Source organism: Halomonas sp. BMC6 (assembly GCF_964204995.1).
Lineage (GTDB): Bacteria > Pseudomonadota > Gammaproteobacteria > Pseudomonadales > Halomonadaceae > Vreelandella.
Genome location: NZ_CAXNSH010000001.1, coordinates 57672 through 115342, shown reverse-complemented (window position 1 = coordinate 115342; position 57671 = coordinate 57672). Strand labels below are relative to the sequence as shown.

General features: G+C 59.9%; 49 protein-coding genes and 2 tRNA genes (2 of these 51 cut by a window edge). 29 read left to right on the top strand and 22 right to left on the bottom strand.

All coding sequences use genetic code 11. The annotated features are described in order from the left end of the window. Window positions 1-292, top strand: the 3' end of a protein-coding gene (locus AB6K10_RS00540; protein ID WP_339117746.1) for a malic enzyme-like NAD(P)-binding protein. The gene continues 980 nt to the left of window position 1, outside the view; 292 of the gene's 1272 nt are visible here — the last part of the coding sequence; the start codon falls outside the window, past its left edge; the stop codon is at window positions 290-292. Between the two features lie 227 nt (window positions 293-519). Here AB6K10_RS00540 and AB6K10_RS00535 read toward each other — a convergent pair whose 3' ends face one another. Further along, the gene (locus tag AB6K10_RS00535; RefSeq protein ID WP_339117745.1) at window positions 520-1341 is read right to left on the bottom strand and encodes an acyl-CoA thioesterase II; all 822 of its coding nucleotides are present in this window, start codon (window positions 1339-1341) and stop codon (window positions 520-522) included. Between the two features lie 111 nt (window positions 1342-1452). Between AB6K10_RS00535 and tadA the strand changes: the two genes are divergently transcribed. Further along, window positions 1453-1905 (top strand): tRNA adenosine(34) deaminase TadA, encoded by a 453-nt coding sequence (gene tadA, locus AB6K10_RS00530; protein WP_339119581.1) that lies wholly within the window; start codon window positions 1453-1455, stop codon window positions 1903-1905. On the opposite strand, the gene mltF is transcribed toward tadA, so the two are convergent. Beyond that, window positions 1902-3377 carry a membrane-bound lytic murein transglycosylase MltF gene (gene mltF / locus AB6K10_RS00525; protein ID WP_339117744.1) on the bottom strand — a complete coding sequence of 492 codons (1476 nt, stop codon included), beginning with the start codon at window positions 3375-3377 and terminating at the stop codon, window positions 1902-1904. The genes tadA and mltF overlap by 4 nt on opposite strands. A 165-nt stretch (window positions 3378-3542) precedes the next feature. Here mltF and purL point away from each other — a divergent pair, with 165 nt between their 5' ends. The 8 genes from purL (at window position 3543) to nadA (ending at window position 13746) form a co-directional block, all read left to right on the top strand. Next, window positions 3543-7469, top strand: a complete 3927-nt coding sequence (gene purL, locus AB6K10_RS00520) for a phosphoribosylformylglycinamidine synthase (RefSeq protein WP_339117743.1) — start codon at window positions 3543-3545, stop codon at window positions 7467-7469. 29 nt (window positions 7470-7498) lie between these two features. Then, window positions 7499-9307 (top strand): DEAD/DEAH box helicase, encoded by a 1809-nt coding sequence (locus tag AB6K10_RS00515; RefSeq protein WP_339117742.1) that lies wholly within the window; start codon window positions 7499-7501, stop codon window positions 9305-9307. Window positions 9308-9373: 66 nt separating this feature from the next. Beyond that, a complete protein-coding gene (locus AB6K10_RS00510) occupies window positions 9374-10339 on the top strand; it encodes a ScpA family protein (RefSeq protein WP_339117741.1) in 966 nt (321 codons plus the stop codon). Then, complete coding sequence (gene scpB, locus AB6K10_RS00505; RefSeq protein ID WP_339117740.1) at window positions 10336-11136, top strand: SMC-Scp complex subunit ScpB; 801 nt, start codon at window positions 10336-10338, stop codon at window positions 11134-11136. Before AB6K10_RS00510 ends, scpB begins: the two co-directional genes overlap by 4 nt. Further along, complete coding sequence (rluB, locus tag AB6K10_RS00500) at window positions 11123-11998, top strand: 23S rRNA pseudouridine(2605) synthase RluB (RefSeq protein ID WP_159343151.1); 876 nt, start codon at window positions 11123-11125, stop codon at window positions 11996-11998. Before scpB ends, rluB begins: the two co-directional genes overlap by 14 nt. 118 nt (window positions 11999-12116) lie before the next feature. Next, a tRNA-Lys gene (locus AB6K10_RS00495) sits at window positions 12117-12192 on the top strand. Between the two features lie 110 nt (window positions 12193-12302). Beyond that, window positions 12303-12378 (top strand) — tRNA-Lys (locus AB6K10_RS00490). A gap of 339 nt (window positions 12379-12717) precedes the next feature. Then, window positions 12718-13746: a quinolinate synthase NadA gene (gene nadA / locus AB6K10_RS00485; RefSeq protein ID WP_339117739.1), complete on the top strand. Its 1029-nt coding sequence runs from the start codon at window positions 12718-12720 to the stop codon at window positions 13744-13746. Between the two features lie 79 nt (window positions 13747-13825). Here nadA and AB6K10_RS00480 read toward each other — a convergent pair whose 3' ends face one another. After that, window positions 13826-15286, bottom strand: coding sequence for a M48 family metalloprotease (locus AB6K10_RS00480; RefSeq protein ID WP_339117738.1), 1461 nt, complete (start codon window positions 15284-15286; stop codon window positions 13826-13828). A 182-nt stretch (window positions 15287-15468) separates the two neighbouring features. On the opposite strand from AB6K10_RS00480, the gene AB6K10_RS00475 reads away from it, so the two are divergent. Beyond that, window positions 15469-15747: a sulfurtransferase TusA family protein gene (locus AB6K10_RS00475; protein WP_285262896.1), complete on the top strand. Its 279-nt coding sequence runs from the start codon at window positions 15469-15471 to the stop codon at window positions 15745-15747. Next, window positions 15744-16847 carry an AI-2E family transporter gene (locus tag AB6K10_RS00470; protein WP_339117737.1) on the top strand — a complete coding sequence of 368 codons (1104 nt, stop codon included), beginning with the start codon at window positions 15744-15746 and terminating at the stop codon, window positions 16845-16847. The genes AB6K10_RS00475 and AB6K10_RS00470 overlap by 4 nt, the downstream gene beginning before the upstream one ends. Window positions 16848-16893: 46 nt before the next feature. Here the strand turns inward: AB6K10_RS00470 and AB6K10_RS00465 are convergent, their stop codons facing one another. After that, window positions 16894-17367 carry a peroxiredoxin gene (locus tag AB6K10_RS00465; protein WP_253017526.1) on the bottom strand — a complete coding sequence of 158 codons (474 nt, stop codon included), beginning with the start codon at window positions 17365-17367 and terminating at the stop codon, window positions 16894-16896. Window positions 17368-17614: 247 nt separating this feature from the next. On the opposite strand from AB6K10_RS00465, the gene dapA reads away from it, so the two are divergent. The 3 genes from dapA to purC all read left to right on the top strand — a co-directional run bounded on the left by dapA (window position 17615) and on the right by purC (window position 20310). After that, window positions 17615-18499, top strand: coding sequence for a 4-hydroxy-tetrahydrodipicolinate synthase (dapA, locus tag AB6K10_RS00460; protein ID WP_159343145.1), 885 nt, complete (start codon window positions 17615-17617; stop codon window positions 18497-18499). 81 nt (window positions 18500-18580) lie between these two features. Next, on the top strand, window positions 18581-19561 hold the full coding sequence (bamC, locus tag AB6K10_RS00455; protein WP_339117736.1) for an outer membrane protein assembly factor BamC: 981 nt from the start codon (window positions 18581-18583) through the stop codon (window positions 19559-19561). Window positions 19562-19593: 32 nt separating this feature from the next. After that, window positions 19594-20310: a phosphoribosylaminoimidazolesuccinocarboxamide synthase gene (purC, locus tag AB6K10_RS00450; protein ID WP_159343143.1), complete on the top strand. Its 717-nt coding sequence runs from the start codon at window positions 19594-19596 to the stop codon at window positions 20308-20310. Here the strand turns inward: purC and tsaA are convergent. Then, window positions 20287-21057: a tRNA (N6-threonylcarbamoyladenosine(37)-N6)-methyltransferase TrmO gene (gene tsaA, locus AB6K10_RS00445; protein WP_339117735.1), complete on the bottom strand. Its 771-nt coding sequence runs from the start codon at window positions 21055-21057 to the stop codon at window positions 20287-20289. The genes purC and tsaA overlap by 24 nt on opposite strands. Window positions 21058-21196: 139 nt before the next feature. Here tsaA and AB6K10_RS00440 point away from each other — a divergent pair, with 139 nt between their 5' ends. Beyond that, window positions 21197-21727, top strand: coding sequence for a GNAT family N-acetyltransferase (locus AB6K10_RS00440; protein WP_339117734.1), 531 nt, complete (start codon window positions 21197-21199; stop codon window positions 21725-21727). Between the two features lie 3 nt (window positions 21728-21730). Here AB6K10_RS00440 and nadC read toward each other — a convergent pair whose 3' ends face one another. Then, window positions 21731-22585 (bottom strand): carboxylating nicotinate-nucleotide diphosphorylase, encoded by an 855-nt coding sequence (nadC, locus tag AB6K10_RS00435; protein WP_339117733.1) that lies wholly within the window; start codon window positions 22583-22585, stop codon window positions 21731-21733. A gap of 81 nt (window positions 22586-22666) precedes the next feature. Between nadC and ampD the strand changes: the two genes are divergently transcribed. From ampD to AB6K10_RS00400, 7 genes are all read left to right on the top strand, one after another. Continuing rightward, window positions 22667-23248 (top strand): 1,6-anhydro-N-acetylmuramyl-L-alanine amidase AmpD, encoded by a 582-nt coding sequence (gene ampD / locus AB6K10_RS00430; RefSeq protein WP_285262901.1) that lies wholly within the window; start codon window positions 22667-22669, stop codon window positions 23246-23248. Window positions 23249-23649: 401 nt separating this feature from the next. Next, entirely contained in the window at window positions 23650-26322 is a 2673-nt protein-coding gene (aceE, locus tag AB6K10_RS00425) for a pyruvate dehydrogenase (acetyl-transferring), homodimeric type (RefSeq protein ID WP_159343138.1), read from the top strand. Window positions 26323-26380: 58 nt separating this feature from the next. Next, the gene (gene aceF, locus AB6K10_RS00420; protein ID WP_339117732.1) at window positions 26381-28396 is read left to right on the top strand and encodes a pyruvate dehydrogenase complex dihydrolipoyllysine-residue acetyltransferase; all 2016 of its coding nucleotides are present in this window, start codon (window positions 26381-26383) and stop codon (window positions 28394-28396) included. A gap of 262 nt (window positions 28397-28658) precedes the next feature. Continuing rightward, window positions 28659-29312 (top strand): adenylate kinase, encoded by a 654-nt coding sequence (adk, locus tag AB6K10_RS00415; protein WP_159343136.1) that lies wholly within the window; start codon window positions 28659-28661, stop codon window positions 29310-29312. A gap of 112 nt (window positions 29313-29424) precedes the next feature. Next, window positions 29425-30126, top strand: coding sequence for a tRNA (adenosine(37)-N6)-threonylcarbamoyltransferase complex dimerization subunit type 1 TsaB (gene tsaB, locus AB6K10_RS00410; protein WP_159343135.1), 702 nt, complete (start codon window positions 29425-29427; stop codon window positions 30124-30126). Beyond that, on the top strand, window positions 30123-30833 hold the full coding sequence (locus AB6K10_RS00405) for a class I SAM-dependent methyltransferase (protein ID WP_339117731.1): 711 nt from the start codon (window positions 30123-30125) through the stop codon (window positions 30831-30833). Before tsaB ends, AB6K10_RS00405 begins: the two co-directional genes overlap by 4 nt. Before the next feature lie 37 nt (window positions 30834-30870). Continuing rightward, complete coding sequence (locus AB6K10_RS00400) at window positions 30871-31992, top strand: phosphatidylserine/phosphatidylglycerophosphate/cardiolipin synthase family protein (protein ID WP_159343133.1); 1122 nt, start codon at window positions 30871-30873, stop codon at window positions 31990-31992. Window positions 31993-31997: 5 nt separating this feature from the next. Here AB6K10_RS00400 and AB6K10_RS00395 read toward each other — a convergent pair whose 3' ends face one another. After that, window positions 31998-32678 carry a YecA family protein gene (locus AB6K10_RS00395; RefSeq protein ID WP_159343132.1) on the bottom strand — a complete coding sequence of 227 codons (681 nt, stop codon included), beginning with the start codon at window positions 32676-32678 and terminating at the stop codon, window positions 31998-32000. An 87-nt stretch (window positions 32679-32765) separates the two neighbouring features. Here AB6K10_RS00395 and AB6K10_RS00390 point away from each other — a divergent pair, with 87 nt between their 5' ends. The 3 genes from AB6K10_RS00390 to AB6K10_RS00380 all read left to right on the top strand — a co-directional run bounded on the left by AB6K10_RS00390 (window position 32766) and on the right by AB6K10_RS00380 (window position 36369). Beyond that, window positions 32766-33314 (top strand): SprT-like domain-containing protein, encoded by a 549-nt coding sequence (locus tag AB6K10_RS00390; protein WP_339117730.1) that lies wholly within the window; start codon window positions 32766-32768, stop codon window positions 33312-33314. A gap of 170 nt (window positions 33315-33484) precedes the next feature. Further along, window positions 33485-35434: an acetate--CoA ligase gene (gene acs / locus AB6K10_RS00385; RefSeq protein WP_159343130.1), complete on the top strand. Its 1950-nt coding sequence runs from the start codon at window positions 33485-33487 to the stop codon at window positions 35432-35434. Window positions 35435-35706: 272 nt separating this feature from the next. Continuing rightward, window positions 35707-36369, top strand: a complete 663-nt coding sequence (locus tag AB6K10_RS00380) for a response regulator transcription factor (RefSeq protein ID WP_016916171.1) — start codon at window positions 35707-35709, stop codon at window positions 36367-36369. 72 nt (window positions 36370-36441) lie between these two features. On the opposite strand, the gene AB6K10_RS00375 is transcribed toward AB6K10_RS00380, so the two are convergent. From AB6K10_RS00375 to AB6K10_RS00360, 4 genes are all read right to left on the bottom strand, one after another. Further along, complete coding sequence (locus AB6K10_RS00375) at window positions 36442-40383, bottom strand: NahK/ErcS family hybrid sensor histidine kinase/response regulator (RefSeq protein ID WP_159343129.1); 3942 nt, start codon at window positions 40381-40383, stop codon at window positions 36442-36444. 88 nt (window positions 40384-40471) lie between these two features. Further along, entirely contained in the window at window positions 40472-41002 is a 531-nt protein-coding gene (locus AB6K10_RS00370; protein ID WP_339117729.1) for a hypothetical protein, read from the bottom strand. A gap of 104 nt (window positions 41003-41106) precedes the next feature. Further along, the gene (locus tag AB6K10_RS00365) at window positions 41107-42888 is read right to left on the bottom strand and encodes a sodium:solute symporter family protein (RefSeq protein ID WP_159343127.1); all 1782 of its coding nucleotides are present in this window, start codon (window positions 42886-42888) and stop codon (window positions 41107-41109) included. A 6-nt stretch (window positions 42889-42894) separates the two neighbouring features. Continuing rightward, window positions 42895-43155: a DUF4212 domain-containing protein gene (locus tag AB6K10_RS00360; RefSeq protein WP_159343126.1), complete on the bottom strand. Its 261-nt coding sequence runs from the start codon at window positions 43153-43155 to the stop codon at window positions 42895-42897. Between the two features lie 607 nt (window positions 43156-43762). Here AB6K10_RS00360 and AB6K10_RS00355 point away from each other — a divergent pair. The 3 genes from AB6K10_RS00355 (at window position 43763) to ttcA (ending at window position 47220) form a co-directional block, all read left to right on the top strand. Continuing rightward, window positions 43763-45580: a putative nucleotidyltransferase substrate binding domain-containing protein gene (locus AB6K10_RS00355; protein WP_339117728.1), complete on the top strand. Its 1818-nt coding sequence runs from the start codon at window positions 43763-43765 to the stop codon at window positions 45578-45580. Window positions 45581-45585: 5 nt separating this feature from the next. Next, window positions 45586-46236 carry a DNA polymerase III subunit epsilon gene (locus tag AB6K10_RS00350; protein WP_339119580.1) on the top strand — a complete coding sequence of 217 codons (651 nt, stop codon included), beginning with the start codon at window positions 45586-45588 and terminating at the stop codon, window positions 46234-46236. A gap of 75 nt (window positions 46237-46311) precedes the next feature. Then, window positions 46312-47220, top strand: a complete 909-nt coding sequence (gene ttcA / locus AB6K10_RS00345; RefSeq protein WP_159343124.1) for a tRNA 2-thiocytidine(32) synthetase TtcA — start codon at window positions 46312-46314, stop codon at window positions 47218-47220. On the opposite strand, the gene fnr is transcribed toward ttcA, so the two are convergent. The 11 genes from fnr to ccoN form a co-directional block, all read right to left on the bottom strand. Beyond that, window positions 47210-47959: a fumarate/nitrate reduction transcriptional regulator Fnr gene (fnr, locus tag AB6K10_RS00340; protein WP_159343123.1), complete on the bottom strand. Its 750-nt coding sequence runs from the start codon at window positions 47957-47959 to the stop codon at window positions 47210-47212. The two genes, ttcA and fnr, sit on opposite strands and share 11 nt — an antisense overlap. A 58-nt stretch (window positions 47960-48017) precedes the next feature. Continuing rightward, window positions 48018-49445: an oxygen-independent coproporphyrinogen III oxidase gene (hemN, locus tag AB6K10_RS00335; protein ID WP_339117727.1), complete on the bottom strand. Its 1428-nt coding sequence runs from the start codon at window positions 49443-49445 to the stop codon at window positions 48018-48020. 116 nt (window positions 49446-49561) lie between these two features. Beyond that, a complete protein-coding gene (locus AB6K10_RS00330) occupies window positions 49562-50257 on the bottom strand; it encodes a sulfite exporter TauE/SafE family protein (RefSeq protein WP_339117726.1) in 696 nt (231 codons plus the stop codon). Next, window positions 50254-50472, bottom strand: coding sequence for a cbb3-type cytochrome oxidase assembly protein CcoS (gene ccoS / locus AB6K10_RS00325; RefSeq protein WP_159343120.1), 219 nt, complete (start codon window positions 50470-50472; stop codon window positions 50254-50256). Before ccoS ends, AB6K10_RS00330 begins: the two co-directional genes overlap by 4 nt. Further along, a complete protein-coding gene (locus AB6K10_RS00320) occupies window positions 50469-52919 on the bottom strand; it encodes a heavy metal translocating P-type ATPase (RefSeq protein WP_339117725.1) in 2451 nt (816 codons plus the stop codon). Before AB6K10_RS00320 ends, ccoS begins: the two co-directional genes overlap by 4 nt. After that, a complete protein-coding gene (locus tag AB6K10_RS00315) occupies window positions 52916-53440 on the bottom strand; it encodes a FixH family protein (protein ID WP_159343118.1) in 525 nt (174 codons plus the stop codon). Before AB6K10_RS00315 ends, AB6K10_RS00320 begins: the two co-directional genes overlap by 4 nt. Window positions 53441-53447: 7 nt before the next feature. Continuing rightward, a complete protein-coding gene (gene ccoG / locus AB6K10_RS00310) occupies window positions 53448-54884 on the bottom strand; it encodes a cytochrome c oxidase accessory protein CcoG (protein ID WP_339117724.1) in 1437 nt (478 codons plus the stop codon). A 225-nt stretch (window positions 54885-55109) separates the two neighbouring features. Beyond that, entirely contained in the window at window positions 55110-56039 is a 930-nt protein-coding gene (gene ccoP, locus AB6K10_RS00305; protein WP_159343116.1) for a cytochrome-c oxidase, cbb3-type subunit III, read from the bottom strand. Then, complete coding sequence (locus AB6K10_RS00300) at window positions 56036-56254, bottom strand: cbb3-type cytochrome c oxidase subunit 3 (protein ID WP_159343115.1); 219 nt, start codon at window positions 56252-56254, stop codon at window positions 56036-56038. Before AB6K10_RS00300 ends, ccoP begins: the two co-directional genes overlap by 4 nt. Window positions 56255-56257: 3 nt before the next feature. Further along, window positions 56258-56866, bottom strand: a complete 609-nt coding sequence (gene ccoO, locus AB6K10_RS00295; RefSeq protein WP_153842519.1) for a cytochrome-c oxidase, cbb3-type subunit II — start codon at window positions 56864-56866, stop codon at window positions 56258-56260. Between the two features lie 19 nt (window positions 56867-56885). Continuing rightward, window positions 56886-57671, bottom strand: the 3' portion of a protein-coding gene (ccoN, locus tag AB6K10_RS00290; protein WP_339117723.1) for a cytochrome-c oxidase, cbb3-type subunit I. Its footprint extends 639 nt past the window's final position; only the last 786 of its 1425 coding nucleotides appear in the window; its start codon lies beyond the right edge, outside the window — the gene reads right to left on this strand; it ends in the stop codon at window positions 56886-56888.

Here is a 57671-nt window from a genome sequence, read left to right as displayed (position 1 = left end):
CGGTGCGTTGGATGTGCGCGCAACGCGCATTAACGAAGCCATGAAGCTGGCGGCGGTGCATGCACTGAAAGATCTGGCCCGCGAGCCTGTGCCGCAGGAAGTGCTGAACGCCTACGAGCGTACCGAGATGAGCTTCGGGCGTGATTACATCATTCCCACCCCGGTGGATATCCGCCTGCTGGAACGCGTCTCCTCAGCAGTGGCCCAAGCAGCGGTCGACTCCGGTGTGGCCCGCAAGCCGTACCCGGCTCACTACCCGCTGAAAACCATTAATGACGTGTATGGTGGGTAATTAACAAGGCCACTTAGGTCAGGACAGCCCGTAACGGGGGTCTTTCGCCATGGCCGAAAAATGCTCCCTGCAATTTCGGCATTTCCACCATCCATGGCGGTCAGATGGCGAAAGTAGCGCCCAAGGACGGGTTTACAGCGCCCCCGTCTAGGGTTGTGCTGACCGGTATTTTACAACGCCCGCACACTGCGGGCGTTGCTGTTTTTAGAGGTGTTCAAAGCAGAGGCTCAAGACTGCGGATAGCGCACCAACCCCTCTTGCGCCGTCGAGGCCACCAAACGCCCATCGCGGCGATAGATGTGACCCCTCGCCAAGCCCCGTGCGCCGCCGGTCCAGGGGGAGTCGATGGCGTACAGCAGCCACTCGTCTAGCCGCGTATCTTCGTGCACCCAAATGGCATGGTCGAGACTGGCGATGCGCAGTTTCGGGTCGGTGTACTTGATGCCGTGAGGAATCAGTCCGGTGGTCAGTAGGTTGAAATCCGATGCATACGAGAGCAGGTGACGATGCAGCGCCGGGTCGTCCGGTAGCGGCCCACCAGCAAAGCGGAACCACAGACACTGCCCCGCCGGTGACGCGCTGTCCGGGTTATCCTTCAAGTGCAAAAACTCGATAGGGTGGCCGGGGAAGCGCGCGTGTTTGGCATCGCCGCTCTCTATAAGCGCTTCCGGCGTGGGCACTTGTGGCATGGCCCGCTGATGATTGATGCTCTCTTCAGCACTTTGGAAAGAGGCGCTGCAGAAGAAAATCGGTCGCCCTTTCTGAATAGCGGTCACCCGCCGGGTGGTAAAACTGCCGCCATCGCGGATGGTATCGACCTGATACACCACCGGGCGATGCGGGTCGCCTGGGCGCAAAAAATAGCCGTGCTGGGAGTGCGGGCGGCGCTCATCCGGCACCGTGCGCGCCGCAGCGGCCAGTGCCTGGCCCAACACTTGGCCGCCATACAGTTGAGGAAAGCCCAAATCTTGGCTTTGGCCGCGAAAGAGCGTCTCTTCAAGGGTTTCAAGCTCTAACAAGCTGACCAGTGACTTCAGCGCATCGTTCATTCTCTGTATCCTTGGTGCTATCCGTTTTCCCGCCGATGATTGAAAGCGCACCCAGTGCGGCCATCACGCTATTAAAACGATCGTTTTGCTACCTTAGCGGAGTTTGCCTTGATACGCAGCGATGAATTTTACATGCACCGCGCCATGGACCAAGCGCACCTAGCGTTTGCCGCCGGGGAAGTGCCGGTGGGCGCGGTGGTGGTGGATACCCAGGGGGAGATCATCGGCGCTGGCCACAATGCACCGCTGGCAAGCTGCGACCCCAGCGGCCACGCCGAGGTGCGCGCGCTACGCGAGGCGGGGCAGCGGCTGGGCAACTACCGTTTAGAGGGCTGCACGCTGTTTGTGACGCTAGAGCCCTGCATGATGTGCGCAGGCACCATGGTGCATGCGCGCATTGCCCGTTTGGTATACGGCGCGCCCGAGCCACGCACTGGCATGGTGGAGTCAAAGGCCAATCTGCTTGCCCAGCCCTGGTTCAACCATCAGATCGCAGTGACGGGCGGCGTGCTGGCGACGCCCGCCAAGCGGTTGCTCAAGCAGTTCTTTGCCGAGAAGCGCTAGCCAGATTGCGGCTCGATAGGGGGCACGATATCGAACAGCAGCAGCGGCTCTTCGCTGGTGGGCGCCTGCTCTAGCTGAAAGAATTGCTGTCGGCTGCGCTCCACGTACTCGATCATCTCGTAGTAGCGCCGGATGTTGCGCACGTAGATGACCGGCTCGCCGCCACGGGCATAGCCATGGCGGGTTTGGCTATGCCACTCACGCTCCTGTAAGAGCGGGAGCGCTGCGCGAACGTCCTGCCAGCGATCCGGATCGCCGCCACGCATCTCGGCAATCTTACGGGCATCGTAAAGGTGGCCAAGACCGACATTGTAGGCCGCCATGGCCATGTAGAGTCGGTCATCCCCGGTAATGCTGTCTGGAAGTCGGTCTTTAATGCTGCGCAGGTAGCGCGCGCCGCCATCGATACTCTGTGCGGCGTCGGTGCGGTCGGCCACGCCCATCTCGCTGGCGGTGGGGTTGGTCAGCATCATCAGGCCGCGAACCCCGGTGGGTGAGACGGCGGTCGGGTCCCAGTGCGACTCTTGATACCCGACGGCGGCCAGTAGCTTCCAATCAAAGCCGGTATCGCGGGCCGCTTGCTTGAATAGCTCGGTGTAGTTGGGAAGGCGCTCATCGAGATGGGCGAGGAACGTGCGGGTGCCCACGTACTCCAGATAGTCGTCATGGCCGAAGTAGCGGCTCACCAGCTGTTGCAGGGTGCCGTTCTCTTGCAGCTCCTGGAGAAATTGATTGGCGGCTTCTAATAATCCAAGCCCGCGGCCGCTAGGCACGGCCCATGCCAGAGAGAGCGGCTCGCCTAGAAAAAAACCGCGTTCGACGTTTGGGAAAAACAGCCGGTTCAAACGAAACTGGTGATCAAAAATGATCGCCGCATCTAAAATACCGTTCTCTACTCGCGCCAACAGTTCGGCCACTTCAAGCTCGTGAGACTCTTTCCAGCTAAGGTTGGGGTAGTCACGTTGAAGGGCGCGCAGCGCTTGGCTGGTGCCCGCCTCGCTCAGCGTGCCCAGCTCCAGGCCCACGAGATCTGCCGGCTCATCGATGCCGTTGAGCCCGCGGCGATACACCACCAGCGGCTGCATCTGAATGATGGAGCGGGTGTAGTGAATGCCCGGTGAGTCTGCCAGTAGGGGGAGGGCGGCAGCGCCTAAGTCGCCCTGCTCGCGCACGGCGGGAAGCACGCTCTCCGGGTGATGGCTCGCGTTCAGATTGAGGCTGACCCCCAGGTAGTCCGCAAAGCGGTGCATCAGCTCATACTCGAAGCCGGTCGGCCCTTGGCGGCCTTCGTAATAGGTGGTGGGGGTGTTGCGAGTATGAATCGTGATGAACTCTTTCGCTTGAATTTGCGCAAGGTGTTCACCGCTCGTCATGGACGCACTGCGCGGCACTAAAATCAGAAGAAGTGTCGCGATCATCGCGAAATACGCCCGGTAATGAGCGATAAAATGTTGGGCAATCGATGTCGGCATGAGGGCTGGTCAACATGGAACAGTCTGCCACGATACCCAGCCTGCCAGGCGCTGTCACCTTGTTGATTTCGTGTGGACGCCGCTTTCCAGTATCATAGTGGGATTGCCGCGTAGCGGCCCGGTGATTTCCTGCTCGAACTCTCCCTGCTTTAGAGGCTCTCAGATATGCTCGAACTGCGAGGCGCACCCGCCCTTTCCGCCTTCCGTCATGAACGGCTGTTAATGGTGTTGCGTGACCGTGTTCCGGAGGTGGAGGCGCTGTCTGCCCATTACGTCCACTTCATCGACCACCACGAAGAGCTCGATCAGGCCGCCCAGGCGCGGTTGGCGCAACTGCTGGCGTACGGCAGCCACGAACACCAGGAAACCCCCGATAACGCGCAGCGCTTTCTGGTCGTGCCGCGTCTGGGCACCCAGTCACCGTGGTCCTCTAAAGCAACCGACATTGCCCACAACTGCGGGCTCAGCCAGATTAGTCGCATCGAGCGGGGTGTCGATTACCGCGTAGGCCTACGCGGCGCCCCCAGCGCTGAGCAGCTCGAAACGATCAGCGCGCTGCTGCATGACCGCATGACCGAAAACGTGCTGGACGACGTAGCCGAGGCGAGCAAGCTATTCGCCCATCACTCGCCTGCCCCCCTTGGCAGCGTCGACATTCTGGAAGGCGGCCGCGACGCGCTGATGACGGCGAACCGTGAGCTGGGCCTTGCGCTGGCGGATGATGAAGTCGACTACCTCGTCGAGGCCTTTATCGAGCTAGGCCGCAACCCCAGCGATGTGGAGCTGATGATGTTCGCCCAGGCGAACTCTGAGCACTGCCGCCACAAAATCTTCAACGCAGATTGGGTCATCGATGGCGAAGCCCAGAGCCACTCGCTGTTTAAGATGATCAAGAACACCTTCGCCACGTCACCGGATAACGTGCTCTCTGCGTACAGCGATAACGCGGCGGTGATCAAAGGCAGCCACGGCGGACGCTTCTTCCCCACGCCGCTCACCGGTACCGAGGGCGAGCGTGCCCGCTACGATGCCCACCAAGAGCCGATCCACATTCTGATGAAGGTGGAGACCCACAACCACCCCACGGCGATTGCACCGTTCCCCGGTGCGGCCACCGGCTCTGGCGGTGAGATTCGGGACGAAGGCGCGACCGGCATCGGCGGTAAGCCAAAAGCAGGTTTGTCCGGCTTTACCGTTTCTAACCTGCGCATTCCTGAATTTGTTCAGCCCTGGGAAGCCTTCGACTACGGCAAGCCCGAGCGCATGCAGTCCGCGCTCAATATCATGCTGGACGGCCCGATTGGCGGTGCCGCGTTCAACAACGAGTTTGGCCGCCCCAACCTGACCGGCTACTTCCGCACCTATGAGCAGGATGCGCTCAGCGAAGGCGGCATCGAGCGTCGGGGCTACCACAAGCCGATCATGATTGCCGGCGGTTACGGCAACATTCGCGCTCAGCACGTGCAAAAAGGCGAGATCCCGGTTGGCGGTAAGCTGATCGTCATGGGTGGCCCGGCGATGCTGATCGGCCTGGGCGGCGGTGCGGCGTCCAGTATGGCGTCCGGTGAGTCCAGCGCGGATTTGGATTTCGCCTCTGTGCAGCGGGAAAACCCGGAAATCGAGCGTCGTGCCCAAGAAGTCATCGACCGCTGCTGGGCGTTGGGCGACAACAACCCGATTCGCTTTATCCACGATGTCGGTGCGGGCGGGCTGTCTAACGCCTTGCCGGAGCTGGTTAAAGACGGCAACCGTGGCGGTCTGTTTGACCTGCGCGCGGTGCCCAACGCCGAGCCGGGCATGAGCCCGCTGGAAATCTGGTGTAACGAAGCCCAGGAGCGCTACGTACTGGCAGTGGCCCCTGAAGACTTGGATACCTTCGACGCGCTGTGCAAGCGCGAGCGCTGCCCCTACGCGGTAGTGGGCGAAGCCCAGGCGGAGCACCACCTGGAAGTGTGCGACGGCCATTTCGAAACCAAGCCCGTCGATCTGCCCATGAGCGTGCTGTTTGGCAAGCCGCCGAAGATGACCCGTTCGTTTGAGCGCCAAACCCCTGAACTCTCGGGCGTCATGCTGGATAACCTGGACCTGCGCGAAGCGATGGACCGGGTGCTGCGCCTGCCCACGGTGGCCTCGAAAAGCTTCCTGATCACCATCGGCGACCGTTCCATCACCGGCCAAGTCGCCCGTGATCAGATGGTAGGCCCCTGGCAAGTGCCGGTGGCCGACGTCGCGGTGACCACCGCGAGCTTCGACACCCACGCCGGTGAAGCCATGGCCATGGGCGAGCGCCCGCCGGTGGCGCTGATTAATCCTGCGGCCAGCGCGCGCTTAGCGGTGGCAGAAGCCATTACCAATCTCGCGGCTGCGCCGATTGCCAAGCTGTCGGATATCAAGCTCTCCGCCAACTGGATGAGCGCCGCTGACCACCCCGGTGAAAACCAGGCGCTGTACGACGCCGTTCATGCCGTGGGTATGGAGCTTTGCCCGGCGCTGGGTATTGCCGTGCCGGTAGGCAAGGACTCCATGTCCATGCGCACCGCGTGGCAAGAGGGCGATGACGCCGAAGAGAAGAGCATTACCTCGCCGCTGTCGCTGGTAGTGACCGGCTTTGCACCGGTGACCGACGCGCTGGCGACGCTGACGCCGCAGATCAACTTGGAGCAGGACGAGTCCGACCTGATTTTGATCGACCTGGGGAACGGCCAGAATCGCCTGGGCGGCTCGGCGCTGGCGCAGGTGTATGGTCAGGTGGGCGACGCGTGCCCGGATGTGGACGACCCGGAAGATCTGAAAGCGTTTTTCGAAGTGATCCAAGGCCTGAACCGCGACGGCAAGCTGCTGGCTTATCACGACCGCAGCGACGGCGGCCTATTGGTGACGCTGCTGGAGATGGCTTTTGCCGCGCACGCCGGTCTCGAAATCAAGCTCGACTGGCTGATCGATGAGCCGGTAGAAGCCTTCAACGCCCTGTTCTCCGAAGAGCTGGGCGCGGTGATTCAGGTCAATCGCCAGCACACCGAAGAGGTGCTGACCCAGTTCGCCATGGCGGGTATCGAAACCTGTGGCGTGATTGCCCGCCCGCGTTACGACGACCAAGTGCGTGTCACGCTGTTCGAAGAGCCGCTACTGGAGACCACCCGCCAGCTAACCCAGCGCACCTGGGCCGAAACCAGCTACCGCATGCAGGCGCTGCGGGATAACCCGGAATGTGCGAAGAACGAGTTCGACAACCTGCTCGACGTTCGCGACCCGGGCCTCAGCGCCGCGCCGACCTTCGATATTAACGACGATATCAGCGCGCCGTATCTCAACACCGCCAAGCCCGCGGTGGCCGTGCTGCGTGAACAGGGCGTCAATGGTCAGGTAGAGATGGCCTGGGCCTTTCACAAAGCGGGTTTCGATGCGGTGGATGTGCATATGAGCGACATCCTCGAAGGCCGTGTCTCCCTGGAGGAGTTCAAAGGCTTAGTGGCCTGTGGCGGTTTCTCCTACGGCGACGTGCTGGGTGCAGGCGGCGGCTGGGCCAAGTCTGTGCTATTCAACGAGCGCGCCCGCGAGCAGTTCGAAACCTTCTTCACCCGCGACGATAGCTTCTCGCTGGGCGTGTGTAACGGCTGCCAGATGCTCTCGCAGCTCAAAACGCTGATTCCTGGTGCGGAAAACTGGCCGGCTTTCGTGCGCAATGAGTCCGAACAGTTCGAAGCCCGGGTGTCGATGGTGCGGGTAGAGAAGAGCCCTTCGATTCTGCTGGCGGGCATGGAAGGCTCCAAGCTGCCCATCGCCGTAGCTCACGGGGAGGGTCGCGCCGAGTTCCGCGATACGGCGCACCTGCGTAGCATGCAGTCGAGCAGCCAAATTGCCCTGCGCTATATCGATAACTACGGCCAAGTCACTACGCGCTACCCGGCCAACCCCAACGGCTCCCCGTCGGGCATTACCGGCCTGACCACGCCGGATGGTCGCGTCACGATCATGATGCCGCACCCCGAGCGGGTGACCCGCGCGGTCACTAACTCTTGGCGTCCGGCGGAGTGGACCGAAGATGGTGCGTGGCTGCGCCTGTTCCGCAATGCGCGGGTATGGCTGGGCTAATGTCATGTGATCAACCCAAAAGGTGATGGATGACACATCCTGATAAGGCGGCCTCCGGGCCGCCTTTCTTGGCTAACGGGGCAGCGCCTTCGCTGCGCCCCTACCAAACCGAGGCGGTAAAGCGGGTAGTCAGCCACTTTCGCGCCACCAGCGCCCCCGCCGTGGTGGTGCTGCCGACGGGCAGCGGCAAGTCGCTGGTGATCGCTGAACTGGCGAGACTCGCCCGTGGGCGGGTGCTGGTGTTGGCCCACGTGCGCGAGCTGGTGGAGCAGAACCACGCCAAGTACCAAGCGTACGGCTTGGAGGCGGATATCTTCAGCGCTGGGTTAAAGCGCAAAGAGGCCAGTCGCCAAGTGGTGTTTGGCTCGGTGCAGTCGGTGGTGCGTAACCTGGAGCAGTTCAACGACGCCAGCTTTACTCTGCTGGTAATCGACGAGTGCCATCGGGTATCGCTGGAGGAGGACTCCAGCTATCGGCAGGTGATCGAGCATCTACGGAGCCAGAACCCGCAGCTCAAAATCCTCGGCCTAACCGCCACCCCGTTTCGTTTGGGGCAGGGTTTTATCTACCACCGCCACCACCACGGGATGGTGCGCGGTTCAGAAGAGAGCTTTTTTGCCGACTGCGTGTTCGAGCAGCCGCTACGTCTGATGGTCAAACAGGGCTTTTTGGCTGCGCCCAAGCGGCTGGATATGGCCATCGAGGGGTACGACTTCTCGGCGCTGGCGCCCTCGTCCAGCGGGCTGTTTCGGGAGGAGGAACTCAACCGGGTGGTGGCGGGCAACCGGGCGACACCGGGCATCATTGCCCAGGTGGTGGAGTACGCCGCCGACCGCCAGGGGGTGATGATTTTCGCCGCGACGGTAGCCCACGCCGAAGAGATCCTGGGCTATCTGCCCGCCGAGCAGGCCGCGCTGATTACCGGTGCGACCGCCTCGGCCGAGCGCACCGCGCTGATCGATGCGTTCAAGGCGCGCCAACTGAAGTATTTGGTCAACGTGGCGGTGCTGACCACCGGCTTCGATGCCCCCCACGTCGATCTGATCGCGATCCTGCGGCCTACCGAGTCGGTCAGCCTGTATCAGCAGATCGTAGGGCGCGGGCTGCGCCTCTCGCCGGGTAAAGAGGAGTGCTTGATTCTCGACTATGCGGGCAACCCGTGGGATCTCTACGCTCCGGAAGTAGGCGAACCCAAGCCGGATAGCGATAGCGAACCGGTGCAGGTGCCCTGCCCGGACTGCGGTCACGCAAACCTGTTTTGGGGCAAGCGCGACGGCGAGCTGGTGATCGAACACTTCGGCCGCCGCTGCCAGGGGCTGATTGAGGATGACGCAGGGCGGCGCCGCCAGTGCGAGTTTCGCTTTCGCTTCAAAGTATGCGACGAGTGCGGCGCTGAGAACGATATTGCCGCCCGCCGCTGTCATGGCTGTGAGAAGCTGCTGGTGGACGCTGACGACAAGCTCAAGGATGCGCTGAAACTAAAAGATGCCAAGGTGCTGCGCGTCAGCGGCATGCAGTTGGAAGCGACCACCAATGGCCGTGGTCTGCCGCGCCTAAAAGCCACCTACCACGATGAAGATGGCGACAGCCTGAGCGAATGGTTTGCTTTAGAAACCCCGGCCCAGCGCCGCGCGTTTTATGCCGTATTCTTACGTGTCCACCTGCGCGCGCCAGGTGGTCAATGGCAACCGACGACGCCTGATGAGGTCGTCAACGAGCAGCGCCGATTGCGCCACCCGGATTTTGTGGTGGGGCGAAAGGTAGGCCGACACTTTCAAATCCGCGATAAGCTGTTCGATTATCAAGGGCGCTATCGGAAAGCTGCCGATGCTGGCTAGATGCCGCGCTGACAGCGCGCTGTTACACTGCTGTTTTCCCACTCATCAACGAAGGATTCGACCCGCGTGAGCGAGACGCCAAGCGCAGCGCCAGACCAAGACCAAGACGTGGCGGAATCTACTGCCGAGCCGGTGGTGGAGGCGCTTGGGCGTCTGTTTGATGAGCCCATCACGCAGCTGCCGGAAGATCTCTATATTCCACCCGAGGCGCTGCGGGTCTTTCTGGAAGCCTTCGAAGGGCCGTTGGATCTGCTGCTCTATTTAATTCGTCGCCAGAACCTGGATATTCTGACCATCAACGTGGCCACCATCACCCACCAGTACATTGAGTACGTGGAGCTAATGAAAGCCATGGAGATCGAGCTGGCGGGCGAGTATCTGCTGATGGCTGCCATGCTGGCGGAGATTAAATCCCGGACGTTGCTGCCACGCCCGCCGAAAGCAGAAGGCGAGGAGGAGGAGGATCCCCGCGCCGAGCTGATTCGCCGTCTGCAGGAGTACGAGCGCCTGAAAGAGGCCGCTGAGGCGCTGGATACGCTGCCCCGAGTAGGCCGGGACTGGTTCAGCGTACAGGCGGGCTTGCCGCCGTTGGAAACGCGGGTGATCCATCCCGATGTGGCGCTCGATGAGCTGCTGGGGGCGCTGTCCGATATTCTCAAGCGTGCCGAGCTGGCCCAGGCCCACCAGATCAGCCGGGAAGTGCTCTCCACCCGCGAGCGAATGCTGAAGATCATGGAGCAGCTCAGCCTGGATGGCGAGAGCGGCCGTTATACGCCCTTTGAAGCGCTGTTTACCCTTGAAGAGGGGCGTGCCGGTGTGGTGGTAACCTTTATGGCTATTTTAGAGCTGGCCAAAGAGGCCATGATCGAGATCGTTCAAAACGCACCGCTGTCGCCCATTCACGTGCGCGCCCGCCAAGCGGCGCTGGCCGATGGGGAAGAGGGCGCTTTCGAGCGTTTGGGAGAGGAGCAGGGCGATGCCGCCTCGGCATTCGAAGAGCCTGCGTTTGAACCTGACGAGGAGTCGCGGTGAGAGACACCACGTTAGACGATATTATTGAAGCGGCGCTGCTAGCGGCGGGTGAGCCGTTGCCGGTCGAGCGCCTGGAAACGCTCTTTTTAGAAGAGGAGTGCCCTACCCGCAAAGCGCTGAGGGAGGCGTTGTCGCGGCTGGCGCTGCGCCACGATAACGGCGCGCTCGAACTGGTCGAGACCGCCTCGGGCTTTCAGCTACGCATTCGCCCGCGTTTGGCCCACTGGGTCTCGCGGCTGTGGGACGAGCGCCCCCAGCGCTACTCGCGGGCACTGCTGGAAACGCTGGCGCTCATTGCCTACCGTCAACCGGTGACTCGGGGTGATATCGAAGATGTGCGCGGCGTGAGCGTTAGCAGTTCGATCATTCGAACACTGATGGAACGCGGCTGGATACGCGTGGTAGGCCACCGAGACGTGCCGGGTCGCCCGGCGGTCTATGCCACCACGCGCAGCTTTTTGGATGACTTCGGGCTGAAAACCTTGGATGCGCTGCCGCCCATGCATACGCTGGTCAGCGGCGACGATCACGAAGCGCACTCCGTCGAAGAGGAATCGGGCGAACAAAACCCACTGCCAGCACTGGACGAAACGGTGCAAAGCGTGCAGGATGCGCCACCCCAGCAAGATGAGAATACGTCGGCAGAGAGTGCCGATCACCACGCCGAGACGGCGTTAACCCAGCCGCTCAGTTTTGCCGATTTAGAGGCACGGCTAGCGGCACGTGCGCAGCGTCAACATGAGGACGCTGGCACGCAGACCAACGATGTGAGGTCAGACGACCATGAGTCAGAGTAACAACACCACGCCGCCCACCAGCGAAAAGCTGCAGAAAGTCCTCGCCCGTGCGGGCCTTGGCTCCCGCCGTGAAATGGAAACCGCCATTGCCGATGGCCGGGTGAAGGTGAATAGCCAGGTCGCCAAACTGGGCGATCGGGTGGAAGCGCGGGATAAGGTCAGCTTCGATGACCGCCCTGTAACGCTGCGCCCGGAAGAGGAAGTGCCGCGCCGGGTCATTATGTACAACAAGCCGGAAGGCGAGCTGTGCACCCGCAAAGATCCGGAAGGCCGTCGCACGGTCTTTGAGCGCCTACCGCGCCTGAAAGGCGAGCGCTGGATTGCGATTGGCCGCTTGGACATCAACACCAGCGGTTTGCTGCTGTTCACCACCGACGGTGAACTGGCCAACCGCTTGATGCACCCCTCGACTCAAGTAGAGCGTGAGTACGCGGTGCGGGTCATGGGCGACGTCAAGCGTGAGCATATCGTCGCTATGGTCGACGGTGTGATGCTGGAAGATGGCCCGGCGCGCTTCACCGACGTGCAGGAGTTTGGTGGCGAAGGCATCAACACCTGGTTCCACGTGGTGATTCTGGAGGGCCGCAACCGTGAGGTTCGCCGCCTGTGGGAATCCCAGGGGCTTACCGTTAGCCGCCTGAAGCGCGTTCGCTACGGCAACATCTTCCTCGACAAGCGCGCGAAAGCTGGTGAGTGGGTCGAACTCTCTCAGGATGAGGTGGATGACTTGGCGACGCTGGCCAATCTTGAAACCCGGAAAGTGCCTGAGCTGACGCCAGACGAGAAGAACCGCTGGAGCCGTGACAAGCACAAGCGCCGTCCGGTGCAGGCGATGCGTAAGCCGAAACCCAAGCGCGGCTAAGCAAGTGACCTCTGCGGTGTAGGCGTTGTCGACGCCGCAGAGGACGGAATATAGACGAAAGATAAAAAAGGGCTTGCTATTCACAAGCCGTATCCGTACTATATGCATCCGTTCGGACGGGTCGTTAGCTCAGTTGGTAGAGCAGTTGACTTTTAATCAATTGGTCGTAGGTTCGAATCCTACACGACCCACCATCCGAACCAAACAATGCATCAAGCCGTTATCTTCTTAATGCCTTGTTTTGATGCCAGCCATTGCGGGATTCGTGAATGTTGGCGCCATCCGTAGTAACGCAGCAAAATTTGGGTCGTTAGCTCAGTTGGTAGAGCAGTTGACTTTTAATCAATTGGTCGTAGGTTCGAATCCTACACGACCCACCAAATTTCGACGCCCTTGGTAGCTTGCTGCCAGGGGCGTTTTGCTATGGGCGTTTTGACGCGCCGCAGCGTGATTTTGCGCTTGCAGCGAACAATCATTGTCCACCACAATGCCATGACAACGACGTGATGGCATCGTGAAACAGGATGAATGAACGTCTAATCGATTGATCGTATAGCTGCCGAGCTGTCACGGCAGCCCTGGCTCCCAAGAGTCAGATTGGTGACGCGCCACCGCGAGAGACGCAGCGGCCGTTGCCCCGAGTGCGGCGCATGCGGAGCGCATACGCCGTGACTGGTGTTTAACAGGGGGATTCCCTGTTCGTCACAGTGGTAGACACGATGACTATGATGACTTCTCAAGTGGAGTTAGACGCTCCGCTGCCAAGCCCGTACTGCCCTACCCGCATCCCGGCGGAAGACGAAGCGCGAGTGGCTGAGATCAAGCAGCTGCTCAAGGCGAACAACGCCGTTTTGGTAGCGCATTACTACACCGACGATGCCATTCAGCAGCTAGCCGAAGTGACTGGCGGGTGTGTGGCTGACTCTCTGGAAATGGCCCGCTTTGGCGCTCGCCATGAGGCCACTACGCTGGTGGTTGCTGGCGTGCGTTTCATGGGCGAAACGGCCAAGATCCTCTCCCCCGAAAAGCGCGTGTTGATGCCAACGCTCGAAGCGACCTGCTCCTTGGATGTCGGTTGCCCTATCGATGAGTTCAGCGCGTTCTGCGATGCCCATCCTGATCGTACGGTGGTGGTGTATGCCAATACCTCGGCGGCGGTGAAGGCGCGTGCCGATTGGGTCGTGACCTCTTCGATCGCCGTGGAGGTCATCGAGCATCTGCAGGCGAAGGGCGAAAAGATCCTCTGGGCGCCGGACAAACACCTGGGTAGCTATATCCAGAAGAAAACCGGGGCCGATATGCTGATGTGGGACGGTGCCTGCATCGTGCACGAGGAGTTCAAGGCGAAAGGCATTCAAGACTTGAAGCGTCTATATCCGGATGCCGCCGTGCTTGTTCACCCGGAGTCGCCGGAAGCCGTCGTGACGCTGGCCGATGTGGCGGGCTCCACCTCGCAACTCATCAAAGCGGCGAAAACGCTACCCAACGACAAGCTGATCGTGGCGACTGATCGTGGGATCTTTTTCAAGATGCAGCAAGCGGTGCCTGAGAAAACGCTCTTTGAAGCGCCCACCGCCGGTAACGGTGCGACGTGCCGTAGCTGTGCCCACTGCCCGTGGATGGCGATGAACGCGCTGGATAATTTGGCAGGGGCGCTGCGTGAAGGCAGCGGCGAAATTTTCGTCGACGACGCGCTACGTCAGCAGGCGCTCAAACCCCTCGAACGCATGCTGAACTTCAATGCTTAGACATCAGCACAACGTCTCTGACGTTAGCCAAAAGCCCGAACGCAATGCGTCGGGCTTTTTTGCCTAGGTTGCATGGGCGCTAAAATGTCTCCAGCGTCTCTCGGTACTCAAGAAACGCTTCTCGGCGCTGCTCGATACGCGCGAGCGCTTGAGCGTCGTTCTCCTGTTGAGCAGTGTCTTTGGCAATACTCAGCTGTCGAATGGCGCGGTCTATGCGGCCGGTGAGCTGGAGGTGTTCGGCACGGGCCAGATGCCCCCAGCCGTTGAAGCCGCTGCGCCCGGCCGCCTCGGCCAGCAGGTTGAATCCCTGCGGGTTTTCCGGGTGTTGCGCGGTAATGTCCCGAAGCAGGTCATAGGCGGCTTCAGGATGACGCTGTAGCTGCGCTTCCGCTAGCGTGAGCTGCGCCGGCAGGTAGTTGGGCATTAGCCGCAGCAGCCGCTGGCTGCGGTGAATGGCGTCATCGTAGCGCTGCGCGGTCAACGCCACGTGCGCCGCCGTGGCGGGCAGCATGCCGTAATCGGGAAGCTCGCTGGCTAGCTGGTCGAGGGTTTGGAGGGCACGGTCGGTCTGCCCGTTTTGTGCCGTGATCAGCGCGTCGATGTAGCGTAGCGCAGGCTCCTCGGCATCTTCTTGCGCCAGTCGCGACGCCGCCTGCTGGGGCGTGTTGCGGTAGATGCTCAGCAGCGCCCGGGCGCGCATCATGTCGTACAACGTATCGCTGGTGTAGCGGCTGGCCACGCTGAGCTGAGACACCCGCGCCTGGGCGTCGCTTAGGCGGCTGTCCGAGACCGGGTGGGTGAGCAGGAATTCCGGCGGTGTGCCGCCCTGAAGGCGCGACAGCCGCTGCATGGTATCGAACATGCGCACCATGGCTTCGGGGTCGTAACCGGCGTCTGCCATGGCCTGTAGGCCGATGCGGTCGGCCTCCTGCTCGAAGCGCCTGGAGTAGGCGAGCTGATCTTGAATCAGCGCCGCCTGAGAACCCATGGCGGTGGCAATGCCCGCATCGCCGCCGCCGCTGGCAGCAATCAGCATCCCCGCGAGCATGGCGGCCATGGCGGGCAGCTGGGTTTGCTCCGCGCGGGCGCTGCCGCGAGCGTAGTGGCGCTGGGAGAGGTGGCCAAGCTCGTGGGCAATCACTGATACAAAAGCGCCTTCATCTTCGGCAAAGGCAAACAACCCTGAATTGATGCCCACCACGCCACCGGGCACCGCAAAGGCGTTGAGCGAGCGGTTATCCACCATCACTGTCGTCGTTTGCAGGCTGCCGAGCTGGCTGTAGGGTGCCAGGCGCGCGACCAGGCTTTCTAGGTAGTCGCTCACGATGGGGTCCTGCCACTGCGGTGCCTGGGCGCGAAACTGGCGCAGCCACGCGCGACCCAGGCGAAACTCTTCGTTGCTCACGGATGACGATGCGCCGCCTAGCGTGGGTAGTTGGTAATCCTCATAGCTGTGACTGGGCAAACTAACGCACAGGGTGCCGAGCGATAGCGCTAGCGCACAGGCCCAGCGGGCGTTGGTGGGTCTAAAAAGCAGCATGGCATCCCCATTCGTTCAGGTTATAGGCGCGGCGAACAACGGTGTGACATTGATTCGGGCAGGGAAGTGCCGTTAAATCAGAGCCACGGCGGGCATCGCAAAAAAACAGTTTATGCAACAATGCGACGCTTATGTAGCCAACGAACGATTGAGCACCATAGAAGCTGCCTTTGGGGGAGAGTATGTCTGAGCAAACAGCGTCTGGGTTGGCCGAGGGGGTTCAGCCCGATCGGGTAGTGGACGCCACCGGATTGCACTGTCCGCTACCGCTGCTGAAAGCCAAGCAGGCACTGGCCGGTCTAGCCCCCGGTCAACTGTTGGAAGTCAGCGCCACCGATGCTGGGTCGTGGCGGGATATGGCGGCATTTACCGAGCTGAGTGACCATGTCATGGAAGCGCGGGCGCAGCGCGGCGATGTATATGTGTTTTGGATCCGTAAAGCAGGGAATGCCCACTCATGACCATGCGCAGCATCTTGAGAGGTTGGGTCGAACGCTACTTTTCGGACGAAGAGGCGCTGATTCTTCTGTTCGTGCTGGTGGCGGGGTTCGCCGCGATCATCTGGTTTGGTCGTATGCTTGCGCCTTTTTTTACCGCGCTGGTGCTGGCGTTTTTACTGCAAGGGGTGGTCAGCGCGCTGACGCGGCGACGTGTACCGCACCTGTTGGCCGTCATTTTGGTGTTCTTGGCGTTTGTCAGCGTGCTGCTGACGCTGGCGTTCATTTTGATGCCGCTAATCTGGAATCAGCTGGTGGGGCTCGTTCAAGAGACCCCGCGCATGTTTGCCAGCGGCCAAGGGTGGCTGGATCAGTTACAGCAGCGTTTTCCCAATATCGTGACGCCCGATCAGATGCAGAGCTGGATTGGCGTTGCCGGACGGGAAATCAGCCAGCTTGGCCAGCGCGCGTTGACGCTCTCGCTGACCTCGTTGGGCAATATCATGTCGCTGATCATCTATCTGGTCCTGGTGCCGATTCTGGTCTTTTTCATGCTGAAAGACCGTGAGGCGCTGGTGGGTTTTACGCTTTCGTTGCTGCCGCAGAAGCGGACGCTGCTCACCCGTATCTGGCACGAGATGGACCGCCAGATCGCCAACTACATTCGCGGCAAATCCATCGAAATCGTGATCGTGGGCACGGTGGCGTACATCACGTTCGCCTTTTTTGGACTGCCTTACACGGCGCTGCTAGCGGTGCTGGTCGGATTTTCCGTCTTGGTGCCGTACATTGGCGCGGCGGTCGCAACGCTTCCCGTGGCGGCGGTGGCCGGGTTCCACTTTGGCATCAGTGAGCAGTTCGTGTACGTGCTGGTGGCCTACGGCGTGCTTCAGGCGCTGGATGGCAACGTGCTGGCTCCCGTGCTGTTCTCGGAAACCAACAATATCCACCCGGTATCGATTATCGTCGCGGTGCTGTTTTTTGGCGGTATTTGGGGGTTTTGGGGAGTATTCTTCGCCATCCCGCTGGCCACGCTGCTCAAGGCGTTGGTGTACGCCTGGCCCAGAGGGCTCGAAAGTCGACAGGCAGCGCAACCGCCTCCCTTGGGACAGGATTCACCCTAAAGGCGACGGTGCCCCGATCCGAGGGGCACCGCGCTGTGCGCCGCTGTTACTGGCGGTGAAGTGCCTGCGCCGCGCTCAGCACTTCTTCTGCATGGCCGGGTACTTTGACGCCGCGCCACTCTTGGGCAAGCTTGCCGTCCTGGTCGATCAAGAAGGTGCTGCGCTCGATGCCTAGGTGCTCTTTGCCGTACATCTTTTTGAGTTTGATGACGTCGAAGAGCTGACAAACGGTTTCGTCTTTGTCGGAAATCAGCTCGAAATTGAAATCCTGTTTGGCTTTGAAGTTCTCCTGGGCGCGCAGGCCATCCCGTGAGACACCGATGATCACGGTGTTGGCCGCATCGAAGGCGGCTTTGCGATCCCGAAAATCGCCGCCTTCGGTGGTGCAGCCGGGCGTACTGGCTTTCGGGTAGAAGTAGATGACGACCTGCTTGCCGCGCAGTGCCGACAGCGTGACGGTGGTGTCGCCCGTGGCGGGGGCGGAAAAATCAGGGACGGGCTGGCCAAGTTCGATCGCCATAAAGGCTCCTTATCGGGGTGACTTTCATAGGGAATTACACGCAAGCGCTGCGCTGCTGTCAAAGCGTTCGATAAACTCGCAGTGCTTTACGCTGTACAGGCTCGAATCGCCTGAGTACCATTTGCTGTTTGTGGGCAGGGGTGATCGCGCTCCTTTAAGGCATCAACGCCGCGTCTTGACGTAATGTACGCCATTGCATCCCACGTGGCAGCTTGATTTCAACTTTTTGCAGGTGAGGAAAATACGGATGATCACAGGCAGCATTGTCGCCCTGGCGACGCCGATGAAGGTCAATGGCGACATCGACTGGGAGGCGCTTCGTCGTCTGGTGAACTTCCACCTCGATAATGGCACCGATGCCATCGTCGCTGCGGGCACCACGGGTGAGCCCACCACCATGTCTTTTGCCGAGCACTTCGACGTGATTCGCAGCGTGGTGGAAGAGGTCAACGGCCGTATTCCGGTCATCGCCGGTACCGGAGCGAACGCGACCTCGGAAGCGGTCGAGCTGGCACGCTACGCCAGCGAAGTGGGCGCGGATTACTGCCTGTCGGTTTGTCCTTACTACAACAAGCCCACACAGGAAGGTCTCTATCAGCACTTCAAAGCGGTGGCAGAAGGCAGCAAACTGCCGGTCATTCTGTATAACGTGCCGGGCCGTACCTGCTCCGATCTTTACAACGAGACCGTGGTACGTTTGGCGGAAGTGAACAATATCATCGGCCTGAAAGACGCGACCGGGAACCTTGAGCGCGCTGAGGATCTAATCTCACGCCTGAAAGGCAGCGACTTCATGCTCTACTCCGGCGACGACGCGACGGCCTGTGACTTCATGCTGATGGGTGGCCATGGTGACATCTCCGTCACCGCCAACGTTGCCCCCAAAGCCATGCATGATCTGTGCGCGGCTGCCGTGGCGGGCGACGCCGACAAGGCGCACCAAATCAATACGCGCCTGATGCCGTTGCACACGAACCTGGGCATCGAATCCAACCCCATTCCCGTGAAGTGGGCGCTGCACCGCATGGGCTACATGGACGCCGGTATTCGCTTGCCGCTGACGTGGCTGTCGGAGAAGTACCACGGCACGGTCAGTGAAGCGCTGCAGCTGGCGGGTGTCGTAGAGGAGTAACCCGGCGCTCGAAACCCTTTTGCTACCCGGTGAAGGCATCGCCTGCCGGGTAACTGATCTGTTGACTGTTAAGGTGGCTTGATGAGCTCTGTGCTTGAACAACGTGCGCTTAAATGGATACCGCTGGCACTCGCAGCCGCTGTCACACTGGCAGGTTGCGCACGCGATGGGTACTACCACGACCGCAACCTGGACTACATCGAAGCGGCCCCGGCGCCGCCTTTGGTGTTGCCCGAGTCCCGCAATACCCAGCGTTACCGCGATGCGATGCCCGTTCCCCAGGTCGCCATGCAGGGCACACAGCTCGATGAGCCAGCCGAGGTCGAACCGCCTCAGTCGCTGGCCATTGGCAGCGGTCTGGAGCCTGATTACGTCGAACGTCGCCAAGTCGGTGACCAAAGCTGGTTAGTCGTCGCTGCGGACCCTGGTACCGTTTGGCCGCAATTGGAAGCCTTCGTGCGTAGCCGCCAACTCCCCGTTCAACAGAGCAGTGCCAATCAAGGCGTCATCGTAACCCCGCAGGCGACGCTACGCCTACAGAGCGCCCTGCGCGCCGGTAGTAGCGAAGTGCGCTGTGATCAGAGCGGTCAAAGCGTCGAGAGCTGTCTCGCGGCCTTGGAGCAGTACTTGGGTGCTCGTAGCGCCACTGCCAGCTCCTCCTCGTGGACCGCCCAGCGTCTGGCCAGCGAGCAGACCCTTCAGCTGCGTCAGCAGGGCGACGAGTGGGAAGTGGTCATTCCGCAGCCCATCGACCGCGTCTGGGCCGAGTTGAACCATTACCTATCGCTTGATTTCACTCAAGAAGGGCAGCGTGACCTGCTCGCGACCTCCGCTGATGACTACGAGTTCTTGGTGGAGTACATGACCGAAACCGAGCGTGGACGTAACCCGCTGCAGATCGTCTTTAGTCCAGACGTACGCCGGATGTCACAGCAGATTCGTTTGGCGCTCGAGCCCAACGGCGACCAAACCGTACTGCGTGCCATCAACGCCAGCGAGCGTAATTTCAGTGCGGATGATCAGCGCGAGTTGCTTGAGCGCGTCTCCGGCTACTTACGTTAACCCTTTGCTTCTCACTTTCTCACGGAGCCCCCATGGAAAAGCGCCAAGAACTCTATGCCGGCAAGGCAAAATCCGTCTATACCACTGACGATCCTGACCTTCTGGTACTGCACTTTCGTGATGACACCAGCGCTTTCGATGGCAAGAAAAAAGAGGCGCTTGCCCGTAAGGGAATGGTGAACAACATCTTCAACGCCTTCATCATGGAGCGCTTGGAAGAGGGCGGTATCCCCACGCATTTCGAAAAGCAGCTTTCCAACAATGAAAGTCTGGTCAAGAAAATGCAGATGATTCCGGTCGAGTGCGTGGTGCGCAACATTGCGGCGGGCGGTTTGGTGAAGCGCTTGGGGGTGGAAGAGGGCATTGCCCTAAACCCGCCGACCTTCGAGCTGTTCTTGAAGAACGACGAGAAGGGCGACCCGATGATCAATGAATCGCTGGCGGAAACGTTTGGCTGGGCAACCCCCGAGCAACTGGCCAAAATGAAGACCCTAACGTTCAAGGTGAACCACATCCTCAAGCAGCTGTTTGCCGAGGGTGACATGCTGCTGGTGGATTACAAGCTAGAGTTCGGTGTGTTCAACGGCGAGGTCGTCCTGGGGGATGAGTTTTCACCCGATGGCTGCCGCTTGTGGGATGCCAACACCCGCGAGAAGCTGGACAAAGACCGCTTCCGCCAGGGCTTGGGTGGCGTCATTGAGGCTTATGAAGAAGTCGGCCGTCGCTTAGGGATTACCTTTCCCGCCTAAGAGCGTTTCGTCAGTCAGTGTATCGATTGCCACCACCGTCAAGGTGGTGGCGTCGTTTTCAGAGGCGACATCGATCGCCTGGAACTTGACGTCTACGTCGCGCAGCCGCACCCCGTAAAGGCGGTCACTCTGCGTGGCTTTCTGGTAGGCAGGACGTGGGTCTTGGCTCAATACCTGTTCGATCAGCGCATGGAGCGACGCTCCATCGGCACGGGCGGCAAGGCTTGCTTGGGCGGCCTGGCTAAAATGTACGGGTAGCCGTGAGGGCGCGCTGGGGGCAAAGCCTGCCCGAGCATCGGGCTTGGCTTCGGCCCAGGGCAGGTAAGGCTTGATATCGACCACTGGCGTCCCGCTGATCAAGTCACACCCGGCGAGGTGCAGACTCACCCCTTGCCGGGTGTCGATGTGAGACAGCTCGATCAACGACAGTCCAAGCCGATTGGGGCGGTGGGTGCTGCGGCTGGCAAAGACGCCGACTTTGCGGTTACCGCCCAGCCTCGGTGGGCGTACCAAGGGCGTCCAGCGGGTCGGGCTGTGATGAAAGATAAACGTCACCCATAGGTGGCTAAACTCTTCCAAGCCCCGTACGGTGAGAGGATCATCGAACGGTGCGGTAAGTACCAAGCTTGCGCTGGCCGCTGGCGCAAGTCCCGGCTGGCGGGGAACGCCGAACTTGTCCGGGTAGTCGCTGACGATATGGCCAATGGGCGTCAGCGCAAATGGCGCGCTGTCTGATCGATCATGCATGGCACTGCCTTGTGGTTGACCGACACCGACGGGGTCGATGAAGTGGGGCTTTCGAAACGAGGCGACGAGTATAAAATAGCCCGCGGGTGACAGACAGTCCGCTGTCGTTGCCAGCCGCTAAATCGCATTGAGGCGAAGCATGTTGAAAACGAACGAACGCACACCCTCTGCTGCGCCGACTGCCCGTGTGACCTATCGCGCGGCGCTGGCCAAAGATGCCGCCGATCAGGCGGAAGTCTTTTACCATGCAGTCATGCAGGGCGCGGCCACACACTATGGGTTGGATGAACGCCGTGCCTGGGCGAATGCACTGCCTCGTGAGGCGAGCGCTTGGGCAGCGCGCCAGGCGCTCTACACCACACTGGTGGCGGCTTGCGATGGCCGCTGTGTCGGGTTTCTAGAGCTGAATATCAGCGCAGGCCGCATTGAAACGCTCTACGTCTGGCCGTCGCTGGCGGGGCGTGGTATTGGCACCACGCTACTGATCCACGCCGAACGCATTCTACTCGAGCACGGCGTTTCGAGCGTAGAGATCGAGGCGAGCCTGGTGCTCTATGAGCGCCTGCTGCGCCGAGGCTTCGATAACCTCGGCGAGCAGTGGGTCGAGCGCAGCGGTGAAATGCTGCGTCGCTACCGACTGGTGAAGCAGCTCAGCGCCGTAGAAACCTAACGCCTACACGTTGAAGGTTTGGGTGATCCGCATCGACAGGTCGATGGATTTAACGTCTTTCGTCAGCGCGCCGCTGGAGATGCAGTCGACGCCGGTGTCCGCAATCGCTCTCAGCGTAGAGTCGTCCACGTTGCCGGAGGCTTCCAGCGTGGCGCGGCCGCCGTTGATTTCCACCGCTACGTGGAGGTCTTCAATGGCGAAGTTATCCAGCATGACGATGTCGGCACCGGCGGCTAGAGCTTGATCCAGCTCCTCGAAGGTTTCGACTTCCACTTCCACCGGCAGCTCGCTGGCCAGTTTGCGGGCTTGAGTCACGGCGGCTTGAATGCCGCCGCAGGCGGCGATGTGGTTCTCTTTGATCAAGAACGCATCCCACAGGCCGATGCGGTGATTATGTCCGCCCCCACAGGTGACCGCGTATTTTTGGGCCAGTCGCATCCCGGGAAGCGTTTTACGAGTATCCAGCAAGCGCACGCCGGTGCCTTCGATCAAGTCCACGTAGCGACGCGTGGCAGTGGCCGTAGCCGACAGTGTTTGCAGCATGTTGAGGGCGGCCCGTTCGCCGGTGAGCAGGCTGCGGGCCGGACCTTCGAGCTCGAGAAAGCACTGGTCGGGTGCCAAAAGGTCGCCATCTGCAGCTTGCCAGCGCAGCGTCACGCGGCCATCCAGGCGGCGAAAGATCTCATCGACCCAGGCAACACCGCAGAGTACTGCGGCTTCACGGGTAATCACCTTGGCGGTTGCCCATTGGCTCTCAGGAATCAGCTGAGCCGTGATATCGCCTGCACCCACGTCTTCCGCCAGCAGACGGGCGGCGCAAGCGCGAATCTCTTCAGCAAGAGCAGTTTGGTAATCCATAGGGGGAGGTCTCTGGGCGTCGTCTTCGATGACGGGCATTATAGTGAAACAGACGGCTAACGTAGAGGAGTGCGTGCGCGCATGAACCAAGAAAACAGGGCGGGAGCGTGGTCCAGGGCGCGGCAGGTGCCATCACCGAACCAGGATGCACGCCCCCAGCAGGAGGTCTCACTGCTGCTCTTGCACGCCATTAGCCTGCCGCCAGGGCAGTTCTCGGGCGATGCCATCGAGGCGCTGTTCACCAATCGACTGCCCCCGGACGGACACCCTTTCTTTGCCGAGATCGCCCACCTGCGGGTATCGGCCCATCTGTTGATCCGTCGCGACGGCGAGTGCGTTCAGTTCGTCGATACCGACCAGCGTGCTTGGCATGCCGGTCGCTCCTGCTGGTGGGACCCTGCGCTGGGCGCATGGCGATCCAGGCTCAACGATTTTTCCGTAGGCATCGAGCTCGAGGGCGATGATGACACTCCCTTTACCCAAGCGCAGTACACCGCCCTCGTCGACGCGGTGGGGTGGCTGATGGCTCGCTACCCGGCTTTGACGCCACAGCGAATCACCAGCCATGCCAAAGTAGCGCCGCTGCGTAAAACCGATCCAGGGCCCGCCTTCGATTGGGCGTATTTCCGCCAGCGATTGTCACAGGCGGCCTTTAAACAATAAAAGCGTAGGTTAAAAAGTAGCGTTAAGTGGTTCTTGAGGCAGGTAATAAAACGGTAGTTTCACTACATTTTGAAGGTGTTCGTCGCAGCGACGAAGGTCTTATAAGGTGCTTATGTTGCAGTGCAATAGTTTGTTTTGGATAGCCTTTTACGGCTCACTGGAATTGGCAGCGTGGCGACTTTGCGGTATCTTCGCATATACAAAAGGCTAACTTTCACTCTCTATGTGTAGCTTTACTACATCAAGACGAGCGTAGCTTGTTGAATGTAGAACGAAAACCCCCGTACGGTGCAAACGCGTCGTGCCATTGTATGGCCTGTGGTGGCTAAACACCGCAGCCGCCCCAGGCCCGAAGGGTTGGCGGGGCTCATTGTCATTTATCGTCATTCGGAGAGACCTCTATGAGTCTGGAGACAAGAGAAGATCTCGATCCGGTCGAAACCACGGAGTGGCTGGAATCCCTGGAATCGGTACTGGATCGTGAGGGCGAGGATCGTGCCCGCTACCTGATGACCCGCCTGGCGGATCGCCTGCGCCGGGACGGGATGAAGGTGCCCTTCTCGGTGACAACCCCCCACCGTAATACGATCCCGGTTCACCGCGAAGCGCCCATGCCTGGCGATCTGTTCATGGAGCGTCGTATCCGCTCCCTGATCCGTTACAACGCCATTGCGCAGGTCATTCGTAACAACCGGGCCAACCCGGGCCTGGGTGGTCACATTGCAAGCTTCATGTCGTCCGCGACGCTGTACGATGTGGGTTTCAACCACTTCTTCCGCGCTCCCAAAGGCGATTTCGAAGGCGACTTGATCTACATTCAGGGGCACGTGGCGCCGGGTATCTACGCGCGTTCGTTCCTGGAAGGCCGTCTGAGCGAAGAGCAAATGGACAAGTTCCGTCGCGAAGTCGACGGCGATGGCCTCTCTTCTTATCCGCACCCGTGGCTGATGCCGGACTACTGGCAGTTCCCCACGGTGTCCATGGGTCTTGGCCCGATTCAGGCCATCTATCAAGCCCACGTGATGAAGTATCTGCATCACCGTGAGCTGAAAGATATGCACGACCGCAAGATCTGGTGCTTCATGGGCGATGGCGAGTGTGACGAGCCGGAATCCCTGGGCGCGATCTCGCTGGCGGGCCGTGAGAACCTCGATAACCTGATCTTCGTCATCAACTGTAACCTGCAGCGCTTGGACGGTCCGGTACGCGGTAACTCCCGTGTCATGGACGAGTTCGAAGGCGTCTTCCGCGGTGCCGGTTGGAACGTGATCAAGGTCGTTTGGGGGCGTCACTGGGATCCGCTGTTCGAGAAGGATAAGAAAGGCATCCTTCAAAAACGCATGGACGAGGCGGTCGACGGCGAGTACCAGAACTACAAGGCGAACGGCGGTGCTTACACCCGTGAGCACTTCTTCGGTAAGTATCCTGAAACCGAAGAAATGGTCAAAGACCTCTCCGACGAAGATATCTGGAAGCTCAACCGTGGCGGTCACGACCCGTTCAAGGTCTACGCGGCCTATCACGAAGCGGTCAATACCTCCAATGGCAAGCCCACCGTCATCCTGGCACACACCATCAAAGGGTATGGCATGGGCAGCGGTGATGGCGAAGCGGCCAACGAAGCGCACCAAGTCAAGAGCATGGAGTACGAAGCGCTGAAGAAATTCCGCGACCGCTTCGGTATTCCGCTCACCGACGAGCAGCTCAAGGACGTGCCGTATTACAAGCCGGAAGAGGACTCTCCCGAGCTCAAGTATATGCACCTGCAGCGCGAGCGTCTCAACGGTTACCTGCCGAGCCGTCGCAGCTCGTTTGAGCCGCTGGAAATACCGACCCTGGAAGACAAGACCTTTGCTTCGCAAATGGGCGGCTCCAAAGGGCGTGAAGTCTCTACCACCATGGCGTTCGTGCGTATCTTGAACGGCCTAGTGAAAGACAAGAAACTGGGCAAGCAGGTCGTGCCGATCATTCCGGACGAAGCACGTACGTTCGGTATGGAAGGTATGTTCCGTCAGCTCGGTATCTACACCTCTGAAGGTCAGAAGTACGAGCCGGTCGATAAAGGCCAGATCATGTACTACCGCGAGGACCAGAAAGGTCAGGTTCTCGAAGAGGGTATTTCTGAAGCAGGCGCGATGTCGGCGTGGATTGCCGCCGCGACCTCCTACAGCAATAACAACGTCACGCTGCTGCCGTTCTACATCTACTACTCGATGTTCGGCTTCCAGCGTATCGGCGACTTGGCATGGGCCGCAGGCGACCTGCAGGCACGTGGCTTCATGGTCGGCGGCACCGCCGGGCGTACCACGCTCAACGGTGAAGGTCTGCAGCACCAGGATGGTCACAGCCTGATTCAGGCGTCCACCATCCCCAACTGCCGCAGCTACGATCCGACGTACGCACATGAAGTCGCGGTCATCGTGCAAGACGGTCTGAAACGCATGTTCACGGATCAAGAGAACTGCTTCTACTATCTGACCGTGATGAACGAGAACTACGAGCACCCCGAGCTTGAGAACGTACCGGCCGACGATATCGTCAAGGGCATGTACCTGCTCAAAGAGACGAAGGGTGACAAAGGTCGTGTTCAGCTGATGGGCTCGGGCACCATTCTTCGCGAAGTGGAAGCCGCTGCCGAGCTGCTGGCCAACGACTGGGGCATCGGTGCGGATATCTGGAGCGTGACCAGCTTCAACGAGCTGCGTCGTGAAGCGCTGCTGCTGGAGCGTGAAGCGTTCCTGAACCCGGATGCCGAGGCCAACAAGCCCCACGTGACCAAGTGCCTGGAAGGCCGTGACGGTCCGGTCATTGCGTCGACCGACTACATGAAGCTGTACGCGGACCAGGTGCGTGCCTGGGTACCGAACGACTACACCGTGCTGGGTACCGACGGCTTTGGCCGTTCCGATACCCGCGAGAAGCTGCGCTACTTCTTCGAAGTAGACCGCTACTTCGTCACCGTCGCCGCGCTGCGTGCCCTGGCCGACCGTGGTGAGATTGATCGCAAGCATGTCGGCGACGCGCTGAAAAAGTATGGCATCGATGCCAACAAGCCGAACCCGCTGACCAGCTAAACCGCTGCCCGGCGGGCAGATGCCCGCCGGCTCGATCCGATTTGGAAGGAGCGCGACCTTGAGTAGCGAAATCATCAAAGTTCCCGACATCGGTGGGGATACCGATGTCGAAATCATCGAGATTGCGGTGTCAGAAGGCGACGTCATTGAAGCGGAAGACACCCTGATCACTCTGGAATCCGACAAAGCCAGCATGGATGTACCGGCCCCGAAAGGCGGCAAGGTGATCAAAGTGTTGGTCAAAGAGGGCGATAAAGTCTCGGAAGGCGATGATATCGTCGAGCTGGAAGTGGAAGGTGGCGGTGAGAGTGATGATGCCGAGCCGGAAGCCGACTCCCCGTCTGAGCCAGACGAAGCGCCCGCCAAGCAGCAAGAAGCGGCCCCTGCGCCAAAGAAAGCCAGCGGCGGCAAGCAAACCGTGGACATCAAAGTCCCCGATCTCGGTGGCTCTGACAACGTCGAGATCATCGACGTCGCCGTCGGCGCAGGCGATGAAGTCAACGCCGAAGACACGCTGATCACCCTGGAGTCTGATAAAGCCTCCATGGACGTGCCCAGCCCGCACAGCGGTAAGATCGTCGCGCTGACGGTGAAAGAGGGCGACACCGTGTCCGAAGGCGATGTGATTGGCCAGATGGAAATCGCGGGTGAAGGCGATGATGACAGTGATGCGGACGCGCCTGCCCAGGCCGACGAGTCTGCCTCCACTAACGACTCTGCTGAAGTTGAAGCCGAAGACGATACGGCTGACGACGAAGGCGGCAGCGGCGAGCCAGAGCGTAAAGAGATTCGCGTGCCGGATCTGTCAGGCTCATCTGACGTACCGATTATCGAAATTGGCGTTGCCGCCGGTGACGAGGTCGACGTCGAAGATCCGCTGATCACCCTGGAGTCCGATAAAGCCTCCATGGACGTGCCGAGCCCCTTCAAGGGCAAGATTCTGGAGCTCACCGTCAAAGAGGGTGACACCGTTTCTGAAGGCGACGTGATCGGCTATATGGAAGTCGCGGGTGCCAAGAAAGCCGCACCCAAAAAAGCGGCCCCTGAAAAAGCGGATAGCAAGCCGCAGAGCGCGCCCAGCGCCAAGCAGGCGTCCCCGGCGGGTTCCCCCAGTCCCGAAGCGCAAATGGCGTCTCACAAGCCTCGCGACGGCAAGCTGGTACACGCGGGCCCCGCCGTGCGTATGCTGGCCCGTGAGCTAGGCGTCGATCTGGGCCTCGTGAAGCCCAGCGGCCCGAAAGATCGCGTGCTGAAAGAAGACGTGCAGGCCTACGTCAAACAGGCGATTGCCAACCAGGGTAAAGCCCAGGCTGCCGCTCCTGCGGCCAGCGGTGGTGCAGGCATCCCCGCCGTGCCGGAAGTCGACTTCAGCCAGTTCGGTGAGGTGGAAGAGAAGCCGATGGGTCGCCTGCTCAGGATGGGCGCGACGAACCTGCATCGTAGCTGGCTCAACGTGCCCCACGTGACCCAGTTCGACGAAGCCGACATCACTGAGCTTGAAAACTTCCGTAAGGCCATGAAGGCCGAAGCCGAAGCCCAAGGGGCCAAGCTCACGCCGCTGCCGTTCCTGGTCAAGGCGTGTGCCTTTGCACTGCGCAAGTTCCCGCAGTTCAACGTCAGCTTGAAAGGCGACGGCGATACGCTGGTATGGAAGAAGTACGTCCATATCGGTATCGCGGTGGATACGCCGGACGGTCTGATGGTGCCCGTGCTGCGCGACGCCGATAAGAAATCCTTGATCGAGATTGCCAAGGAGATGGCGGAGCTAGGCAAGAAAGCGCAAACCAAGAAGCTCAAGCGGGAAGAGATGACCGGTGGCTGCTTCACCATTTCGAGCCTGGGTTCGATTGGTGGCACGGCCTTCACGCCGATCGTCAACGCCCCTGAGGTCGCGATCTTGGGTGTGTCGAAAGCGCAGATGAAGCCGGTATGGGATGGCAGTGCTTTCCAGCCGCGCTTGATGATGCCGCTGTCGCTCTCCTACGATCACCGCGCGATCAACGGTGCGGATGCAGCGCGCTTCACCGCCTTCCTGGCGGACGTGCTCACCGATATCCGTCGCTTGCTGCTGTAAGCGATCATACGAGCAAGCCACAAGCGGCGCCCTGACGGGCGCCGCTTGTGTTTATAGCAATGCTACTTAAACGGCAGTTTGAAGCAAACAGGGTGACCAAAGTACTAACGTTGGCCACTTTGCTGTTTTTGCTCAAAAAAACACAAAATAATCGTGCTCTCAGGCTTTTGGGGAGTTGTGTCGCCTGAACGGCACGGTTATTGTCGATTCATTGATTTCAACTATCACTATCATTCAAGACGATCATTCAAGGAGCAGTGCCATGCGTTTAATCCTGTTGGGTGCCCCCGGCGCGGGGAAGGGGACTCAAGCTCAGTTTATTTGTGAGCAGTTCAAGATTCCCCAAATTTCCACCGGGGATATGCTGCGCGCCGCTATCAAGGACGGCACTGAGCTGGGCTTGAAGGTCAAAGAGATCATGAACAGCGGTGGTCTGGTGTCGGACGACATCATCATCGATCTGGTCAAAGAGCGCATCAGCCAGCCGGACTGCGAGAATGGTTTCTTGTTCGACGGTTTCCCGCGGACCATCCCCCAGGCCGACGCCATGAAAGAGGGCGGCGTCAAACTGGATCACGTACTGGAAATCGCCGTGCCGGATGAAGAGATCGTCAGCCGTTTGGCGGGTCGCCGCGTACACCCGGCCTCTGGTCGCGTGTATCACATCGAGCACAATCCGCCCAAAGAGCCGGGTAAAGACGATGTCACCGGCGAAACGCTGATCCAGCGTGAAGACGACCAAGAGTCCACGGTGCGTAACCGCCTGTCGGTCTACCACGACCAAACCGCGCCGCTGGTGGACTACTACCAGCAGTGGGCGAAAGAGGACCCGGCCGCCGCGCCGCAGTATCACCGCGTCGAAGGCGTGGGCAGCGTGGCGGACATCACGCGCCAGGTGAAAGAAGCGCTGAGCTAAGCGCGCTGCAGCGTCACGTGCCACGATGGCCCGCAGGCTTCCTGCGGGCCATCGTCGTTTCAGGCGTGTGACGGTATACTAGAGGCCTATTTTTACGGAGTGCAACACCGCTATGTCGTCGTTATACCTTCTGGCACTGGATGCCTCCTCCAGCGCCTGTTCTGCGGCTTTGCTCCGCCAAGCAGGCGGTCAGCGTGACTGTTTGGCGCGCTATGAAATGACGCCACGCGCGCACACCAAGCGCTTGATGCCGATGGTGGATGAGCTGCTCGCTGATGCGGGCATTGCCCCTCAAGCGCTGAACGCCATTGCGTTCGGGCGTGGTCCCGGTTCGTTTACCGGCCTGCGCATTGCGGCCGGTGCTGCCCAAGGGCTGGCGTTTGGCTTGGACTGCCCGCTGCTCGGCATTTCGACCTTGGAGGCGCTCGCGCTACAAGCGCATCGGCGTTATCACTTTCGCCATGTGGTCACCGCGTTGGATGCGCGCATGGGCGAAGTGTATGCGGCCACCTGGCACTGCTTGAACGATACCCTAAGCTTACAAAGTGACGAGGTCGTCATCGCGCCCGGTGCATTCCGCTTGCCGGCCGACGAAACCGATTGGGTAGGCGTAGGCTCGGGCTTTAGCCTGTGGGATGAGTTTGCTGTCGGCGTGCAGGCCAGCATGTCGCAACATCTCACGGACTTAGAACCGCGCGCAGAGGAGATGGCGTGGCTGGCCGCGCGCGACCTGGACGCAGGCTTGGGCCAAGCGGCCCACGCGGCACAGCCGGTGTATCTGCGTAATAACGTGGCGTGGAAAAAACCGGCATGAGCCAGCCGATACCGGAGGTTCTCCTGCCGACGGGGCTAACCTTGGGCTATGTGGAGGGCCAGCTTGCCCTGATCGGGGAGGAGCGGGAGTACGGCAAGCCGCTCAGCGTTAATTTTGTCTCGGGAAAGGCCGCGCATCGCCGTCAGTTCGGCGGCGGCCGTGGGCAGCTGGTAGCGAAGGCCTGCGGGCTGGCCAAAGGCGTGACGCCGAGCGTGGTCGATGCTACGGCGGGGCTGGGGCGCGACGCCTTCGTTTTGGCAAGCCTTGGAGCGCCGGTGCTGATGATCGAGCGGGTCGCGGCCATCGCCGCCTTGCTCAGCGATGGCCTCGCGCGTGCGGCGGCCGCAGAGGACACCGCCGCGATTGCCGCGCGAATGTGCCTGCGTCATGGCGATGCCGCCGAACAGTTGGCGATGCTGGTGGCAGACGCCGAGTTCGCCCCTCAGGTCATTCATCTGGACCCTATGTTCCCCCATCGGGAGAAGTCTGCGCTGGTGAAAAAAGAGATGCGCGTGTTTCGCGAGCTGGCCGGGGATGACGACGATGCTCCACGGCTGTTGGAAGCCGCGCTCGACGTGGCGTCTCACCGGGTGGTGGTGAAACGCCCCCGTAAAGCGCCGCCTATTGCGGGGCCCGCGCCGCAGCACACGCTGGAAGGCAAAACGAGCCGCTACGACCTGTACGTTCATCGTTCACTCAGCCGCTGAGCGTGGATGAAGCAGCGTAGCCAGAGAAGGAGTCTCTATGCAGCACGAGTGGCGAGAAGGAAACCGTGTGATTCTGCTGCCGGAAGCGTCGCGCTTTTTACCGGCGATGTTCGAAGCGGTTAGTCAGGCACAGCATTACGTGCTGGTGGAGCTCTACTTGATGGAATCGGGGGAGCTTGCCAACCAAGTCATCGACGCGCTGGCGTCGGCCTCGCAACGAGGCGTCAGCACCTACCTACTGCTGGACGGATACGGCGCGATGGGATTGGAGCGACGCGACCGTGAGCGCCTGGAGGCTGCTGGCGTGGCGTTGCAGCTGTTCAACCCGATTGGCTTTCACTCTCTAGCACGCAATCTTAGCCGTGACCATCGTAAGATCGTGGTGGTGGATGGCGAGATCGCCTTTACTGGCGGTTTCGGCGCGGTGGATGAGTTTCTGCAAGCGTGGTACGAGATTGCGCTACGCATCGACGGCCCGGCCGTCGCGGACTGGGAAGTGCTGTTTCGCCGTCTGTGGCGTTCCCGGCTGACTCGCCAAGCGTCGGGTGACCCAGCGCCCCTTCCGCTCCCGCCACAGCGCAGCGCGACCTCCCATGCCGATGGCGTGCGGGGGCGAGTGATGTCGGCAAGAGGCTATCGCTACCAAGCAATCCGCCACTCGCTGTATGCCCGGGTGAGTAGCGCCCAACAGCGGCTGTGGCTGTGTACTCCCTACTTCGTGCCTACGTTTGCGCTGCGCCGCCGGTTGATCCGCGCTGCTCGGCAAGGCGTGGATGTGCGCCTGCTACTGCCCGGTGCCAAGCACGACCATCCCGGCGTGCGCTATGCGGGCCAGCGCTTTTATCAGGGGTTGCTGAAAGCGGGCGTACGCATTTTCGAATTCCAGCCGACCTTCATACACGCCAAATTCGTTCTGGCCGATGAGTGGGTTAGTCTCGGCTCCTGCAACTTCGATCACTGGAACCTGCACTGGAACTTAGAGGCCAACCAGGAGATAGACGATCCAGGATTCGCCAGCGACGTGCAGGCGCTTTTCGAGCGTAACTTTGCTGCCAGCCAAGAGGTAGATGCCGCCGCCTGGGCCGCGCGCCCCTGGGGGCAGCGGGCCAAGGAGTGGGTGTATGGCGTCGTGGATGGCCTTGTGATGCGTCTAAAATAGCGCGGTTATTTGCGCTTTTTGCCTTTAGCCTTGGCGGGCGTTTTTTTACGCGGTTTGGGCTTGGGGGTTTCCGGCGGCACGCGGTAGTGCAGGTAAAGGTCAAGCACCAGCTCGGGCAGTTGAGCAACGAAGGTCTCTTGGCTGGCTTGATCCTTGGCCATCTCGGCCATGTCGGGTTCGTCGTCGAAGAGCCCCGATAGCGACATGAACGGCAGCAGCAGCGTGGCGGCAGCCTCTTCGTCATCCTGGAACCAGGCGCTTTCGTCGCTGAACACCGCTTCCATAAAGCCTGCACACCAGTCACCAATCGGCGTCTCCTCGGCGGGCAGTCCATCCAGCGTTAGCTCGAAGGGTAGTTCCGGTAGGCCACCTTGCTCCAGCACCGCCATGGCGTTGTCGCGCAGCAGCGTCAGCAGCTGGACGATCTCGTCACGCTCGTCGGCATCGCGGTAGTTGGGTTCGCCTTGGAACAGCTCCTCCAGCCACTGTTCGGTGGGCTGTTCGCTAGGGGCAACCGCCAGGGCGACGAGAAAGCCGTGGGCTGAAATCAGGTCGAGGGCATCTTCGCCCACCCGGTCGGAGTCGAGAAAATCGTCCAGCCTGTCCAGCTGTTCATCATCAAGCAGCGGCTGAGGCGGAGTGCTGTCGGGCGAGTTAGCTTCGGTCACGGTGTTGCGCTCTGCCATAGGGAGCCTCGTGGTCAACGTCATCATTGAAAACCGCTGTCGATCCGTCACAATCGAGCAACGTCACTAATGGCTAGTTTATCACTAATGAAGACGTCACCACTGCCCCCTTGGCCGCACGATGATTTGATGGCGCGCTCCCAGGAGGCGCTTCTTCGGGCCGCCCAAGAGCGGGTCGCACAGGCTTTGGCACGCTGCCGAGAGGTGCATCCAGCGCTGCCTGCTCCCAAGGTGTGGTTTGACCTCAAGGGCGCATCGGCGGGGCAAGCGCATCTTGGGCGGGGCGGGCTGCGTTTCAACCCGGTGCTGCTGGCAGACAATCGCGAGGCCTTCTTCGACGAAGTGATTCCCCATGAAATGGCCCACTGGCTGGTGTTTCATCTCGCCAACGGCGCGCGCTTGAAGCCCCATGGCCGCGAGTGGCAGACGGTCATGCGGGATCTGTTCGGGCTCGTGCCACGGGTGACCCACCGCTTCGATATTCAGCGCTCCCAGCCGCGCCCCTATCGCTATGAGTGTCGCTGTCAGACCCACCGTTTTACACCGCGCCGCCATGCCCTGGTCGTCAAGGGGCGACGCTACCGCTGCCGTCATTGTGATGAGACCTTGGTCTATCGTGCTTTCGAACGCCTGTGATTATTATTTTAAGTAGCTGTTTTTTAAATAAAAATTGCTACTACCAATGTCTAAAGGGAAGCCGTTCGGGACAGGTTTATGCTAGGTAAATATTACGCGCGTCGGTGCAGCCAATAATAAAACCGACATCACTTACCAGAGAGTGCAACTTCACGGACAGAGGCAACTTCATGAGCGAGCATAAAAACGTCTATCCAGTGCGCGATAGCATCGCTGCCAAGGCATGGGCCGATAAAGATAAATATGCGGCAATGTATCAGCAGTCCATGGACGACCCGGAAGGTTTCTGGGGCGAGCAGGCCAAACGCCTCGACTGGATCAAAACGCCCAGCAAAATTAAAAACACCTCGTTTGCCCGCGATAACGTCGATATTCGCTGGTTCGAAGATGGCGAGCTGAACGTGGCGGCGAACTGTCTGGACCGTCACCTAGACAAGCGAGGCGATCAAACGGCGATCATTTGGGAAGGCGATAACCCCAACGAATCCAAGCATATTACGTATCGCGAACTCTACGAGCGCACGAATCAATTGGCCAACGGCTTGAAGTCGCTGGGCATTCAGAAAGGCGATACCGTCACACTCTACATGCCGATGATTCCTGAAGCGGCTATGGCCATGTTGGCCTGCGCCCGTATCGGCGCGGTGCATTCGGTGGTCTTTGGTGGTTTCTCGCCGGATGCGGTGGCCCAGCGGGTCATCGGTGCGGATTCCAAGCTGGTCATTACCGCCGATGAGTCGGTGCGTGGTGGCAAGCACGTACCGCTCAAAGAGAACGTCGACTCCGCGCTCAAGCGTGATGGCACCGACGTGTGCAAGAACGTACTGGTAGTGAAGCGCACCGGTGGCGAGATCGACTGGCAGGAAGGCCGCGATATCTGGTTTGACGAGCTGGTCGATAAGCAGTCAACCGAGTGCCCGGCCGAGGCGATGAACGCGGAAGATCCGCTGTTCATTCTCTACACCTCCGGTTCCACCGGCGCACCAAAAGGCTTGAAGCACACCACCGGCGGTTACCTGACTTACGCCGCCATGACGCATCAATACGTCTTCGACTACCAAGAGGGTGAGATCTACTGGTGTACGGCTGACGTGGGCTGGGTGACCGGTCATAGCTATATCGTCTACGGCCCGCTGGCGAACGGTGCCACCACGCTGATGTTCGAAGGCGTGCCGAGCTACCCGACCCACGGCCGAATGGGCGAAATCGTCGACAAGCATCAGGTCAATATCCTCTACACCGCGCCCACCGCCGTACGCGCACTGATGGCCCACGGTGATGGCGTCATGGACTCCAGCAAGCGGGATTCGCTGCGCCTGCTGGGGTCGGTGGGTGAGCCGATCAACCCCGAAGCGTGGGAGTGGTTCTACCGCGTGATCGGCAACGAGAAGTGCCCCATCGTGGATACCTGGTGGCAGACCGAAACCGGTGGCATCATGATTGCACCGCTGCCGGGGGCCACCGACCTGAAACCAGGCTCGGCGACGACGCCTTTCTTTGGCGTCAAACCTGCCCTGGTCGATAACGAGGGCAATAAGCTCGAAGGTGCCACCGAAGGCAATCTGGTGATCCTGGACTCCTGGCCGGGGCAAGCGCGCTCTATCTGGGGCGATCATGAGCGCTTCGTTCAGACCTATTTCTCCACCTACGACGGCATGTACTTCACGGGCGACGGCTGCCGTCGTGATGAGGATGGCTACTACTGGATCACCGGTCGTGTGGATGACGTGCTGAACGTTTCCGGCCACCGTATGGGCACTGCCGAGATCGAGTCGTCGCTGGTGGCGCACTCTGCCGTGGCCGAAGCGGCGGTAGTGGGCTTCCCCCACGATATCAAAGGCCAGGGCATCTACATCTACGTGACCCTGAACGACGGTATCGATCCCACGGACGAGCTGAAGAAAGAGCTGACTCAGTGGGTGCGCAAAGATATCGGGCCGATTGCCTCGCCGGATGTGATTCAGTGGGCACCGGGACTGCCGAAAACGCGCTCGGGTAAAATCATGCGCCGTATTTTGCGCAAGATCGCCGCCAACGAGTGCGATGGTCTCGGCGATACCAGCACCCTGGCCGATCCGTCGGTCGTCGATGATCTGATCGAACATCGGGCCAATCAATAACCGTCTCGCCCTCACTGCCATCGGCAGTGAGGGCGGCGTTCAATGACGGGCGTCAAGCATTTGCGTCTGACGATCAGGCAAACTGCGCTTATCCGATGCAGTGCCGGCCATAGGGCCGGCACTGCTGTTTTCGTTCGGATGACGTCTCAATGACAAATTGTGCATGTGATGCTTGGGCATGATGAAGCCCATGGGGTACCATGCTTCAACCGTATGAGCCTAGCGTCGCGGCGGCAGGCAACCCCGCTGCTCGAGGAACCGGAGGAATATCCATGGCAGTAGCCCATAAGTTTATCGTCGCTGACGACCATCCGCTGTTTCGTGCAGCGCTCACCCAGGCGTTGCGCCAGTTGGCCCCCCAGGCTGAGATTGTCGAAGCCGACACCATGGAAGCCACCACTGAGGTCGTGAATCGACACCCCGATGCAGATTTGATTTTGCTGGATCTCCATATGCCCGGTGCCCACGGCTTTTCGGGCCTCATCCAGTTGCGCGGTCAGATGCCGGATATTCCGGTTGCCGTGGTATCCGGCAGCGATGAGCCCTACGTCGTGCGCCGTGCCATCGACTACGGTGCCTCGGGTTTTATTCCCAAGTCGTCATCGCTACAGCTGATCGCCGAGGCGGTGGGTGAGATTCTGCAGGGTGAGGTGTGGTTACCGGAAGCGCTGGCCAACGTCCTCGAAGAGACCAGCGAAGAGGAGTCGCGCTTTGCCGAGGCGATCGCCTCGCTCACGCCCCAGCAGTTTCGCGTACTGAACATGCTCACCGAAGGTCTGCTGAACAAGCAGATCGCCTATGAGCTGAACGTCTCGGAAGCAACCATCAAAGCCCACGTAACGGCCATTCTGCGTAAGCTGGGCGTGCACTCGCGCACCCAGGCCGTCATTGCCGCGCAGAAGCTGGAAGTGGAGCCGCCAAAAGTCGAGTCGTAACGGCTAACGACCGGTAAACAGCGCCGCGCTTAGATGTTTCTAAGCGCGGCGCTGCTGTTTTCGGGCTGGCGATTAGGGATTGGCGCGGCTGGCCTGCAGCGTGCGGGTTAGTAGCGCACGGAGGGCGGCGGGCTTCACCGGCTTCAATAACAGCTGATAGCCTGCGCGCTTGACCTCTTCGGCAACGGCCTCGGTACGGTCGGCGGTAATCACAATGCCGGGAACGGCGCCGGTGAAGCGCTCGCTCAGTGCTTCTAGCGCCATCAGACCGGTGACCTCGTTATCCAGGTGATAATCCGCCAAGATGGCGTCAGGATCACCGTCCATATTGCGTAGAATCGATTTCGCCCCGCCAATGCTGGTGGCGGTGAATACCTCGCAGCCCCAGCCGCTGAGCATCGCGGTCATGCCTTCCAGAATCAGCGTTTCGTTGTCGATACACACAATCCGTGTGCCCGCCAGCTTATTACCGCTACGACGGCCGCTGGGCTCCTGTTCGGCGACGGTTGCCTCCCGGGCCGCCACGATAGGCACGCTGACCGAAAACACCGTGCCCACTCCTTCCCAGGAGCGCACTTTGATGGGGTGATCCAGCACGCGACTCATACGGTCGGCAATGGAGAGGCCCAGCCCCAGGCCTTTTTCGCTCTCTTTATGGCGGGACACCTGGTCGAGTCGACGGAACTCCTGGAAGATCTCCGTTAGCTTGGATTCAGGAATCCCTGGGCCGCTGTCCCACACCTCGATCAGCAGCCTTCCCCCCTGACGGCGACAGCCGAGCAGTACACGCCCCTCTTGGGTGTAGCGAATCGCGTTTGAGAGAAAGTTCTGCACGATCCGGCGCAGCATCTGGGGATCGGAGTCCACCCACTGCTGGGTGGGCACCACGACCAAATCGAGCCCACGATCATCTGCCATCACATCGAATTCGGCACGTAGCGGGCGGAAAATGTCGGCCAGGGCGAAGTGGCTACGCCGTGGCGTCAGCGCCCCCGCATCCAGCTTGGAGATGTCCAGCAGCGTGCCCAGCAGCTCCTCGGCGGCTTGCAACGAGTTATCGATATGGCCAATGGTGCGCTGAGTGTCGCTGGCGGTGACGTTCTGCATCAGCGCCGAGGTAAACAGGCGCGCGGCATTCAGAGGTTGCAGTAGGTCGTGGCTGGCGGCAGCCAGGAAACGGGTTTTCGAGGCGTTGGCGTCTTCCGCGAGCTGTTTCGCTTGGCGCAGTGCCTGCTCCGCTTCGGCGCGTACGCGGTTCTCCTGGCGCAGGGCTGCGTTGGCTTCTGACAGCGCCTGGGTGCGCTCGCGCACCCGCTCTTCCAGGGTTTCATTGGTCTCTTTCAGAGCAATTTCCGCCTGGCGGCGCTCGGTAATGTCTTGATACAGCGCAAAGAAGCCCAGAATCGACTGACTATCGCCAAAGTGCGGCGTATAGGTCACCAGCATATAGCGCATGGCATCGTTGACCCGCATGGAGACTTCGAAACTCACCCGTTCACCGGCCAGGGTGCGCTGTACCCAGGGCACTCGCTCTTCGGCCTGTTTTACCGGCAGCACGTCTTCGTAGCGCCGCCCGATCACCGCGTTGCGATCGATGTTGAACGCCTGCTCGTAGGCGCGGTTAGTAAACAGGTAGCGGCTCTCTTTATCGAAGTAGGCAATGAGCGCCGGGACGTTATCGGTATAGATACGGATGTTGTTTTCCGAGCGGATCAGCGCCTCTTCGATGCGCTTCTGTTGGGTAATGTCTTGGTAGGTATAGACAAAGCCGCCGCCGGGCATCGGGTTGCCCTGAACTTCCAGCACGCTCCCATCCTGGCGATACCGTACGTAGCGGTGGGGTTGGCCATCGCGAATGTTATCCAGCAGTAGCTGCACGTGCTCTTCCGGGTCGCCGGGGCCGTACTCACCGTTGTGGGCGTTATAGCGGAAGATACGGTCCATCGGTGCGCCGACGCGAATGATGTGGTCGGGGAAGCGGAACAGCTCTAAATAGCGCTGATTCCACACCACCAGGCGCAGGTTCTGATCGACCACGCTAATGCCTTGATTGATGTTCTCGATGGTGGCCTGCAGCAGGGCGCGGTTGAACTCCAACACCTGAGACGCTTCATCCACAATCGAAATGACATCGGAAATGCCGATGCCTCGCCCTTGAAGGGCAGAGTTCACTACGATCCGCGCCGACGATGCCCCCAAGACAGAGGCAAGAAAGCGCTCGGTAAATTGGATCACGTCGATGGAGGCACGGGTACCGTCATCCAGCGGCTTGCCCGCTCGGCGTGCGTAATCATCGAAGGCGCGATCGACTTGGCCCGCCCCCAGGAATCGCTCACACAGCACTTTCAAATCGCCCACCGTCGTGGCCCCCGTCCAGGGGCGATTTACGGAGGTTTGCCGGGTTTCGACGCTATCCACAAACAGCGAGGCTTGAATGCGCTCCACGACTCGCTGCGAGGTGACTTGCGAGACAAAGATATAGCAGAACAGGTTAATACCCAGCGACAGCATGACCCCGTGGGTAAACGTATCTCCCAGGTTCAATCCAAACAGCGCCGTGGGTGACAGCCAGTTAAGCCCCAGCGGGCCACCGGTAAGCCACGCTTGAGGCAGCACGCCAGCGTTAATCATGGCGGGCATCAGCAGGCTATATGCCCAAATGGCAAAGCCCACGTTCATGCCCACGATCACGCCCAAGCGGTTGCCGCGCTTCCAGTACAGCCCGCCAATCAGCGCCGGAGCAAACTGGGCCGCTGCAGCAAACGAGAGCATGCCGATGGAGGCCAGCGAGGTGAACTCGCCAATCAGCTGATAAAAGCCGTACGCCATGGCCAGCACGGCCACGATGGTGAGGCGGCGGGCGCGCAGCACCAAACGGCCATAGTCTCGGGCTTTGGTATCGAACCAGCGCAGCCTGAAGAGCGCGGGAATGACGATCTCGTTCGAGATCATGATGGACACCGCCACCGCCGCCACAATGACCATGCCGGTGGCAGCAGAAAAACCGCCGATGAAGGTAAGCAGCGTTAGCCACTGTTCGCCGGACGCCATGGAGAGGGCAAGCACATAGGTATCCGGCTCTACGCCGCTTTCAGAGAACAGCAGCAGGCCAGCGGCCGCTAGAGGAACCACGAAAAAGGCAATCGCCAGCAAATAGAGTGGGAATAGCCAGCGCGCTTTGGTGGCATCGTCCGGATGAATATTCTCCACCACGGCCACGTGAAACTGGCGCGGTAGGCACAGAATGGCGAGCATGGCGAGTAGCGTTTGCGCCCAGAAGCTTTGACCGAAGTCTTGGTTAGCGAGCTGGCGCTGCAGCTCTAGCTGGCTTTCGGCGTGACCCATCAGCTCGCCTAAGCCGTCAAACATGCCCCAGGTGACGAAGGCGCCCAGTACTAAAAACGCCACCAGTTTGACCAGCGACTCAAAGGCGACCGCATGAATCAAGCCTTCGTGGTGTTCGGTGGCATCGGTGTGCCGGGTGCCAAACAGAATGGCGAATATCGCCATGACCACCGCCACATAGAAGGCCGTATCGCCAAACAGCGGGGCGTGTGTCATGTCTTGGGCGTCGGTCAAGACGCTGAAGGTCGTCGAGACGGCTTTTAGCTGTAGCGCGATATAGGGCAGGGTGCCAATCAGGGCGACCAAGCTGGCAAAGGCGGCGAGAGACTGGGTCTTACCGTAGCGCGAGGCGATGAAGTCGGCAATGGAGGTGACGTTTTGGTGCTTGGCAACGCGGATCATCTTCGCCAGGACGGGCCAGAAGAGCAAAAACGTCAGAATAGGCCCCACGAAGATACTGGCAAACGACCAGCCTGCGGTGGCTGCTTGGCCCACCGCGCCGTAAAACGTCCATGACGTGCAGTAGATGGCGAGTGCCAAGCTATAAATAATGGGTCGGCGGCGGCTGGCGCCGTGGGTACGAGCACGCCGGTCGCCAAACCAGGCAATACCAAACAGCACTGCGATATAGAGCAGTGACACCGCGACCAGCAGCCCGCCATGAAACATAGTGTCTCCTCACCAATCGTACCTGTGACGATACGTCTAAGCCGTACGTCGCCTAGCAAAGGGCCCCATTCTAGGCGAAGGGAGGGCGCTACGTCTGCCGTTCGTTGGCCAGTTGGCAAACGGTAGTTAGCAGCGGTGACGTTTCCCGCAGAGATCGAAGCGCGTCGAGATCCGCTTCGCCGCTCTCGGGGTTTAGCGGAACCAGCTCTCGGCTTGAGCAGTTAAGGATGTAGGGCTGTGTAGTGATCAGGTCCGTGTGGCGACGCTCGAACTGATACAGAATGAACTCGGCCACCACGTCGCCCTCGACGGCTTGCGAACGGACGTTTTCGCTATCCACCACGCTGAAGGTCGTGGTCATGGGAAATAGCAGGGTCCACGGCCGCCAGATCTGGCTAGAGGTGTCGCTGGAGATCACTTTGGCCGTGTCCGGCAGCTGTTGCTGCTTGTGTTCATACCAGCTGTACTCGAACTGAACCTGGTAGCCCAGCATCCCCAAGCCGCCAAACACCGGCACGATCCACTTGGGAAGTCGTTTACGGCTCAAGGTGCGAAGCAGTAGGCCAATCCCGGCCGCGGCAAGGCCTGCAAACACGGCGGCCACTAAGTGCCAAATCATACGTTTTCCTTCTGAAAAGCCATCGGGCTCCCCTAAGGAAGCCCGATGGAAGATGGTTCCGTTCGCTATTGGCCGACGGCGCAATAGGGCGGAACGATTATGACTTAGTGATCAACCGCAGCACCAGCACCTTTCGGATAGCGTACGCTTTCCACCAGGTCCTGAATTTCTTGCGGCGGCGCGTCGGTGGCGTTGGAGACAACGAAGGCCACGGCAAAGTTGATCACGGCACCTACGGCACCAAACGAGAGCGGTGAAATACCCAGCATCCAGTTGTCCGGCGTGTTGGCCAGCATGTTGGTGCCCGGAATAAAGAACCAGCCCAGGTAGGTGAAGATGTAGAGCAGGGTACAGATCAGGCCTGCCAGCATACCGGCCACCGCACCTTTGTTGTTCATACGCTTGGAGAAGATACCCATCATCAGCGCAGGGAACAGCGAGGCACCGGCAATACCGAAGGCAAGCGCGACCGTTTGAGCGGCAAACCCGGGCGGGTTGAGCCCTAAGTAGGTCGCCAGCAGGATCGCACCACCCATGGAGATACGGGCTGCCAACATTTCGCCTTTTTCAGAAATTTTCGGGTTGATCATGGTCTTGATCAAGTCGTGACTGATCGCTGACGAGATTGCCAAGAGCAGACCCGCTGCGGTGGAGAGCGCCGCCGCGATACCGCCCGCTGCGATCAGACCCACTACCCAGCCGGGCAGGTTGGCAATTTCAGGGTTCGCCAGTACCAGGATGTCGTTGTTCACCTCCAGCTCGTTGCCTTCCCAGCCGCGGTCTGCGTAGTCAGCAGCGCCGTTGTAGAACTGAATCCGGCCATCTTCGTTCAAGTCGTTGTGAGTGATCAGGCCGGTCTCTTCCCAGGTGCGGAACCACTCAGGACGATCGGCATAGAGGATCGGGTTACGCGCGGCCTCTTCGTAGTTCTCGGTTTGACCTGCCATTTCCGGATAGACGGTGGTCATCAGGTTCAGGCGTGCCATGGAGCCCACTGCGGGAGCCGTCAGGTAGAGCAGGGCGATGAACACCAGTGCCCAGCCCGCTGACCAGCGCGCATCGGCGACCTTCGGTACGGTGAAGAAGCGGATGATCACGTGGGGCAGACCCGCAGTACCGACCATCAGTGACAGAGTGAACAGCACCATATTCAGCTTGTTGTCCACGTCAGCGGTGTAGTCGCGGAAACCAAGTGCCGACACCACGTCATCCAGCTTTTGCAGCAGTGGAACGCCGGATTCGGTGTGCGTGCTGAACATACCGAACATCGGCAGCGGGTTGCCGGTGAGCTGCATGGCGATGAACACCGCCGGAATAGTGTAGGCAATGATCAGTACCACGTACTGCGCTACCTGGGTGTAGGTGATGCCTTTCATACCGCCGAACACGGCGTACATGAAGACGATCGCTGCGGCAATCCAGATACCCCAGGTGTTGCTCACTTCCAGGAAGCGGGAGAACGCCACGCCTGCGCCGGTCATTTGGCCGATGACGTAGGTCACCGACGCAATGATCAAGCACACAATCGCCACTAAACGCGCGGTGTTGCTGTAGAAGCGGTCGCCGATGAAGTCAGGCACGGTGAACTTACCGAACTTACGCAGGTACGGGGCCAGTAGCATCGCCAGGATGACGTAGCCACCGGTCCAGCCCATCAGGAACGTAGAGTTCGCGTAGCCGCCAGACGCGAGCAGACCCGCCATGGAGATGAACGATGCCGCCGACATCCAGTCGGCTGCCGTGGCCATACCGTTGGTAATGGGGTGTACGCCGCCGCCGGCGACATAGAAGTCTTTGGTGGAGCCCGCTCGCGCCCATATCGCAATCCCGATATAGAGCGCGAACGAGGCGCCAACGAACAGTAAGTTGATTGCAAACTGGCTCATGCTGGCTTACTCCCCCAGGCCGTATTTTTTGTCGAGCGTGTTCATTCTCCAGGCGTAGAAGAAGATCAGCACGATGAAGGTAAGAATGGAGCCTTGCTGAGCAAACCAGAAGCCCAGGTCCGTACCGCCAACGGGAATGCCCGCGAGCAGCGGACGGAACAGGATGGCACATCCGTAGGAGACAAATGCCCAAACCACCAGGCATCCGAAGATCAGCCGGACGTTGGCCTTCCAGTATTCAGCAGCATTGGATTTATCGTCTGCCATTGTGTTGCTCTCCAGTTGTGATTTTTAGGGTTGGAAAGTGAACTCAAGATAGCGTGTGGTTCATCAGGGCAACCCCGCATGGAACACCGCGCTGGTGAGTGAGCGGTAAGTCAGCGTTGCCAAGCACGTCACCTTCTTATTGTTAAGCCGTTTTGTGTCGTTAAGGGGTGATCGGCAAGTTATCGTCAGCGGCTTGAAGTGCGTTAGACAGGTGGTGTGCGATTACCCTGTATGACTCGCTGATAATACTGGGCAATAATCGCCGAAAATAAATCCCAGACTTTGGTATCAGGCGCTTTTAGTCACGTGGCAAACAGGAGTTGTATGAATATAAAGCATTATTTTTCATGAGCTTTCAGCGTTCTTTAAACGCCTTCCTGGCGGTGATAGGACAATGGTCTATGGCTCGGTTAAAAGCAATGTTTGCTACCTTAACAAGTGGTGTTTAGTCGATTTAAAAGTGAGTAAAAAAGCCACTACTTTCGTCGCTAAACAAACGTCGTTAAGACGTTAGCGCTATAGCGGAAAGTATAATGAGTCAATGTGTCTACAGGTCGTCAAACCGTTTCTAGTTCTCTTTAGTCACTGCCCTTAAGTGAGGTCGCCCATGGTAGACGTGGATCTCTCCCAACTGCCGTTTTCGCTGATGGATGATGCGGGGCGCGATCACGTTCGTCGCGGTATGGACCTTGCCTACTTCGACCGGGATGAAATCATTCTTGAGATGGGCCAGGCAGGCGAGTCGGTATTTCTCATTCACAAGGGAGAGGTCGCCGAGCTGGACCCCACGCTACCCGCCGCCAGTGCGCGGATTGGCCACTACACGGCCGGGGACCTGTTTGGGGCGATCAGCATTCTCAACGGTAAAAGCCGCTACCGTTTCCAGGCCGAACAAGAGTGCTTGTGCTACGTGATGCCTAAAGCGCTGTTCGTGCAGCTCTGCCGACACTATCCCCCTTTCGAGCAGTTCTTCAAACAGTCGCTCTCCCATAAGGCGCGCCTGCTCACCGAAAAGCGCGCCGAGGGGGGCGTGACGATGGCAGGCTTCATGCTAGCCAAGGTGCACGAGTGCATGCGTGAGCCGCTGTTGATCGACGCATCGAAAAGTATTCGCGATGCCGTGCGGCAGTTAAACGAGAGTCACGCCGATAGCCTGCTGGTAGGGACGCAAGGCGCGCTGGGCATGGTCACCAAAACCGATCTGCTCAATGGCTTAGTGCTGGGGGACAGCACCCAGCATACCCCGGTAGAGGCGTTGGCAAACCAGGCGCTGGTCACCGTGACCCCCGAGCAGTACCTGTTTGAAGCACTGATACTGATGACTCGCCATAAGGTCGCCCGGGTCGTGGTGATGGAGGACGAGTGCGCTCGGGGTGTCGTAGAGCTGATGGACGTGCTGAGCTTCTTCTCCAGCCGCAGCTACGTAGTGAGCTTGCAGGTCGAGCAAGCCAATAGCCTGGAAGCCTTGGCGGCCGCCAGCCAGCGTACGCCTGAGTTGGTCAACGCGCTGATGGCCCAGGGCGTGAAGCTGCGCTTTGCCATGGAGTTACTGGCGGCGCTCAATGGTCGCATCATGAGCAAAGCGTGGGGATTTACGGTGCCCGAGCAGTACCACCGCCATAGCTGCCTGATGGTGATGGGCAGCGAAGGGCGCGGCGAACAGATTCTAAAAACCGATCAGGACAATGGCCTGATCCTGGCCGACGACTGCCAGTGGCCCGAGGTGCACGAGGCGATGAGCGGGCTCACCGACACGCTGATCCAGTTGGGTTACCCGCCGTGTCCTGGGAACATCATGGTGTCCAATCCCGAGTGGGTGGGCACCGTCTCGCAGTGGAAGAGCCGTATCGCCAAATGGGTGAGCGCCCGGGACGGTGACAGCTTGATGAAACTGGCGATTCTGCTCGACTCCCACGGCGTGGCAGGTAACCCCGCGCTACTGGATCAAATACGTGAGGCGCTGTTCGAGCGCTGCTCCCACGATGAGCTGCTGCTCTCTTACTTTGCTCGGGCAGCGCTGCGCTTCTCGACGCCGCTGACGCTATTTGGCTCGCTGAAGAAGCCCCAACACGGTATCGATATCAAAAAAGGCGGCATCTTCCCTATCGTGCACGGCGTGCGCACCATGGCGCTTGAGCGGCGCATCAAGGCCACGTCGACCCTGGATCGCCTGGAGGCCCTGGCCATCGATGGGCGGTTGGATCGCCGGTTTGCCGATGATCTCGGCGAAGCCCTGGCGCTATTCACCGAGTTGCGTCTTCGCCAGCAGCTCCAGGACATGGAGGGCAGCCACGCCAAGCGTACCAATCGGGTCGTGGTACAAGAGCTTTCTTCACTGGAACGAGACCTGCTGCGCGAAGCCCTGCACATCGTGAAAGACTTCAAGCAGCGTCTTTCCCACCGCTACCATTTGGAGTACTCGTGAGCGGAATGCGCCTGTTAGACCGACACATGACGCTGCTCAGCGGCTCGCTGAGAACGCTGCTTCAGCGAGAAAGCGACCGTCGCCGCTGGGCCGATTCGCCGTATGCCTGGCTATTTCAGCCCTACATGGGGGAAGAGTCCGTGGCCATGGCCTGCCAGGTGAGCGAGGGTCAGCCAGCGGTGATCAGCGTAGCGGCGGTGGTACTGAACCCGCGCCGTGTGCACACCAGTCGTATGTGGTGGGCCACGTTGTCGGTATCGCCCGCGCTAGTCCCTGCTACCCTGCGACGCCATCACCAGCTACACGCCACCGACGCGCCGCGCTCGCCAGATGCCGAGTGCCTGACGGAGTTGGCCGACTTCATCGGCAACCGGCCGCTGGTCGGCTGGCAACTGGAGCACACCCTCGAACCTTTGAACGGGCTGTTCAAAAGCGTATTGGGGTTTGGTCTCCCCAACGCCCAGGTGGACGTTGCCAAGTTGCATGGGCGACAGCTGCGGCGGCTGCATCCACACATCGATACCCTCGACCCGCTTGGCGTAGCGTTGGCTCGCTGGCAGCTACCGTCATTGATCTGGCCCAGCGTGGTCAGTGAAGCCACCGCCAGCGCGCTCCTCTACCTGCGTTTACAGCGTGAGATCGCCCTGACGGCCTAGGGTTTGTATTGGGTAGAGCTTCGGAGTGTTGTTAGAATACGCGCTGCTCCTTCACCCATCGGCAGTGCGACGATCATGTTACAACCTGACTACTTTGACCCTACTGCGTCAGACAGCGCGTCTGACGAGTCCCTTGCCCAGCAGCATGAGCTGCAGGATGCCAAGCAGAAGCGTGAATTCAACAAGTTGCAAAAACGCCTGCGGCGCGAAGTGGGAAATGCCATCATCGATTACAACATGATCGAAGAGGGCGACCGGGTCATGGTGTGTCTCTCCGGTGGCAAAGACAGCTACACGATGTTGGAGATCTTGCGCAATCTTCAGCGCAACGCGCCGGTCAATTTCTCGCTCGTGGCGGTCAATATGGACCAAAAACAGCCTGGTTTCCCGGAGCACGTGTTGCCCCAGTACTTAGACAAGCTGGGAGTGGAGTACCACATTCTCGAACGTGATACCTATTCGGTCGTGAAGGAGAAAACGCCGGAAGGAAAGACCACCTGCGCGCTCTGTTCACGTCTGCGCCGTGGCTCGCTGTATGGGTTTGCCGACGAGATTGGCGCCAACAAGATTGCCCTGGGCCACCACCGGGAAGACATTCTGGAAACGCTGTTCCTGAATATGTTCTTCGGCGGTACGCTGAAGGCCATGCCGCCGAAACTGCTCTCTGATGACGGGAAAAATATCGTGATTCGCCCGCTGGCGTACTGCAAAGAGGCGGACATTGCAGAGTTTTCACGGCTGATGGCGTTTCCGATCATTCCCTGCAACCTGTGCGGTTCACAGCCCAACATGCAGCGCCAGATCGTCAAAGAGATGTTGGCAGAGTGGGACAAGAAGCACCCTGGCCGTTTGGAGAGCATGTTCAAAGCCGTCACCAACGTCGCCCCTTCCCAGCTTGCCGACCGCGAGCTATTCGACTTTGCCGGTCTGGAAGCGAAGCAGGCGGCGCTGATGGAGAGCCGCATTCAGGCGTTTAACGTGTGATCGTCTGCGCCTCCTCTTCTGCCAGGGTGATGAGGCGCTGCATGTCCAAAATATTCACCTCGCGACCCGAAACGGCCACCACCTCCTGCTGCTGAAAGCGGCTGAGGATACGGCTGACCGTTTCCACCGCCAGACCTAGGTAGTTGCCCATATCGGCCCGCGACATCGACAGCCGAAAGCTGTAGGGGGAGTAACCCCGGCGACGGAAGCGGTCAGAGAGCGTAATCAAAAAGCTGGCGAGCCGCTGGTCGGCGGTTTTGCGTGACAGCAAGCGCATCATCTTACGGTCATCGCGCAGCTCTTTACTCATGCTGCGGTAAAGCTGACCACGCAGCTCGGGCAGTTCTTGGGAGAGCGACTCCAAGCGGTCGAACGGAATTTCGCATACCGTGGTCGTCTCCAGGGCAATCACGGTACCGGGGTAGTACTCTTCGTCGATACCATCCAAGCCGACCAGCTCGCTGGGCAGAAAGAAGTTGGTGAGCTGATCGTTACCGTTCCCTTCGCTGGTCACCTGTTTCAAACTGCCAGAGCGCACGGCATAAACGCTGGTGAACGCGTCGCCCTGACGAAACAGCGGTTCGCCCTTCTTCAGCGGCGAGCGACGGCGAATGATGGCATCGAACTGGCTCATATCCTCAAGCTCCAGGGCAAGCGGTAAGCACAGCGAGCTTAAACTACAGGTTTGGCAGCGCGCTTCTTGCAGCAGTGAACGTCGTTGGCTGGCAGGATATGACATGGGGGGGCTCCCTTCTTATTCGCCATCATGGGTACAGGGGGCAGGTGGCTCAAGGCGCTCACACGATCTTCGAGTAGCGCTGGCCATCCTGGCGTTGTAAGTGGGTGTCGAAGGCCATGGCCAGGTGTCGAATGAGTAGCCGCCCCACCGGGGTGGCGGTGAGCCGAAGCCCCTGACGCGTTAACAGGCCATCCCGTTCGGCGATTTCCAACCGCTCAAGGGCGCTGGCAAAGTAGTTTGCGGCATCGACCTGCCAGCGCTGGCCGACAGTGTCGAGGTCAATGGCCATATCGCACATGAGCCGCTCGATGACCTCTCTTCGTATTAGGTCATCCTTATTTAAACGTAACCCTTTCACGGTCGCCAGCCTACCTTCATCTAAGGCCGCTTCATAGTCAGCGAGCCGGGTAGGGTTTTGCGCGTAGCTATCGTTGATCCGAGAAATGGCCGATACCCCCAAACCAATCAAGTCGCACTCGGCGTGGCTGGAGTAGCCTTGAAAGTTGCGCTGCAGGGTGCCGTTGCGCTGCGCCTTGGCCAAGCTGTCGTCGGGGCGTGCGAAATGGTCCATGCCGATATGCACATAGCCTGCCTGGGTCAGCATCGCAATGATGGTATGCAGCATGGCCAGCTTCTCATCGGCGCTGGGCAGGTCGGCGTCCTTGATGCGTCGTTGGGGCGCAAAGCGGGTCGGCAGATGCGCATAGTTAAACACCGACAGCCGTGCGGGACCTAGCTCGATCACTTGGCGCAGCGTGTCCGCGAAACTCTTCTCGGTTTGTAAGGGCAGGCCATAAATCAAATCGAGGTTGAGTGAGCGAAAGCCGAGCCGATGGGCTTCATCCATTAGCGTTTCGGTGAGCACCCGGGGCTGAACGCGATTGATCGCCGCTTGTACCTGTGGATCGAGGTCTTGTACGCCCAAGCTCAAGCGGTTGAAGCCCAGCGACTGCAAATGGCGCAGGGTCAAGACATCCGCCTCACGTGGGTCGATTTCGATGGCGTAATCACGGTCCGGCGCATTGGAGAGGCCAAAGCGTGCGTCTAAGCGGTCGACCAAATCACTCATCTGAGCCAGGGTGAGAAACGTTGGCGTGCCGCCGCCCCAGTGCAGCTGCTGCACCGGACGCTCTGTATCCAAATGGCGCGCAGTGAGCACCATCTCGCGATCCAACCGTGATAAGTAGGGTTCGGCCAGAGCGGTATTTTTTGTAGCGATTTTGTTGCACGCGCAGTAAAAGCAAATTTTCCGACAAAACGGAACGTGCACGTACAGTGAGAGCGGTTTTCGGCTGGCGTTGCTGCGCGCAAGCGCCTGGCTCATATCGTCAGCAGTGAATTGGTCATGAAAAGAGAGCGCCGTCGGGTACGAGGTATAGCGCGGGCCGCTGGTGTCGTAACGGCGTAGCAGTGCGTCGTCCCAGGCAGTGGTCTCCGCCGCTGCGGAAGAGGGGTGAGCGAGGGCAGCAGTGGCGTTAACGGGCATAGGAAGCGCTCCGACGTAACAGGGCAAGCAGAAAAGCGGATGCGCCAATGTTACGCCGGTCCCACACGCAAAGGGTTGAGCTATATCAAGCAACGGCGCAATAGCCGTCGTTGTGTTCAATGCCCGGTGGGAAAGAGAAGTGCCCAGAGCTGCCACAAGGCAAAGCCGATAATGGTCAGTGCGGCGAGGCTACGCGTGGCGGGATGGCGGATGAGCTGACTTAGTTGGCGCGCCGCAAGGCCCGTGGCCAGCAGTGCGGGCAGGGTGCCCAAGCCAAAGGCACCCATCAATAACGCCCCTTGTATCGGGTCGGCAATGGCCAAGCTCCAGGCGAGCATCGAGTACACCAGCCCGCAAGGCAGCCAGCCCCACAGGGCGCCGAGTGCAAAGGCTTGCGGCAGGTGAACTACGGGCATCAAACGCCGCCCGACGGGTTCGATGAAGCGCCATAGCCTGCGCCCCACGGCTTCGACTTTCAATAGCCCTTTCCACCAGTTGGCGATATACAGCGCCATTAGGATCAGCATCACCGCCGCGACGACCTGCAGCGCGATACGCGCCTGCGGCGAGAGCGAGACCAGGGTGCCGAGCGTGGCTGCCAAGGCCCCTGCCGTCATGTAGCTCAAAATGCGGCCCACGTTATAACTGAGCAGCAGTCCGCCCATGCGAGCCGGGTGGCGCATGCTGGGCGGCACGGCGAAGGTAAGGGCGCTCATGATGCCGCCGCACATGCCAATGCAGTGAGCCCCGCCCATCAGGCCAAATACGAACGCCGCCATGAGCGGCGGCAGATCCAGACCCGTGGGGTTCATGGCGGTGGCTCGCGATCGCGGGGTGGCTTGGCGGCTTGTTTGCGTTCGGCGCGCTGCTCGGGGGTGAAGTCGTTCTCATCGTCATCGAACAGGATGCGGTGGGCGGGGCCTTCTAGGTCGTCGAACTGGTCATTCTTCACGGCCCAGAAGAACGCCCACACCGCCAGCCCTAACAGAATCAGCGACAGCGGAATCAGCAGATAGAGAATCGTCATACGGTCACCGGTGTGGCTGGGGCTAGCTGGGGAGCGGGTGAGGTACGCCAGCGCGTGAGGCGTAACGCATTGCCCACCACGACCAGCGAACTTAGCGACATGCCAATCGCCGCCAACCACGGCGGGACTAGCCCCATCGCAGCCAGGGGCAGCGCGGAGAAGTTGTAGCACACTGACCAGATCATGTTCTGGCGCATGATGCGTCGCGTGGCGCTGGCGATTTCAATGGCCTCGAAAATACGCATTAAGCGTGGGCTGAGCAAGACCGCGTCGGCCCGAGTGCGTGCCAAGTCGGTGGCTCCGTTCATGGCAATGGCCACATCGGCACCGGCGAGCACCGGCACATCGTTGATACCATCGCCAATCATGACCACACGTTCGCCCTGCGCCTGCAGCTCACGCAGCCGTTCGAGCTTGCCTTCCGGTGACTTGCCTGCGTGCCACGTGGCAATATTGAGCTGCTCTGCCAAGCTCTCCACCGCTTCCTGGGTATCTCCAGACAGTAGCTCCACGGTGAGCCCTCGTGCCTGCAGGGCGGCCACGGTGTGGGCAGCATCGTCTCGAATCCCGTCGTGCAGTTTGAACCACGCCCGCGGCGCGTCATTTTCGCTGAGCAGCAGCCATTGGCCGCTGCCGGGCGGCGTGAGTGGTTCCGTCGTTGCAAAATCGGGCTTGCCCAAGCGCCATGTGGCACCGTTCAGCACGCCTTCTAGTCCGCTTCCCGTCACGCTTTTGACTTGGCGCGCCTGGAGCGTGGCGTCCCGAAACGGCCGAAACGCGCGGGCAATGGGGTGCTCGGAGTGGGCTTCCAGCGCGGCGGCAATAGCGCGCAGCTGTTCACTACTCTGGGCTGTTAACGGGCAGGTTTGGGTGAGCTGCATCTCGCCCCGGGTGAGCGTGCCGGTTTTGTCAAAAATCACTCGCGTGACGTTAGAGAGCGACTCGATGGCGTCGGCACGGGTAATCAGCACCCCGCGCTGGCGCAGTTGCCCATGCCCTGCCGTGAGTGCCGTGGGAGTGGCGAGTGCCAGCGCGCATGGGCAGGTGACTACTAGGACGGAGAGTAGCACCCAGAGCATGCGGGAAGGGTCGATAAACCACCACGCCACGGTGACACAGGCGGTGACCACCAGCAGGCGCAGTACGAACAGGTGCGCCATGCGCGCCGCCATTTGCGCCAAGCGCGGCCGACTGGCAAAGGCGCGGTCGGTCAAATCGACGATGCCCGCCACGCGTGCATGGTGGCCTGCATGAGTCACCCGCACCGTGAGCGGATTCTCCATGTTTTGGCTGCCACCTACCACCTGTTCGCCCACACGGTGGGTGACGGGCAGGTACTCGCCGGTCAGCATCGACTCGTCCAGGCTAGACTCGCCATCTTCGATAATACCGTCGGCGGGGACGCCGTGGCCGGGCTTGATAAGTACGCGGTCGCCGGGGGCAAGCTCGCTAGCGGGCAGAATGCGTTCGCTGCCGTCAGCTTCCAGCCGTGTAGCAGAGACCGGCAGCACGCCACTTAAGGCATTACCGCTATGGCCGCTGCGTCGACTAGCGCGCCCTTCTACGTAGCGGCCAAACAGTAGGAAGAAGGTAAACATGGCGACCGAGTCAAAATAGACCTCACCCACGTTAAACAGCACCGCGTAGCTGCTGGCGAAATACGCGCCACCAATGGCTAATGAAACAGGCACATCCATCCCTAGTACGCCGGTTTTGAGATCGCGCAGGGCGTTACGGAAGAAGGGCAGCGCCGAAAAGAACACCACCGGCGTGGCCAGCGCGAACGAGAGCCAATGAAACAGCGCAAAGAAGTCCTCACTGAGTTCCCCAGGCCCCGAGACGTAAATGGGGATGGAGAACATCATGACCTGCATCATCCCCACCGCCGCCACGATCAAGCGGCGTACGTTCATGCGCTCTTCATGCTGCAAGCGCATTTGGGCATGGTCCGGCTCGTAGGGCTGCGCATCGTAGCCAATGGCGGCGAGCTCGGCGAAGAGCTGGGAGAGCTTGATGACGTTAGGGTCCCAAGCGACGCGTAGGCGGTGATGGGTCAGGTTGACTGCGCTGGAGACAACGCCTTCAAGCGCGTTCAAGCGGTGCTCGATGAGCCACGCGCAGGCGGCACAGGTAATCCCTTCTACGGCCAGCGTTGCCCTGACGTGGCCCTCATCGCCGTCTGGGTGAACGAACTGCGCCTGCAGCCCTGGATCGTCGAACACCGACCAGGTCTCCGCTTTGGCGGCTTGACGTTCGTCGGGGCGCTCGGGCAGTTCGGTGCGATAGCGGTAGTAACTCTCTAACCCGCCGTCGACGATGGCGTGTGCCACGGCTTCACAGCCGGGGCAACACAATGAGTGGGGCGTGTCGTCCACCACGATTTGCCACGGTGCGCCGTCGGGCACCGGGCTGCCGCAGTGGTAGCAGCTTAGCGCGTTCGTGCTCATTCGCTTTCTGAGCGCCCTCCGGGCAGTAGAGCAACGCTCTCTTCATTCGGGAAGCGGGCTTCGCCGATCAGCCGCCAATCGGCGTCATCACCTTGCTCGGGCTGAATTTGAAGGTACCAGCGGTAGCGCAGATTATCCGGCCCTTGGGTGATGTAGCGGCCTTCCCGGACGTGCTCCAGTACGAAGGATTGGTCTCGGTCATCTTCGGTGGGGAAGATGAGGTCCAGATAAAGTTTGTCCGGGCGAACATCGCCTGCAAGGTCGATGACGATATCACTCGTCAGCGGGTCGATGCGAAGGTCGGCGCTCAAATTGAGTTCACGCGCGCGCTCCTGCTTCGCCAGCACCATGTTGATGGCTTTGCCGTGCTCGTAGTAATCCTCTTGAACCACCATGCCGTCGTAGCTTTTGATCGACATGACCGCAAAGCCAATGCTGAACAGAATGGACGAAAACAGTAGCCCGAGCAGGAACCACGGCCAGAACTGTTTGTACCAAGGCGGAATCGGGGTGTCGGACATGACGCGTTTATCTCCTAATATCACTCAAGAACCGCGCTTCGCGGGTCTGACGAATCTGCTCGTCTTGCTGCGCCTGCAGCGTGAAGGTGATGGCGTGGCTGGGTTCGCTCAAGGTCTCAGGGTCCGCCAGCACGGTGATCACCTGAATGCGCGACTCACCGGCGGGAACGCGTAGCGCGGTGTTATCCAACTGCAGGTTGGGCAGCCCGGCTGCGCTAATCGCATAGGTATGGTCCTGCGTGTCCAGGTTGCGCACGGTGAGGCTGTAGACGTTGCTTATCTGGCCATCGCGAGTGACTTGATAGAGCTGGGTACGCTCGCGTTCGGCATCGAAGGTTAGCGGTGTGCGGTCGTTCACGGCCCAGGCAAAGGTCGCCACCATCACCACCAGTGCCACGAAATAGCCGATCAAGCGCGGGCGCAGAATGTGGCTCTTTTTACCTTCCAGGGCGTTCTCGGTGGTGTAGCGAATCAGCCCTCTGGGGTAGCCCATTTTATCCATTACGCTATCGCAGGCATCGATACAGGCGGCGCAGGTAATGCATTCGTACTGCAGCCCGTCGCGGATATCGATGCCGGTCGGGCAGACCTGGACACACAGCTCGCAGTCGATACAGTCACCCAGGCCCGCTTCTCGGACCTCGGCATGGCTGAGCGATTTCTTGCGGTGGCCGCGGGGTTCGCCGCGGGCGTCGTCGTAAGAAACGATCAGCGTATCGCGATCGAACATCACCGACTGGAAGCGAGCATAGGGGCACATGTAAATGCACACCTGCTCACGCAGCCAGCCGGCGTTGAGGTAGGTAAAAACTAAAAAGAAACCTACCCAAAAATAGGACCAGCCATGGGCTTCTAGCGTGGGAAGCTCCTGGACCAGGTCACGAATCGGCGTAAAGTAGCCGACGAACGTCACGCCGGTGGCCAGGGCAATCAGCAGCCAGGCAGCGTGTTTTGCTCCCTTGCGCCAGGCTTTGTTGGCAGTCATCGGCTGGTTATCCAGCTTTATGCGCTGATTGCGCGAGCCTTCGATGCGGTGCTCAAGCCAAATGAATAAAAATGTCCAAACGCTCTGCGGGCAGGTGTAGCCACACCAGACACGCCCCGCAAACACGGTGATGAAAAACAGTCCAAAGGCGCAAATGATCAGCAGCCACGAGAGAAGGATGAACTCCTGCGGGTAGAACGTGGCCGAAAAAATGTGGAATTCACGGCCCGGTAGATCAAACCACACGGCAGGGCGGTCGCCCCAGTTCAGCCAGGGGAGCAAAAAGAAGCCCATCATTAGCGCCCAGTTCGCGCTGCGTCGTACCTTTTGAAACAGCCCTTTGATCTCCCGCACGTAGATATGCCGCCGCTTGGCGTACATCTCTTGCGTGGTGGTGTCTCCCGGCGTGTGGTGCCCAACGGTTGGCGGCGTAATATCGTGGCTAGGTATTTTTTCCATGGCGGTGATCGCAGCTCAATAGGCAGGAGTGGACGATAGCCTGGCTCACGCAACCTTCATTGGTGAAGGAGATCGCGTCGCTGTATGTCGAATCGCTATACACACATTGTTAAACAATAGTGTAACGGATAGCCGGGTGGCTGAGCGGATGCTGGATGTAGAAAGGGTGCGGTATGTAACCGCACCCCTTCGTACACGCTGGCGTTAAAACGCCTATCAACGGGGTTAGTCGTTGAAACGTAGGCTGTACACGTAAGCGGCCACGAGGTGAACGCGCTCTTCACCGATGTACGCAGCCTGGGCAGGCATGTGGCCGTTACGACCGTTACGCAGCGTTTGGCGAATGGAGTCGTCCACGCTCTGGCCGGGTGCCAGATAGAGCCACACGTCGTCGGTCAGGTTCGGCGCACCAAGAGCGGTGTTCCCCGTGCCGCTGGGCGTGTGACACGCCGCACAGGCAGCCAGGAAGGTGCTTTCACCGCTGGCAGCACGCTCGGCGTCATGCTCTTCGCCGGAGAGCGACAGTACGTACTGAGTCAGGTTTTCGATATTGTTCTCACCGAGCTGCTGCCAGGACGGCATCAGACCGTTACGGCCATTGTTCAGCGTGGTCAGAATGTTTTCGGGTTCGCCCCCGTAGAGCCAGTCGTCGTCGGTCAGGTTGGGGAAGCCGTAGCCGCCCTGGGCATTCGAGCCATGACATACGGCGCAGTTGTTCAAGAAGATACGCTCTGCCACCTGCATGGCTTCGGCATCCTGCGCGAGGTCTGGAATCGGCACTTCCTGGTACTGGGCAAAGATCGGCGTGAAGCGGTCTTCCGCGTCGGCCACTTCCTCTTCCCACTGGCTCTCCTGAGACCAGCCCAGGATGCCGGCGTAGTTACCCAGACCTGGGTAGAGCACCAAGTAGCCGAGGGCAAACACCACGGTAAGGATGAAGAGCTTGAACCACCACTGCGGCAGCGGATTGTCATACTCTTCGATACCATCCGCCGCGTGGCCAGTGGTCTCGACATTGCCATCGGCATCGGGCGTTTTATCGGTGCGGCGGTTGGCTAACAAAATCCAAACGCTCAGCGCGATCGTGCCCAGTGTGATGACGATAATCCAGGCGCTCCAGAAGCTGGATAGGGAGTCACCCCATAAATTATTCATCTATTCTTATCTCCCCTGTCGTGGCGGGAATCCGCTTCGTCTTCGGTCGAAGCATGCTTATCACGGGTCGGCTGCTCATCATCGTCGGCGAAGGGCAGGTTGGCCGCTTCGTCAAAATCTGGTTTGCGTCGCTTCGAGTAGGCCCAGAAAAAGATGCCAATGAAAGCGAAGATCAAAATCAGCGTGATCAGGCCGCGGAAAGTTCCCGTATCCATAACTTAACGTGTGCCCTCGAGCACGGTTCCTAGCTGTTGCAAGTAGGCGACCAGGGCAGTGATTTCCTGGGTGCCGCGTACGTCAGCGGTCGCGTTGGCGATGTCCTCATCGGTATAGGGCACGCCGAGCTGACGCAGGGTGCGCATTTTATCCGGTGTGGCTTCGCCGTCGAGGGTACGCTCAAACAGCCAGGGGTAGGCTGGCATGATCGATTCCGGCACGACATCGCGCGGGTTGTACAGGTGGGCACGGTGCCAATCATCGCTGTAGCGGCCGCCTACACGCGCCAGGTCAGGCCCGGTACGCTTGGAACCCCACAGGAAGTTGTGCTCGTATACCTGTTCGCCCGCTACGTTGTAGTGGCCATAGCGCTCGGTTTCTGCACGGAAGGGGCGCACCATCTGCGAGTGACAGCCAACGCAGCCTTCACGGCGATAGATATCGCGGCCTTCCAGTTCGAGCGCAGTCAAGGGGCGAAGCCCTTCGACCGGCTCGGTGGTCTGCTTTTGAAAGAACAGCGGAACGACTTCGGCCAAACCGGCAAAGCTGATCACAACCAGGATCAACACGGCGAGTAGGCCAACGTTCTTTTCGACAATCTCGTGTTTCATTGGTCTTAACTTCCCCGGTTTAAGCGGCTTGCGGCGCAGTGAGGCCAATGGCTTCGCGGCGCTTCACGGTCATGTACACGTTGAAGGCCATCAGGAGCATGCCGGTTACCCAGAAGAGGCCGCCCACCATGCGCACGAAGTAGCCGGGGCCACTGGCTTCAACCGATTCCACGAAGGTGTACATCAGCGTGCCGTCAGCGTTGATGGCGCGCCACATCAAGCCTTGCATGATGCCGTTGACCCACATCGCTGCGATGTAAAGCACGGTACCGATGGTCGCCAGCCAGAAGTGCACGGCGATCAGATTTACGGAGTACATTTCGGTACGACCAAAGACGCGTGGAATCAGGTGGTACATGGAGCCGATGGTAATCATCGCGACCCAGCCAAGCGCACCTGAGTGAACGTGACCAATGGTCCAGTCGGTGTAGTGGGAAAGCGCGTTGACGGTCTTGATCGCCATCATCGGGCCTTCAAAGGTCGACATGCCGTAGAACGACAGAGCTACTACCAGGAAGCGCAGCGTTGGGTCGGTGCGCAGCTTATGCCAAGCGCCTGACAGGGTCATCATGCCGTTGATCATGCCACCCCAGGAAGGTGCCAGCAGAATGATCGACATAATCATACCCAGTGACTGCGCCCAGTTGGGTAGCGCGGTGTAGTGCAGGTGGTGAGGACCTGCCCACATGTAGATCATGATCAACGCCCAGAAGTGGACGATAGACAGACGGTAGGAGTAGATCGGACGCTCTGCCTGCTTCGGTACGAAGTAGTACATCATGCCCAAGAAACCTGCGGTCAAGAA

Coding starts and splice junctions, on each gene's coding strand:
- fnr (WP_159343123.1), bottom strand. CDS start 47,959: ATGTCATATCCTGCCAGCCAACGACGTTCACTGCTGCAAGAAGCGCGC.
- AB6K10_RS00535 (WP_339117745.1), bottom strand. CDS start 1,341: ATGAACGATGCGCTGAAGTCACTGGTCAGCTTGTTAGAGCTTGAAACC.
- AB6K10_RS00375 (WP_159343129.1), bottom strand. CDS start 40,383: ATGTTTCATGGCGGGCTGCTGGTCGCGGTGTCACTGCTCTATATCGCA.
- tsaB (WP_159343135.1), top strand. CDS start 29,425: ATGTCGTCGTTATACCTTCTGGCACTGGATGCCTCCTCCAGCGCCTGT.
- AB6K10_RS00350 (WP_339119580.1), top strand. CDS start 45,586: ATGCGCCTGTTAGACCGACACATGACGCTGCTCAGCGGCTCGCTGAGA.
- adk (WP_159343136.1), top strand. CDS start 28,659: ATGCGTTTAATCCTGTTGGGTGCCCCCGGCGCGGGGAAGGGGACTCAA.
- bamC (WP_339117736.1), top strand. CDS start 18,581: ATGAGCTCTGTGCTTGAACAACGTGCGCTTAAATGGATACCGCTGGCA.
- nadC (WP_339117733.1), bottom strand. CDS start 22,585: ATGGATTACCAAACTGCTCTTGCTGAAGAGATTCGCGCTTGCGCCGCC.
- AB6K10_RS00465 (WP_253017526.1), bottom strand. CDS start 17,367: ATGGCGATCGAACTTGGCCAGCCCGTCCCTGATTTTTCCGCCCCCGCC.
- AB6K10_RS00515 (WP_339117742.1), top strand. CDS start 7,499: ATGACACATCCTGATAAGGCGGCCTCCGGGCCGCCTTTCTTGGCTAAC.
- AB6K10_RS00470 (WP_339117737.1), top strand. CDS start 15,744: ATGACCATGCGCAGCATCTTGAGAGGTTGGGTCGAACGCTACTTTTCG.
- ccoP (WP_159343116.1), bottom strand. CDS start 56,039: ATGAATAATTTATGGGGTGACTCCCTATCCAGCTTCTGGAGCGCCTGG.
- acs (WP_159343130.1), top strand. CDS start 33,485: ATGAGCGAGCATAAAAACGTCTATCCAGTGCGCGATAGCATCGCTGCC.
- AB6K10_RS00480 (WP_339117738.1), bottom strand. CDS start 15,286: ATGCTGCTTTTTAGACCCACCAACGCCCGCTGGGCCTGTGCGCTAGCG.
- ccoO (WP_153842519.1), bottom strand. CDS start 56,866: ATGAAACACGAGATTGTCGAAAAGAACGTTGGCCTACTCGCCGTGTTG.
- AB6K10_RS00440 (WP_339117734.1), top strand. CDS start 21,197: ATGTTGAAAACGAACGAACGCACACCCTCTGCTGCGCCGACTGCCCGT.
- AB6K10_RS00365 (WP_159343127.1), bottom strand. CDS start 42,888: ATGAGCCAGTTTGCAATCAACTTACTGTTCGTTGGCGCCTCGTTCGCG.
- AB6K10_RS00475 (WP_285262896.1), top strand. CDS start 15,469: ATGTCTGAGCAAACAGCGTCTGGGTTGGCCGAGGGGGTTCAGCCCGAT.
- nadA (WP_339117739.1), top strand. CDS start 12,718: ATGACTATGATGACTTCTCAAGTGGAGTTAGACGCTCCGCTGCCAAGC.
- AB6K10_RS00370 (WP_339117729.1), bottom strand. CDS start 41,002: ATGATTTGGCACTTAGTGGCCGCCGTGTTTGCAGGCCTTGCCGCGGCC.
- purL (WP_339117743.1), top strand. CDS start 3,543: ATGCTCGAACTGCGAGGCGCACCCGCCCTTTCCGCCTTCCGTCATGAA.
- dapA (WP_159343145.1), top strand. CDS start 17,615: ATGATCACAGGCAGCATTGTCGCCCTGGCGACGCCGATGAAGGTCAAT.
- AB6K10_RS00355 (WP_339117728.1), top strand. CDS start 43,763: ATGGTAGACGTGGATCTCTCCCAACTGCCGTTTTCGCTGATGGATGAT.
- tsaA (WP_339117735.1), bottom strand. CDS start 21,057: ATGCATGATCGATCAGACAGCGCGCCATTTGCGCTGACGCCCATTGGC.
- rluB (WP_159343151.1), top strand. CDS start 11,123: ATGAGTCAGAGTAACAACACCACGCCGCCCACCAGCGAAAAGCTGCAG.
- ccoG (WP_339117724.1), bottom strand. CDS start 54,884: ATGGAAAAAATACCTAGCCACGATATTACGCCGCCAACCGTTGGGCAC.
- mltF (WP_339117744.1), bottom strand. CDS start 3,377: ATGCCGACATCGATTGCCCAACATTTTATCGCTCATTACCGGGCGTAT.
- AB6K10_RS00400 (WP_159343133.1), top strand. CDS start 30,871: ATGCAGCACGAGTGGCGAGAAGGAAACCGTGTGATTCTGCTGCCGGAA.
- AB6K10_RS00390 (WP_339117730.1), top strand. CDS start 32,766: ATGAAGACGTCACCACTGCCCCCTTGGCCGCACGATGATTTGATGGCG.
- AB6K10_RS00315 (WP_159343118.1), bottom strand. CDS start 53,440: ATGTCCGACACCCCGATTCCGCCTTGGTACAAACAGTTCTGGCCGTGG.
- AB6K10_RS00320 (WP_339117725.1), bottom strand. CDS start 52,919: ATGAGCACGAACGCGCTAAGCTGCTACCACTGCGGCAGCCCGGTGCCC.
- hemN (WP_339117727.1), bottom strand. CDS start 49,445: ATGCCCGTTAACGCCACTGCTGCCCTCGCTCACCCCTCTTCCGCAGCG.
- AB6K10_RS00330 (WP_339117726.1), bottom strand. CDS start 50,257: ATGAACCCCACGGGTCTGGATCTGCCGCCGCTCATGGCGGCGTTCGTA.
- ampD (WP_285262901.1), top strand. CDS start 22,667: ATGAACCAAGAAAACAGGGCGGGAGCGTGGTCCAGGGCGCGGCAGGTG.
- AB6K10_RS00300 (WP_159343115.1), bottom strand. CDS start 56,254: ATGGATACGGGAACTTTCCGCGGCCTGATCACGCTGATTTTGATCTTC.
- AB6K10_RS00360 (WP_159343126.1), bottom strand. CDS start 43,155: ATGGCAGACGATAAATCCAATGCTGCTGAATACTGGAAGGCCAACGTC.
- AB6K10_RS00405 (WP_339117731.1), top strand. CDS start 30,123: ATGAGCCAGCCGATACCGGAGGTTCTCCTGCCGACGGGGCTAACCTTG.
- aceE (WP_159343138.1), top strand. CDS start 23,650: ATGAGTCTGGAGACAAGAGAAGATCTCGATCCGGTCGAAACCACGGAG.
- ttcA (WP_159343124.1), top strand. CDS start 46,312: ATGTTACAACCTGACTACTTTGACCCTACTGCGTCAGACAGCGCGTCT.
- AB6K10_RS00395 (WP_159343132.1), bottom strand. CDS start 32,678: ATGGCAGAGCGCAACACCGTGACCGAAGCTAACTCGCCCGACAGCACT.
- purC (WP_159343143.1), top strand. CDS start 19,594: ATGGAAAAGCGCCAAGAACTCTATGCCGGCAAGGCAAAATCCGTCTAT.
- AB6K10_RS00380 (WP_016916171.1), top strand. CDS start 35,707: ATGGCAGTAGCCCATAAGTTTATCGTCGCTGACGACCATCCGCTGTTT.
- ccoS (WP_159343120.1), bottom strand. CDS start 50,472: ATGACGATTCTCTATCTGCTGATTCCGCTGTCGCTGATTCTGTTAGGG.